The following is a 57,671-nucleotide window of genomic DNA, read 5'->3' as shown; positions in this document are numbered from 1 at the left end:
GACGCGCTCGCCGCGGGTACCGAAGGTCACCGTCCGGAGCGAGGTCGTCGCGCTGACGGTCGTCCTCCCCCACACGAGCACCGTCCGCGCCGACGTCGAGACCGCGTCCGCCGAGGCCTTCCACGGTGTCGCGTACGACGCGAACGACTGGCCCGCGTTCGTCAGGGTGACCGTGTGGAAGTTGTCCGCGACACTGTGCAGGAGCGCCTGGATGTCGGCGTCCAGGGCGTCGTGGGTCGCGCCACCGAGCATCGCTCCGACGACCGTGACGTCGTGGCCGCCGCGCTGGTAGGTCGCCGCGAACAGCAGGCACGCACCGGCCTCGTCGAGGGTGCCGGTCTTGATGCCGTCCACCCCGTCGACGCCGAGCAGCTTGTTCGAGTTCGTGATCTGGCCGACCGTCGGGATCGACAGGGTCTTCGTGCCGACGATCTGCTTGACGACCGGGTTCGCGATCGCGAGTTCACCGAGGTGCACGAGGTCCGTCGCCGTCGACGTGTTCGCCGGGTCCAACCCCGTCGGCTCGACGATCGTCGTGTGGTCGAGGTCGTGGGCTGCGAGCCACGTGGTCGCCGCGGCCCGGTACCGGTCCATCGACCCGAACGCCCACAGGGCGAGCGAACCGGCGTAGTTGTTCGCCGACTTCATGAGCATGACCTGGAACGCCTGCTTCTCGGTGAGCTGCAGGCCGACCGGCATCTGGGCGACCTCGCCGTCCTGCGCCAGGTAGGTGGCGTACAGGTCGTGCTGTTCCTGGGTGAAGGTGATCGTCGGCCCGTCGGACGTCGTGGTCAACGGCTTCTGGTCGAGCACGACGAGTGCGGTGACGACCTTGCTGATGCTCGCGATCGAGCGCGGGTCGGCGTCGCCGCTCGTCTGCAGGCTGTCCGGGAACCCCGGGGCCTGGACGGCGGTCGCGCCGTAGGCGGGGAACCGCAGCGCCGGCACGGTCGCCGTCGGCGCCGCGTAGGTGGCCTTCGTCGCGGTGGTCGGTGCGAAGGGCACGACCGCGGCGGCGACGAGGTAGGCGGCCGCGAGCACGAGCACCACCACGACCGTCAGGACCGCGGGCCGGACGGCGGAACGGCGGGGGCGGCGGACGACGCGTGACACGACACAGGAGCCTAGGGCGTCGACCCCGGGAACGGGCCGGTGCCGCGCGCGGTCAGGCCCGACCGCGCTGCGCCTGCCGAGCGCGCTGCGCCTGCCCGACCGCCCAGAGCCCGACCGCGCTCGCGGCCGCGACGTTCAGCGAGTCGACGCCGTGGTGCATCGGGATCCGGACGACCGTGTCGGCGGCGACCACGGCCTCCCGGCTGAGTCCCTGTCCCTCGGTCCCCATCACGAGGGCGACGCGCGACGGGACGTCGGCCGCGAAGTCCTCGAGCGCGACCGAGTCGTCCGTCAGCGCCATCGCCGCGAGGTGGAACCCGAGCGCGCGGAGCTCCGGCGCGGCCGCGTCCCACGGCCCGATGCGCGTCCACGGCACCTGCAGCACGGTCCCCATGCTGACCCGGACGCTCCGGCGGTACAGCGGGTCCGCGCACCGGGGCGACACGAGCACGGCATCCGCGCCGAGGCCCGCGACGGAGCGGAACACGGCCCCGACGTTCGTGTGGTCGACGACGTCCTCGAGCACGACCACGAGTCGCGCGCCCGCCACGACGGACGCGACCGACGAAAGCGCGGGTCGGTGCATCGCCGCCAGGGCGCCACGGTGCATGTGGAACCCGGTGAGCTCCTCGAGCAGGGCGTCCGGGCCGACGAACACCGGGCCGTCGTGTCCGGCGACGAACGGGAGCACGGACGATGCCCACTTCTCCTGGACGAGGACGCTCCGCGGCACGTGCCCGGCTGCCAGGGCCCGCTCGATGACCGTGTTGGACTCGGCGATGTAGAGGCCGCCCGCCGGCTCCTTCACGCGCCGCAGTGCGACGTCGGTGAGCGTGGCGTAGTCGTCGAGACGGGGGTCGTCGAGCGAGTCGATGCGGACGATCTCCACGGGCGGGACTCCAAGCGGGAGGACGGAGCGGTGCACGCGGGACGCGACCGCACCGGACGGGGAAGGACGGCGGCCCCGCGGCTGTTGCAGGGTAGCGTGGAAGCGATGGACACCGTGAACCGGGCCGCTGACGTCGAGCCGGTCGACCTCGAACAGGTGGTCGACGCGCTCCGTGGCCGCCGGGTCGCCGTCCTCTCGGGTGCGGGCGTCAGCACCGACTCCGGCATCCCGGACTACCGCGGCGAGGGCTCGGTCGCCCGGACGCCGATGACGTTCCAGGAGTTCCGGTCCGACCCCGAGCGCCGCCAGCGGTACTGGGCGGGGAGCCACCTCGGCTGGCGTGCGTTCTCGGCCGCGGCGCCGAACGCCGGCCACCGGGCGCTGGCGGCACTCGAGTCCGCCGGTGTCGTCACCGGGCTGATCACCCAGAACGTCGACGGTCTGCACCTCCGGGCCGGGTCCCGGCGCGTCGTCGAGATCCACGGCTCGATGGACCGCGTGCTGTGCCTGCACTGCGGGCAGGCGTTCTCCCGCGCCGACCTCGAACGGACGCTCGACCGGGACAACGCCTGGATCGACGACCCCGGCTCGGTGACGCTCGCCCCGGACGGCGACGTCGAGGTCTCGGGCGTCGAGCGGTTCGTCGTCCCGGCGTGCTCGGTGTGCGGCGGGATGCTGAAGCCGGACGTGGTGTTCTTCGGTGAGTTCGTCCCGGTGGAGAAGTTCCAGGAGGCCGTCTCGATCGTCGCCGGCGCCGACGCCCTGCTCGTCGTCGGGTCCTCGCTCGTGGTGAACTCCGGGGTGCGGCTCGTCGACCATGCGGTCCGGCGCCGCAAGCCCGTTGTGATCGTGAACCGCGGGGCGACCCGCAGCGACCGGCGCGCAGTGGTCAAACTGCACGCCGGGACGACCGAGACCCTGACGGCACTCGCCGAGCGCCTCCTCCCCTGAACCGACGCGCCCGGTCTCGGCGCGGCAGGGACGGACCGGCGGCGCGCAGCAGGCCCGCCGGATCGACCCACCACGAGAGGACCTCCCGATGACGACACTCCTGTACCTGGTCCGCCACGGCGAGACCGACTGGAACAAGCAGCGCCGCATCCAGGGATCGACGGACATCCCGTTGAACGACACGGGGCGCCGGCAAGCCGCCGAGGCGGCCGCGCTGCTCGCCCGGCGGCCGTTCGACGCCGTCGTCGCGTCCCCGCTGTCCCGCGCCCTCGAGACCGGCTCGGTGATCGCGACCCGGCTCGACCTGCCGACACCGACGACCGATGCGGGGCTCGTCGAGCGCTCCTACGGCGAGGCCGAGGGGATGACCGTGGAGGACATCCGACGCGCGTTCCCGGACGACGTCATCCCGGGGCGCGAGTCGCGTGCGGCCGTGGTGGCCCGTGCGCTCGAGACCCTCGGCGAGATCGCCGTCCGGTTCGACGGCGGGCGGGTGGTCGTCGCGACGCACGGTGCGGTGATCCGCTCCGTGGTGAACGAGCTCGCGCCCGGCACCGCCGAGTCGTACTCCACGCCGATCCGGAACGGTTCGATCCACTCGTTCCGCTGGGACCCGGAGCGGTTCACGTCCGAACTCGTCCGGTTCGACGACCCGATCGACGAGCAGTCCGAGGCGGCCGGTCGCTACGAGTTCGCCTACCAGAACCCACTGGAGTCCGACACCGCCGAGTGACCGCGGGGTTGCGGTTCGGCCACATTCACCCGATCGGGTGATGCAGGGTGGTGCGGCGCGCGCTACCGTCGCATCACACGGTCCGACGAGGCCGTCGACGGGGTGGGCAGCATGGTCAGGCGCGAGCGGTCCGAGCCGGTGGACGGCGAGGGACCGGGCACCGACCGGACCGGCGCGGACGAGCCGGGCGTCGACGAGTCGGGTGCCGAGGCGATGGACGCCGACGAGGCACTCGATCGCGAGTTCGGGCTCGACCCGCACCTCGTCGCCCCGCGCACCGGGCGACAGCTGGTCCGGAACGTCGTCGTCACGTCGAGCATCACGCTCGTCGCCGCGGCGGTCGTCACGGGCACGCTCTTCGTCACGATCCAGTCGGTGCAGAACGGCATCGGGGGCCTCTTCCCGCAGCCGGGTGCGGCGCTCGTGCGGTTCGAGGAGCACGCCGCCCGGATGTCCGGCGTCACGTCGACGGCGGACCTCGGCCAGCGGCAGACCCAGGGCTTCAGCGGCTACGACGTCGAGGCGCTCGTCACCGCGGACCCCGCGCTCTCCGACGAGGACCAGGCCACCCTCGTGACCGCCCTGAGCGATGCCGCGCAGCAGGACTCTGGGAACGGCGTGCAGGTGCTCGCCCGGGTGCGGTTCGCCGACATCACGGTCGGGGTGTCGGCGGACACGGCGCTCTCGCGCCGACGACTCGTCGCCGGACAGCAGGTCGCCGCGATGGGGACGGTCGACGCGGTCTCCGTCGCCTGGCAAACGACCGAGTCCGGGGCCGTCGCCGACTCCGCGGCGCACCAGATCGCCCGCGTCCGGACGAACGTCGGCGACGACCAGCTCGCCACGGTCACCGCCGAGGTCACCGACACCGTGCACGCCACGCTCCCGGACGCCGAGGTCGTGGTCACCCGCACGACGGGCTGAGCCGGAACGGCGGCGCCGCCCCACGAGGACATCGCGAGCCGCGCCGTCACGTCCCGGGGTGCCGCGCCGCCACCGCCCGCTCCACGGCCTCCGCGACCCGTTCCGCGGAGGTCTGCCAGTCGAACCGCCGTGCCTCGGGGACGGAGGCCCGGCTGGCGGACGGCCACCGGGCCTCCAGTCTCCGCACCGCCGCTGCGACCGCCGCGGGCGACGACGGCTCGAAGTACTCCGCCGCGGCACCGCCGATCTCCCGGAAGATCGGGATGTCCGACACCGCGACGGGTGTGCCGACGCCCATCGCCTCGACGAGCGGGATGCCGAAGCCCTCGTCGTGCGACGCGGTGACGAGCGCCGCGGCCGACCGGAGCACGGACAGGTACTCCTCGTCGGACGCACCGTCGTGGAACACGATGCCGCCGGTGGGTGCCAGGGCGGACAGGCGCGTCCGGTCGGCGTCGGACACGCGCGACATGCAGTGCAGCGTCCAGTCCTCCTCCCCGGGGCCGCGGAGCAGCGGGATCGCAGCGGCGAGGGTCTCGACGTTCTTGTAGGGCATGAAGGACCCCATGTAGACCAGGGTGCGCGACCGGGGACCGTCGGGGTCACGCGGCGCTCGCGGGTCGGCGGCGTTCGGCGCGACGGTGACCGGCCGTCTCGTCAGACGATGCTCGCGGATCAACCGTGCCGTCGTCTCGCTCACGGTGACCACGCCGTCCGCGCCGTTCAAGAGCATCCGCTGCGGGAACCACGTCAGGTGGAACGCCCGCCACCCGAGCCGGATCGGCCAGGCGAGGTCCCGCGGCGGTGTGCGGTTCCGGTAGTAGATGAGGTCGTGCAGCGTCAGCACCAGGGCGTAGTCCCGACCCCGCGCGCCCATCGTCTGCATCGGCGAGAACACGGCGTCGAGCGCGAGTCGGTTGACCTGGTGGGCGACGAACGGCTCGCGCGCACTCGTCGGCGCGGAGATGCGGACCACGGGCAGGTCGTCGGGGAGCCAACCGCGCTGCCGGTCGTCGCTCACGAGGAGCACGTAGTCGTGCCGCCGTGGCAGGTGCTCGACGATCGAGGCGGTGAACCGGCTGATGCCGTCGTGTCGTCCGATCCGCAGGTAGCGGCAGTCGATGCCGATGCGGAGCCGCGTCACGCGTCGGTCCCGTCGGTCGCGTCCGCCCCGTCGGTCGCGTCCGCCCCGTCGGTCGCGTCCGCCCCGTCCGCCCGGAACGGTCGGGAGGCCCGGATCGCGTCCGCCGCGGCGGCCGGCGTCTCGTAGTGCACCAGGTGCCCGACACCCGGGACCACGACGAGTGTGGCGTCGGCGAGCCGCGCCGCGAGCACGCGCTGCTCCGGCACCGCGGTGATGTCGTCACGCTCCGCGGCGATCAGCAGCACCGGGACGGTGACGAGGTCGGCGAACTCGGACACGTCGTGGGTGACCGATGCTCGGAACGCCTCGAGGACCACCTGTCGGTTCGCGAACGCGGAGAAGTAGCGGTCGTGCTGGTCGTGCACCCACCGGCGGAGACGGGGCTCCCGGGACTTGAGCATCGCGAGGCTCATCGCGCGGACGATGCCCCGGTTCCGGAGCAGGCCGAGCCCGAGGGCCTTCGGGAGCCAGGCCCCGAGACGGTAGTACGCGATCGCGATGCCGGTGCCGACCATCCGCGGGCCCTGGAGCGCGGGTGCGGCGATCGGGTTGACGAGCACGAGCAGCGCCGTGTCGAGCCCGTCGGCGACCGTCGCCGCGGTGACGATGCTGCCGAACGAGTGTCCGAGCACGACCGTGTCACGGTCGAGTCCGAGCGCGGCGTGCAGGCCGTGCAGCCACCGGACGTAGGCGTCGAGGTCGGAGACCGGGAGCGGATCCGATCCCCCGAACCCGGGCAGGTCCGGGACGATCGTCCGGACGTCGTCGTCGACGAACTGGGCCGCGACCGACTCGAGCCCGTGGTGGTCCCCGCGGAACCCGTGGACGGCGAGGATCGTCGTCCGGGCGTCCGGGCTGCCGTAGACCCAGTACTGCGTCGTCCGTCCGTCGACGAGGACGGACCGGTGCTCGACGGGCGTCCGGGCGAGCTCTGACTGGTACGGGGAGACGATCGGCGCGTGCATCCCGGTCAGTCTACGAACGTCCGGCTGCGGGGCGGGGACGCGCCGCGCCTCCCGTCCGCACCGGACAGCCGACGGGTGTCGCGCCTACTGTGGTCGGGACGGACCCCCGCCGGTCCACTCCACGTCGCGAGCCCCGAGGAGCACGGTGACCTTCACTGCCCCGATCCAGACCCCAGGACTGACCCTCGACCCGCTCTGGTACAAGCGGTCGGTGTTCTACGAGTGCATGATCCGCTCGTTCGTCGACTCCAACGGGGACGGCACCGGGGACCTGTCCGGACTCATCAGCCGGCTCGACTACCTGCAGTGGCTCGGCATCGACGCCCTGTGGCTGCCGCCGTTCTTCACGTCGCCGCTCCGCGACGGCGGGTACGACATCTCCGACTACAAGGGCATCCTGCCCGAGTTCGGCACGCTCGACGAGTTCCGCGACCTCGTCACGAAGGCCCACGAGCGGAACATGCGGATCGTCATCGACATGGTGATCAACCACACCTCCGACGCGCACGACTGGTTCCAGCAGTCGCGGGCGGACCCCGACGGCCCGTACGGCGACTTCTACGTCTGGAGCGACTCCCCGGACAAGTACGAGAACATCCGCATCATCTTCGTCGACACCGAGGAGTCGAACTGGACCTTCGACCCGGTCCGTCGGCAGTTCTTCTTCCACCGGTTCTTCTCGCACCAGCCGGACCTGAACTTCGAGAACCCCGCCGTGCAGGAGGCCGTGTTCGACATCGTCCGGCACTGGCTCGACCTCGGGGTCGACGGGCTGCGGCTCGACGCGATCCCGTACCTGTTCGAGTCCGAGGACGGCAACGGCGAGGGCGAGCCCGAGACGCACGAGTTCATCAAGCGGCTCCGCACGATGGTGGACGACGAGTACCCGGGCCGCGTGCTCATCGCCGAGGCGAACCAGTGGCCCCGCGAGACCGCCGCGTTCTTCGGCACCGACGAGGAGCCGGAGTGCCACATGGCGTTCGACTTCCCGGTGATGCCACGCATCTACTACTCGCTCCGGGCCCAGAACGCGACCGAGTTGAAGCGGATCATGTCGGAGACGCACGAGGTCCCCGCGTCGGCGGCGTGGGGCGTGTTCCTCCGCAACCACGACGAGCTGACGCTCGAGATGGTCTCCGAGGAGTACCGGCAGGCGATGTACGGCTGGTACGCCTACGACCCGCGGATGCGCTCGAACATCGGCATCCGACGCCGGCTCGCACCCCTGCTCGACAACTCCCGTGCCGAACTCGAACTCGTGCACGCGCTGCTGTTCTCGCTCCCCGGCTCGCCGTTCCTCTACTACGGCGACGAGATCGGGATGGGCGACAACATCTGGCTCCCGGACCGCGATTCGTCCCGCACACCGATGCAGTGGACCCCGGACCGGAACGCCGGGTTCTCGACCGCCGACCCGGGCAAGCTGTTCCTCCCGGTCGTGCAGTCGCTCGTCTACAACTACAACCTCGTCAACGTCGAGTCGCAGCTCGCGCAGTCCCGATCGCTCCTGCACTGGATCCGGAACGTCATCCACGTCCGCAAGGCGCACCCGACGTTCGGGCTCGGGACGCTGCAGGTGCTCGAGTCCTCGAGCGACGCCGTGCTGACGTTCGCCCGGTCGTACGAAGGCGCGGGGACACAGTTCGGCGACTCGGCGGAGGACATCGTCTGCGTGTTCTCCTTCGCGCACAACCCCTCGTCGGTGACCATCTCGGCGCCGCAGTACGCCGGCCGACCGCTCTACGACCTCTTCGGCGGGGCGGAGTTCCCGGGCTTCGACGAGGACGGCTCCGTGACGCTGACACTCGCGACGCAGTCGTTCTACTGGTTGCACGTCGGACGGCGACGGGTCCCCGAGGTCGAGTAGGCACGCGCGGGCCGGGTGCGCGTCCGGCCGCGTGCGCGGCGGGCCAGGTGCGCGTCGGCCGGGTGCGCGTCGGGCCGGGTGATGTCGCACGCGCCCGGTAGCCTGCCGTCGTGACCAGCTCCCCCCTCGGTACCGCCACCGCTCCCCACGCCCGCGTGCAGCGCCTCACCGACCGGCCCTGGTGGCACGCCCTCGGGGTGTTCGACCTCGAGACCACGGGCATCGACGTCGAGACCGCGCGGATCGTCTCCGCACACGTCGGGCTCCTCGACATGACCGGGACGAGCATCGCGCACGGCTCCTGGATCGCCGACCCGGGCGTGCCGATCCCGGAGCAGGCCGCCGCCGTGCATGGGATCACCACCGAGCGTGCCCAGGCCGAAGGCCGACCGGCCGGCGAGGTCGTGGCCGAGATCATCGCGGCGGTCGAGGCGGTGTTCGCCCGCGGCGTCCCGCTGGTGATCTACAACGCCCCGTACGACCTCACCGTGTTGGACCGGGAGGCCCGACGGCACGGACTCCCCTCCCCCGTGATCGGCAACATCGTCGACCCGCTCGTGATCGACAAGGCGGTCGACACGTACCGGAAGGGCAAGCGCACGCTCGAGGCCGCGTCGGAGCTCTACGGGGTCGCGCTCACGGACGCGCACGATGCCGGCGCGGACGCGATCGCAGCCGGGCGGGTCGCGCAGGCGATCGCGGGCAAATTCCCGGACGAGCTCGGCATCAGCGCCGAGGAGCTGCACCGGCTGCAGGTCGGGTGGTGCTCGGACCAGGCGACCTCGTTCCAGGAGTACATGCGCCGCGCGAAGAACCCGCAGTTCACGGCCGACGGTCGCTGGCCGCACCGCAACGGCGACTGACCGGGACGCAGAACGGGCGGCCTCCCGGAAGAGACCGCCCGTGCCCGAATACGGTGGTTACTTGCCGAAGTTCTTGAAGCGCTGGTTGAACTTCTCGACGCGCCCAGCCGAGTCGAGGATGCGCTGCTTGCCCGTGTAGAAGGGGTGCGAGGCGCTCGAGATCTCGACGTCGATGACCGGGTAGGTCGCACCGTCGAGCTCGATGGTCTTGTCGCTGGTCGCCGTCGAGCGCGTCAGGAAGGTCTCACCGGAGGCCAGGTCGCGGAAGACGATGGCGTTGTACTCGGGGTGGGTGTCGGTCTTCATGGGAGTTCCTCGTGATGGTGGATTCAGTGGATCGGAGCAAGCGGTCCCGAAGCGGCTCATGAGCGGCTCGGACACGCAGAGAACGACGGCGTACGCCAGCCGTCCACGTTACCAGAACGACGTCGCAAACCCCAGTCGGAGGACCGTGCGCGGGACGGGCGCGGGCAGGGCGCGGGCAGGCGAGCTGGCGAGCGTGCAGTTCCGCCGCGTGCATCCGCTCCGGACGCGGTCGAAGTACACGCTCGTCGGCGGAAGGGGCGGGCCGGACGGGCGGGGCGGGCCGGACGGGCAATCGAGGGCGCGTCAGGCGGCGCGCGCGGAGAAGCGGCCGTCGGACTCCGTGACGACGAGCTCCAGGCCGAACGCCTCGGACAGGACCTCGCTCGTGACGACCTCGCCGATCGGGCCGGCGGAGTGGACCTTGCCGTCGGACAGGATCAACGCGTGGGTGAACCCGGTCGGGATCTCCTCGACGTGGTGGGTGACGACGACGATCGCGGGTGCGTCCTCGCTCGACGCGTAGCCGCCGAGCGTCCGGACGAGGCTCTCACGGGCACCGAGGTCGAGGGACGCGGCCGGCTCGTCGAGGAACAGGACCTCCGGGTCGGTCATCACCGCACGGGCGATCTGCACGCGCTTCTGCTCGCCGTCGCTCAGTTCGCCGAAGGTCCGGTCGGTGAACGCACCGAGGCCCCACTCCTCGAGCACACGCTGCGCACGGCGGACGTCGATGTCGTCGTACTGCTCGTTCCAGCGTCCCGTCACCGAGTACGCAGCCGTGAGGACGACGTCGAGGACCTTCTCGGTCACCGGGATCCGGCGGGCGAGCGCCGTCGAGGCGAACCCGATCCGTGGGCGCAGCTCGAACAGGTCCGCGTCGCCGAGGGACACGCCGAGGACGTCGACCTGACCGGAGGTCGGGAACGTCTGCGCACCGGCCACCTGCAGGAGCGTGGTCTTGCCCGCACCGTTCGCGCCGAGCACCACCCAGCGGTCCGTGTCGGCGACCTCCCACGAGACCTCGTCGAGGATCGAGACCCCGTTCCGCACGACCGACACGTCTTCCAAGCGCACTACCAAGGGCATGGGATCACCCTACGCGAACCGAGCGGCGTCAGCGCCCGGCGAGCACCGCGTCGTAGACCGCCCGGGTCTGCGTCGCGATCGCCGACCAGGTGAACTCGCTCTCGACGCGCATCCGGCCCGCGCGGCCCATGAGGGACGCGAGTGCGGGGTCGCTGAGCACCTCGCGGAGGGTCGCGCCGAGGTCCGCCACGAAGCGTTCCGGGTCGACGGGCGTCCCGGTGCCGTCCTGCACCTGCTCGATCGGCACGATGCGGCCGGTGAGGCCGTCGGCGACGACCTCGGGGATCCCACCGGTGTCCGTCCCGACGACCGGGAGTCCGCAGGCCATCGCCTCGAGGTTCACGATGCCGAGCGGCTCGTAGACGGACGGGCAGACGAAGACGGTGGCCGCGGAGAGCACGCGGACGATCTCGTCGTGCGCGAGCATCCGGTCGATCCAGACGACGCCGGACCGCCGGGTCCGGAGGTCCTCGACGAGGCCCGTGACCTCGGCCATGATCTCCGGGGTGTCCGGCGCACCGGCGCAGAGTACGATCTGGACGTCCGCGGGGAGGGTGTCGAGCGCGCGGAGCAGGTAGGGCAGGCCCTTCTGGCGGGTGATGCGTCCGACGAAGACCACGGTGGGTCGGTCCGGATCGATCCCGAGCGCGCGCACGGCGTCGGGGTCGACGGTCCGCTGCCACGCATCGAGGTCGATGCCGTTGTAGACGACGTGCATCCGGTCGGCGGGGATCGACGGGTAAGAGCGCTGGATGTCCCGCGCCATGCCCTTCGAGACGGCGATGACGGCGTCCGCGTGCTCGAACGCCTCGCGCTCGATCCAGCTCGACAGGCGGTAGCCGCCGCCGAGCTGCTCGGCCTTCCACGGACGGAGCGGCTCGAGGCTGTGCGCGGTGACGACGTGCGGGACGTCGTAGGTGACCTGGGCGAGCCGTCCGGCGGCGTTCGCGTACCAGGTGTGGGAGTGGACCAGGTCGGTGCCCTCGATGTCCGGCACCATCTGGACGTCGGTCGCGAGCGTGGCGACCGCACCGTTCGCGTGCTCGAGGCCCGCCGGTGCCCGGTAGGACGACACGCCCTCGGTGTCGCGCTCGGCCCCGAAGGCCCGGACGCGCACGTCGGTGTCGGTCCCGGCACGGAGCGCCGCGGTCAGCTCCGCGACGTGCACACCAGCACCCCCGTAGATCTCCGGGGGGAACTCCTTCGTCAGCAGATCGACTCGCACGGGACCAACGTAACCGGAAGGTGTCGCGGACGCATACTCTTGGTCGCATGCCATCGAAGAAGATATTCGGCATCGTCCTCGCTGGGGGCGAAGGAAAGCGACTGATGCCGCTGACCGCCGACCGCGCAAAGCCCGCAGTGCCCTTCGGCGGGAACTTCCGCTTGATCGACTTCGCGCTGAGCAACCTCGTCAACTCCGGGCTCAACAAGATCGTCGTCCTCACCCAGTACAAGTCGCACAGCCTCGACCGGCACGTGTCCCAGACCTGGCGGATGGAGGGTCTGCTCGGGTCCTACGTGGCATCGGTCCCGGCGCAGCAGCGGCTCGGCAAGCGGTGGTTCGCGGGCTCGGCGGACGCGATCCTGCAGAGCCTCAACCTGCTCCGCGACGAACGGCCCGACATCGTCGTCGTGGTCGGCGCGGACCACGTCTACCGGATGGACTTCTCGCAGATGGTCGAGGCGCACATCGCGTCCGGCCGGAGCGCCACCGTCGCGGCCATCCGCCAGCCGATCTCGCTCGCGGACCAGTTCGGCGTGATCAAGGTGGACGACGACGACCCGACGCGCATCGAGGCGTTCCTCGAGAAGCCGAAGGACGCCACGGGACTCCCCGACTCCCCCGGCGAGGTCCTCGCGTCGATGGGCAACTACGTCTTCAACGCGGACGCCCTCATCGACGCCGTGCTCCGCGACGGGCAGGTCGAGTCCTCGAACCACGACATGGGCGGCGACATCGTCCCGGACTTCGTGGACCGTGGGGACGCCGGCGTCTACGACCTGAACCGCAACGAGGTCCCGGGATCGACCGAGCGGGACAAGTACTACTGGCGCGACGTCGGGACGATCGACTCGTTCTTCGAGGCACACCAGGACCTCATCGCGGCACTGCCGATCTTCAACCTGTACAACGTCGACTGGCCGATCTTCACCCAGCAGATCAACTCCCCGCCGGCGAAGTTCGTCCGGGACGCCAAGGGCGACACGGGCACGACGATCGACTCGCTCGTCTCGCTCGGGTGTCTGCTCTCCGGCGCGCACGTGGAGCGGAGCGTGATCGGACCGTGGAGCACCATCGACTCCGGCGCCCGCGTGACGGACTCGGTGGTGTTCGAGCGGGCCTCGGTCGGGCCGGACTCCGTGGTGAACCGCACGATCCTCGACAAGGACGTCGTGATCGCAGCGGGTGCCCGGGTCGGAGTCGACCGCGCCGCCGACCTCGCCCGCGGGTTCACGGTCACGGAGTCGGGCATCACCGTCGTCGGCAAGGGCGTCCGCGTCGAGGCGTAGCGCACCGCACACGGACGGGAGGCACGGAGCGCGTCGGACGCGCACCGTGCCTCCCGTCCGTCGGTCGCCCCGGCACCCGCGGAGCCGGGCGTAACGCAGGCAGCCGCCCGTGCGGCGGACGCTAGCCTGGTCGCGTGCCGCGCTTCCTCGTCGTCCTCGATGCCGACTCCACGCTCCTCGAGGACGAGGTGATCGAGCTGCTCGCGGACGTCGCCGGGACCCGGGCGGAGGTCGCGTCGGTCACCGAACGCGCCATGCACGGCGACCTGGACTTCGCGGACTCGCTCCGACAGCGGGTCGCGACGCTCTCGGGCGTGTCCGCGACGACGTTCGCGTCGGTGCAGCGTGCGGTCCGCGTCACGGCCGGGGCTGCCGCGCTCGTGGCCGGCGTGCACGCGGCCGGCGGGACCGTCGGCGTCGTGTCGGGCGGGTTCCACGAGGTGCTGGATCCGGTCGCGGCGGCGCTCGGCCTCGACCACTGCCGTGCGAACCGGCTCGAGATCGTGGACGGTGCCCTCACCGGCCGCGTTCTCGGCGACGTCGTGGACGCGCACGCGAAGGCGGCGGCGCTCCGCGAGTGGGCGGCGGCGGACGACGTCCCGCTCGGGCGCGCGGTGGCGGTCGGCGACGGGGCGAACGACCTCGAGATGATGCGGGCGGCCGGCCTGTCGATCGCCTTCGACGCGAAGCCACGGGTCCGAGCCGAGGCCGACCTGGTCGCGGACCGGCGGGACCTCGCGCCCGTGCTGGCCTGCCTCGGACTCCGCGGCTGACGCCCGGGCCCGGGGCTGGCCCGCCCCTGGCTCCGGCACTGGCCCCGGCTGTGGCTGTGGCTGTGGCTGAGAATGCAGGATCGCGGCGTGCCCGGCCCCGGTACTCCGAATCGGTGCGTCCTCGGCGCGCGGCCCGGGGCTAGTTGCCCATCCCGACGCCGCCGTCAACGGGCAGGACGGCCCCGGAGATGTACCCTGCGTCGTCGGACGCGAGGAACATCACCGCCGCGGCGACCTCGTGCGCGCTGGCGTACCGGGCGACCGGGATCTGCTTCATGTACTCGGCCTTCACCTCGTCGGACAGGACGGCGGTCATCTCGGTCTCGATGAACCCGGGTGCGACGACGTTCGCCGTGATGCCGCGACTGCCGAGCTCGCGCGTGACGGACCGCGCGAACCCGATGAGGCCGGCCTTCGACGACGCGTAGTTGACCTGCCCTGCCGAGCCGAGCATGCCGACGACACTCGAGATGAGCACGACGCGGCCGAACCGGGCCTTCATCATGCCCTTCGACGCGCGCTTGACGACCCGGAACGTCCCGGTGAGGTTCGTGTCGACGACCGCGGTGAAGTCCTCCTCGGTCATCCGGAGGAGGAGCATGTCCTTCGTCACCCCGGCGTTCGCGACGACCACCTCGACCGGGCCGAGCTCCGCCTCGATCCGCGTGAAGGCCGCGTCGACGCTCGCCGTGTCGGTGACGTCCGCCTGCACGGTGAGGGACCCCTCCGGTCCGCCGACGCCGCTGCGGGACGTCACGGCGACACGGTGCCCGGCGGCGACGAACTCCGCCGCGATCGCGTGGCCGATGCCGCGGTTGCCGCCGGTGACGAGGACGGTACGGGGGTTTTCCACGGGAGGACTCCGATCAGGGGTGACGCGGGTTCGCGCCGAGGCGGTCGATGTGCACGCGAGTTCGGCCGTCCGCGAAACGCTGCTCCGCGAACGACCCGTACGAGCCTAGCGTCGGTGATCGGGCTTAGGCTTGTCCGGGGCAGACAACAGATCCGAGCGGAATGAAGACCAAGAGCATCACGACCCTTCCCGCGTCCCCGACGCAGGACCGTCAGTACCGCTTCAAGCGGTACGTCTTCACCATGTCCGTCCGCGTCGTGTGCTTCGTCGGAGCGGTCCTCCTGCACAACGTGTGGAGCATCGTGCCGCTCGTGCTCGCCGGCGTGATCCCGTGGGTCGCGGTGGTCGTCGCGAACGCCGGGAACCGTCGTGGTGGCGATCTCGTCCAACCCGGCGGCCAGCTGCAGGCCTACCGGGCGGACGCCGCTGCCGAGCGCGAGCAGCAGGAGCAGGACCGGGAGCAGCGCTACCGCGACGAGCAGCAGCAGCGCGCCGACGCAGCTCACGCCGACCAGGAACGCGCCGAGCAGGAGCGTGTCGCTCGCAACGCCGCGCGACGGGCGGGCCGGGCGAAGGCGGGCCACCGCTGATGGGAGCGACCTTCGACCTCCTGAGCACGGACCCCGGTCAGCCGGTGTGCTCGCGGGCCGGGTGCTCCGAGACCGCGCTCTGGCGGGTGAACTGGCGGAACCCGCGCATCCACGCTGCCGACCGCGTCAAGGTCTGGGCGGCCTGCGACGACCATCGGGGGTTCCTCGCGGACTACCTGCGATCCCGTGCGTTCCCGGTCGCCGTGACCGACATCCACGAGGACGTCGAACGGCTCGACGACGTCGCCGACTCGACCCGGACCGACGCGTCGACCAGCACCGACGGCCTCCCCCGGTGACCGTGCCCTCCACCGGGTCGCGCGGGCGCTCGACGGAGCCGGCCGACGCCGACTTCGACGCCCGGTCGCGGTACGGCCGGCGCGGCGCGGAACGCGTCCGTCGTCTCGACGCGGAGGCACGGCGCGCGGACACCCCGGACGGCACGACCGCGGACACCCCGGACCGCGACCCGGACGAGCCGTTCGTCGGGTGGGGCTTCGTCATCGGCCGTCGGTGGATGGGCTACATCGCGATCGCGATCGGCTTCGCGATCCTCTGCGCGTTCTTCGGCATGTGGCAGTGGGAACGCCGGAACGAAGCCGTCCGCGAGAACGACCAGATCGCGGCGAACTACGATCACGCTCCCGTCCCGCTCACCACCGCGTTGCCCCGCGCGTCGTCGTTCGACGACGACCAGACCTGGCTGCGCGTGTCGATGACCGGCCGGTACGACGTCGGCGAGCAGCTCCTCGTCCGGAACCGTGTCCACAACGGGCAGCCCGGGTTCGAGGTCCTCACCCCCCTCGTGACGAGCTCCGGCCGCGCGTTCGTCGTCGACCGCGGGTGGGTCCCGACTGGCAATGAGCAGGACTACCCGGACCGAGTGCCCGCTCCCCCGACGGGCGAGGTCACCGTCGTCGTCCGGCTGCAGGGCGACGAGCCGCACATCCCCGGACGATCGGATCCCGCGCACACCGACGAGATCCAGTCCGTGACGCTGTCGGACGTCGCGGCCAAGGTGTCGCAGCCGATCTGGTCCGGCGCCTACGGCCAGCTCGCCAGCGAGGACCCGGCCCCGACGCAGGCTGCCCCGCTCGGGTGGGACCGACCCTCGGCGGACACCGGCCTGCACCTCAGCTACTTCATCCAGTGGTTCATGTTCGCCGCCGGCGGGTTCGGGTTCCTCGCGTACCTGATGGTCCAGGAGTACCGGAACCTCAACCAGGACGACCCGGAGGAACGGGAGCGTGCCCAGGAACGGCAGCGCCGGAAGGACGCCCGACCCCGGACCGACGACGAGGTCGAGGACGAGCTGCTCAGTCGGTGAGCAGGCCTACGCGAGCTCGATGAACTCGGCGTACTCCTTGTTCCAGTGGTCCTCGGTGCCGTCCGGGAGCAGCAGGACGCGCTCCGGGTTGAGCGCCTCGACCGCACCGGCGTCGTGCGAGACGAGCACCACGGCGCCTTCGTACCCGGCCAGTGCGCCGAGGATCTCCTCGCGGGACGCCGGGTCCAGGTTGTTCGTCGGTTCGTCGAGGAGCAGGACGTTCGCGCCGGACACGACGATCATCGCGAGCGAGAGACGGGTCTTCTCGCCGCCGGACAGCACGCGCGCGGGCTTGTAGCCGTCGTCGCCGGTGAACAGGAACGAGCCGAGCACCCGGCGGGCCTCGGTCTCGGTCAGGTTCGGCGACGCCGACACCATGTTCTCGAGCACGGAACGGTCGATGTCGATGTTCTCGTGCTCCTGGGCGTAGTACCCGATCCGCAGACCGTGCCCGGGCAGGACCTCGCCGGTGTCGGGTGCGGACGCCCCAGCGAGGATCCGGAGCAGCGTGGTCTTGCCGGCGCCGTTGAAGCCGAGGATGACGACCCGGGACCCACGGTCGATCGCCAGGTCGACCCCGGCGAAGATCTCGAGCGAGCCGTACGACTTCGAGAGGCCCTCGGCCATCAGGGGGGTGCGTCCGCACGCGACCGGCGTCGGGAACCGCAGCTTCGCGACGCGGTCGACCTCGCGGACGTCCTCGAGCCCGGCGAGGAGCTTCTCGGCACGGGCGACCATCTGGTGCGCAGCCGCGGCCTTGGTGGCCTTCGCGCCGAACCGTGCGGCCTGCTTCTGCAGTTCGCCCGCCTTCTTCTCCGCGGTCTGGCGCTCCTTGCGACGACGTTCCTCGTCGGCGACCCGCTGACGCTGGTAGTGCTTCCACCCCATGTTGTAGATGTCGATCTGCTGCCGGTTCGCGTCGAGGTAGAAGACGCGGTTGACCACCTCGTCGACGAGCTCGACGTCGTGCGAGATCACGATCACGCCGCCCGGGTAGGTCTTGAGGTACTCCCGGAGCCAGATGATCGAGTCGGCGTCGAGGTGGTTCGTGGGCTCGTCGAGGATCATCGTGTCCGCCTCGGAGAACAGGATGCGGGCGAGCTCGATGCGGCGGCGCTGTCCACCCGAGAGCGTGCTGAGCTGCTGGTCGAGGATGCGGTCGGGGAGCTTGAGGTTCGACGCGATGGACGCCGCCTCGGCCTCGGCCGAGTACCCGCCGAGCGCGTTGAACTGGTCGTCGAGTCGTGCGTACCGGTTCATCGCCTTCTCGGCGACGGCCGGGTCGGCGGATCCCATGTCGACCGTGGCCTTGCGGATCGATTCCACGATCTCGCCGAGGCCCCGGGCATCGAGGATGCGCTTCCGAGCGGTGTCCTCGGGGTTCCCCGAGCGCGGGTCCTGCGGCAGGTAGCCGATCTCGCCGGTGGCCGTGATCGACCCGCCGGTGGGTGGCTGGTCGCCCGCGAGCGACTTGGTGAGCGTGGTCTTGCCGGCGCCGTTGCGACCGACCAGACCGATCTTGTCGCCCTTGTCGACGCGGAACGACACGTCCTGCATCAGCAGGCGAGCTCCGACGCGGATCTCGAGGTCGTGCACGGCAAGCACAGCGGAAGTCCAATCAGTTGGTGGGGTGGTCACAACGGTGTGTGCGTGGAGGGGGCCAATAGACTGGCAACACGGTCCGAGGTCCTGCTGTTCCGTCGCAGGCCGGACTCGACCACCGAACCATTCTAGGAGACTTCATGACGAATGCCGTCCCCGGCTCCGTCCGCACCGTCCTCGCGGACCGTGTCCGTTCGCGCGGGATCGCCACCGACACCGCCCTCGTCGCGGGCGGAGCACTGCTCACGGCCGCCATGGCGCAGGTCGAGGTCCCGATGTGGCCCGTGCCGATCACGGGGCAGACCCTGGCGGTCGTGCTCGTCGGCGCGACGCTCGGCGCCCGACGCGGAACGCTCTCGATGGTCGTCTACATGCTCGCCGGACTCGCGGGCGCGCCGTTCTTCGCCGGTTGGACCGGGGGGCTCCACGCCCTCGCCGTGCCGAGCTTCGGGTACGTCATCGGGTTCATCCCGTCGGCCGCCGTCATCGGCTGGCTCGCCCGGCGCGACTGGGACCGCCGGTTCCTCCGCGCCGCCGGGGCGTTCACGCTCGCGAGCGCCATCCCGTTCCTCACCGGGCTCCCCTACCTCGCGGTCGTCCTCGGCCAGCTCGGTACCCCGAACGACGTCGGCACGGTGCTGTCGCTCGGGCTGTGCCCGTTCGTGCTCGGTGGTCTCGCGAAGGCGCTCATCGCCGCGGGCGTCCTGCCGCTCGCCTGGAAGGCGCTCGGCCGCCGCCGCTGAGATCGCACGACTCGCCGTCTCGCGCTGCGCGAGATCGCAGGACACGCCGCGTCGCCGTGAGGCACGCGGCGTGTTCTGCGATCCGGACTGGTCGCGCTGCGCGCGCCCACGCAGGCGGAGACGGACTGGAGGCCCGGTACCAGCTGGTACCGGGCCTCCAGTCCGTCTCGTGGTCGGGTCAGATCGAGAACCCGAGGGCGCGCATCATCTCGCGACCGTCGTCGGTGATCCGGTCCGGACCCCACGGCGGCATCCACACCCAGTTGATGCGGAACTGGTCGACGACGCCGTCCAGGGCGTTCGCGGTGTCGCCCTCGATGACGTCCGTGAGCGGGCAGCCGGCGCTCGTCAGGGTCATGCTGATGATGAGCGCATCGGCCTCGTCGTCCCAGGCGAGGTCGTAGATCAGCCCGAGATCGACGATGTTGACGCCGAGCTCAGGGTCCGAGACCTCCTTGAGCGCCTCGGCGACCTCGTCGAACTTGGTGTCGGACAGCGTGGTGATCATCGCGGTCAGTGCGTCTCTGCGACGGCGTGCTCGGCGGCCGCTGCGTCAGCGGCGGCACTGGCGTCGGCGGCCGCGGTCACGTAGCGGTCGTAGCCCTCGTTCTCGAGGCGCTCAGCGAGCTCCGGGCCACCCTGCTCGGCGACCTTGCCGGCGACGAACACGTGGACGAAGTCCGGCGTGATGTAGCGGAGGATGCGCGTGTAATGGGTGATGAGCAGCACACCGAGGCCGGTGGCGTCGTGCGCGCGGTTGACGCCCTCGGACACGATCTTCAGCGCGTCGACGTCGAGGCCGGAGTCGGTCTCGTCGAGCACCGCGAACTTCGGCTTCAGCAGCTCGAGCTGCATGATCTCGTGGCGCTTCTTCTCGCCGCCGGAGAAGCCCTCGTTGACGTTCCGCTCGGCGAACGCGCTGTCCATCTTGAGGTCCGACATCGACTTCCGGAGGTCGGTGACCCACTTGCGGAGTGCGGGAGCCTCGCCGTCGATGGCGGTCTTGGCGGTGCGGAGGAAGTTGGACACCGTGACGCCCGGGATCTCGACGGGGTACTGCATCGCCAGGAACATGCCGGCACGGGCGCGCTGGTCCACGCTCATCGCGAGGACGTCCTCGCCGTCGAGCAGGATCTGACCACCGTCGACGTTGTACCGGGGGTGCCCGGCGATCGTGTACGCGAGCGTCGACTTGCCCGACCCGTTCGGCCCCATGATCGCGTGGATCTCACCCTCGTTGATGGTGAGGTCGACGCCGCGCAGGATGTCCTTCTTGCCCTGGTCGGTGTCGATCGAGACCTGGAGGTCCTTGATTTCGAGAGTGGACATCAGTGGTTCCTTCTGGCTGCTAGTTGCTGGTGACGACGTCGTGGGTGTCCACGTAGACGTCCCCGTTGTCGATCTGGACGCGGAACACCGGAACGGGTTCGTACGCGGGGAGGGTGAGCGGCTTGCCCGTCGTGAGCTCGAACTTCGACCCGTGGGCCCAGCACTCGAGCGTGCCGTCCTCGACGAAGCCCTCGGCGAGGGAGATGTCGCCGTGCGTGCAGGTGTCGCCGATCGCGTGGACGGTGCCGGCGGAGTCCTTGACGATGGCGACCGCGACGCCGTCGACGACCACGCGCATCGGGCTCTCGACGGCGATCTCGGACTCGGCGCAGACCTTGGTGGCCATCAGGCGGTCCCGCCCTGCTCGGCTCGGTCGGACTCGATGAGCCCGCCGTGCTCCGTCCGACCGCCGGCGAGCTCCTGCTCGATCGCGGCGACGAGGCGCTCCTCGAGCTCGGCGTCTCCGATCTTCTGGACGACCTCGACGAGGAAGCCCAGGACGACGAGACGACGGGCCTCGTCCTCCGGGATGCCGCGCGACTGCAGGTAGAAGAGGTGCTCGTCGTCGAACCGGCCGGTCGCGCTCGCGTGTCCGGCCCCGGCGATGTCACCGGTCTCGATCTCGAGGTTCGGGATGCTGTCGGCACGGGTGCCCTCGGACAGGACCAGGTTGCGGTTCTGCTCGTAGCTGTCCGTCCCGGCCGCGGGCCGCCCGATCAGGACGTCGCCGATCCACACGGTGTGCGCGCCTTCGCCCTGCAGCGCGCCCTTGTAGTTGACGCGGCTGCGGGTGTTCGGGGCGTCGTGGTTCACGTACACCTGCTGCTCGATGTACTGCCCGGCGTCCGCGAAGTACACGCCGTACATCTCGGTGTCGCCGCCCTGGGCGCCGAGGCGCGTCGACGGGTTGATCCGGATGACGCCGCCGCCGAGCGAGACGACGACGTGCTTCAGGAAGGCGTCGCGGCCGACCTCGGCGAAGTGCGTCCCGACGTGCACGGCGTCGTCGTCCCAGTCCTGGAGGGACACGACGGTGAGGCGCGAACCCGCCCCGGCGACGATCTCGACGTTCTCGGTGAGGAGCGCGGAACCGGTGCTGTTGATGATGACGGTGCCGGTGCTGTTCGGCTCCGCGATGATGACGGTGTGCGCCGCACGGGCCTGTGTGCCCATGTCCGAGCGGGTGATCGTGATGTGACCCGGCTCGTCGCCCGCGACGGTGATGGCGAGGACGGCGTCGCGTGCGGTCCAGGCGGCCGCCGAGGCGCGGTCCTCCGGGAGGCCGGCACTGCCGACGCGCTCGTCGTCGCTCCGGACCCACTCGACGCTCGCTCCACCGGTCTCGGTGGCGAGGAACGAGTAGGCGGCGCCGTCGAGATCGCCGTCGAGGAGGGGCTGGACCCGGGCGAGCGGGACGAACTTCCAGTTCACCTCGCGGCCGGTGACCGGCGCGAACGCGGCGAGGTCGGTGGAGGCGAACCGGGCGGACCGGGTCTGCACCGGGACCGCCGGACCCGTCGCGGCATCCCACCCGCCGTCCGAGTGCGCGCGGGCACCGTGCTGGTCGGTGCCCGTCCGGCTCGCCCCCGGACGGTCGTTGCCCGGTGCCTCCGGGGTGTCCTGGGGCGCGTCGGTCACCTGTCCGGCGTACGACTCCTCGGTGTCGTGGAGGTGGGTCCCGGTGAGCTCGGTGGGGTTCGGGGTGCTGGCACTCATCTAGCCGACGGATCCTTCCATGCTCATCTCGATGAGCTTGTTGAGTTCGAGCGCGTACTCCATCGGGAGCTCGCGAGCGATGGGCTCGATGAACCCGCGGACGATCATCGCCATCGCCTCGTCCTCGGGGAGCCCGCGGGACATGAGGTAGAACAGCTGCTCCTCGCTGACGCGGGAGACGGTGGCCTCGTGCCCGAGCTGGACGTCGTCGACGCGGATGTCGATCGCCGGGTACGTGTCGCTCCGCGAGATCGTGTCCACGAGCAACGCGTCGCACCGGACGGTGTTCGCGGCGTGGTGGGCCCCGGGGTCGACACGGACCTCGCCGCGGTACCCCGCCCGGCCACCGCCGCGTGCGATGGACTTCGACACGATCGAGGACGTCGTGTACGGCGCCATGTGGATCATCTTCGCGCCGGCGTCCTGGTGCTGCCCGGGACCGGCGAAGGCCACCGACAGCGTCTCGCCCTTCGCGTGCTCGCCGGCCAGGTAGATCGACGGGTACTTCATGGTGACCTTGGACCCGATGTTGCCGTCGATCCACTCCATCGTGGCGCCCTCGTGCGCGATCGCACGCTTGGTGACGAGGTTGTAGACGTTGTTCGACCAGTTCTGGATCGTCGTGTACCGCACGCGGGCGTTCTTCTTGACGATGATCTCCACGACCGCGGAGTGCAGCGAGTCCGACTTGTAGATCGGTGCCGTGCAGCCTTCGATGTAGTGCACGTAGGAGTCTTCGTCCGCGATGATCAGCGTGCGCTCGAACTGGCCCATGTTCTCGGTGTTGATCCGGAAGTAGGCCTGCAGCGGGATCTCGACGTGGACGCCCTTCGGGACGTAGACGAACGAGCCGCCGGACCACACGGCCGTGTTCAGGGCGGCGAACTTGTTGTCGCCGGCCGGGATCACGGTGCCGAAGTACTCCCGGAAGAGCTCCGGGTGCTCGCGGAGCGCCGTGTCGGTGTCCATGAAGATGACGCCCTGCTGCTCCAGGTCCTCGCGGATCTGGTGGTAGACGACCTCGGACTCGTACTGCGCGGCGACGCCGGCGACGAGGCGCTGGCGCTCGGCCTCCGGGATGCCGAGCTTCTCGTAGGTGGCGCGGATGTCCTCGGGGAGGTCCTCCCACGACTGCGCCTGCTTCTCCGTGGAGCGGACGAAGTACTTGATGTTGTCGAAGTCGATCCCGGACAGGTCGGCACCCCAGGCGGGCATCGGCTTGCGACCGAAGAGCGACAGACCCTTGCGGCGGTTGGCGAGCATCCACTCGGGTTCGTCCTTGAGCGCGGAGATGTCGGCGACGACCTCGTCCGAGATGCCGCGCCGCGCCGAGGCGCCCGCGGAGTCGGAGTCGGACCAGCCGAATTCGTACTGGCCGAGTCCCGCGAGTTCTGGTCGGTCGATGAGCACGTCAGACATGGTCACTCTCAATCTCTCGGGGGTGGTGCGGCTCGTCATGCGCTTGCGAGCTGCAACCACCAGGGGTTCAGCGTCATTCCGTGCGGGGCGACGTCGGCTGGCACGGCGGATCCGGAGCAGGTCACTGCGTACAATCGACTGCTGGCTGAACCCCGTGAGTCTACAGGTTCGGCATCCAGAACGACAGGAAGGCACTCCCTCCGTGACACGTGTCGGCATCCCCACAGGAACCGTGGACCGCACCGCCCGGTGGTGGAGCCTCCCCCGGCGGGTGGACCAGCGGGTGGTCTGGCTCGCATGGGCGTCGTTCGTGATCGAGGTCGTGCTCATCGGCACCGGCGGACTCGTCCGGCTCACGGCGTCCGGGCTCGGCTGCCCGACGTGGCCGGAGTGCACGGCCGGGTCCCTGACGACCACGCCGGAGATGGGCATCCACGGTGTCATCGAGTTCGGCAACCGGCTGATGACCTTCGTGCTCGTCGTCATCGCGATCGCCATGTTCCTGGCGGTCGTCCGCATGCGCCGCGCACGTCCCGAGCTGTTCTGGTTGGCCTTCGCGCAGGGTGTCAGCATCCCGGTCCAGGCGGTCATCGGCGGGATCAGCGTCCTGACGAACCTGAACCCGTACGTCGTCGGGCTGCACTTCGTGGTGTCGTCGGTGCTCGTCGTCGTCGCGACGGCGCTCGTGTACCGGAGCATGAACGGCCCTCGGACGAACGCGCGCACCGTCCCGCACTGGTACCGCTCGGTGGTCGGCGTCACCGTGGTCGTGGTCGGCGTCACGGTCGTGATGGGCATCCTGACGACGGGGTCGGGCCCACACGCCGGCTCGGACGCCGCCGTCGACGGCGGTCGGCTGCACCGCACCGGGTTCGCGCCCGTGGTGATGGAGCACCTGCACGCCTACCCCGCGTACGCCACGTTCGCACTCACCCTCGTGCTCGTCGTCGCCGCGGTCCGCCTCCGCCTGTCGAGCCGGTGGGCGCTCGGGCTCCTCGTCGTCGAGTTCGCGCAGATCGCCGTCGGACTCACACAGGCACGGACCGGGCTGCCGGTCGGGCTCGTCGGGACGCACATGGTGCTCGCCGGACTGCTCGTCGGGGCGATGACGGCGACGGTGCTCTCGACGCGTGGGAGCGCCGGTCGCGACGAGATGCGACTCCCCGCCTGACGCGACCCGCCTGACGCGCCCGACCCGCCTGCGCGACCCGCCTGACGCGCCCGACCCGCCTGACGCGACCCGTCTGACGCGAATTGTCTGACGCGCCCGACCCGCCCGGCCCGCTAGAAGGCGAAGACCTGCGGCAGGAGCGGGTCGATCCCGACCGCCAGGAACAGCAGGGTGAGGTACGTGATCGAGCTGTGGAACACCCGCATCGGCTTGACCTGCTCGACGTGCTGGATCGCCCGGGAGTACAACCGGTGCGACTCGACGACGAACCAGGCGCCCGACGCCAGCGCGACGACCGTGTAGAGCACACCCATGTGCGCCACCGGCACCAGGAGGAGCGAGCACACCACGGTGGCCCAGGCGTACAGGATCACCTGGAGGCCGACGACCGTGCGACCGCGGACGACCGCGAGCATCGGCACGCTCGCGGCGGCGTAGTCCGCGCGGTACTTCATCGACAGCGGCCAGTAGTGCGGCGGCGTCCACAGGAAGATCACCATGAACAGGATCACCGGTGTCCAGGTCAGCGACCCAGTCACCGCCGCCCAGCCGATGAGGACGGGCATGCACCCGGCCGCACCGCCCCAGACGATGTTCTGTGGTGTCCGGCGCTTGAGCCAGAGCGTGTAGACGAAGACGTAGAACAGGATCGCGGCGACGCTGAGGGCGGCCGACAGCCAGTTCACGAGCAGTCCGAGCTCGATCGTGGACGCGACGCCGAGGACCCACGAGAACCACCAGGCCTCGCGATCGGAGAGCACGCCCGTCACGAGCGGCCGGGCACTCGTCCGTTTCATCAGGCGGTCGATGTCGCGGTCGATGTAGCAGTTGAAGGCCGCGGCGGAGCCGGCGCTCAGTGCTCCGCCGACGAGCGTCCAGAGGACGAGCCACAGGTCCGGGACGCCGCGCGCCGCGAGGAACATCGTCGGGGCGGTCGTCACGAGGAGGAGCTCCATGACCCGCGGCTTCGTGAGCGCGACGTACCCGCGGGCCTTCGCGGAGAAGGTCGGACGGACGGGTGCGGGCCGGATCACGGCGGCTGTCGGCAATGGGACCTCTGTCTACGGGCGCTCTCGATCAGCTGCGCGACGTCGGGCTGTGACGGTCGAGAACGCATGCGGTGTCGGTCGGCCTGCTCCGTCGACGTACGGATCGCTGACGTACGAATCGCTGATGTACGAACCGCGGGTGTACGAACCGCTGACGACGGACGGCCGGGGACGGGCACAGTTTACGTGATCGCACGGACAGCGCGGTCCGGATCCCCGAGCGTCGTCCGGATCGTGGTCGCTGCGCGCGCGTCGGCTGCCTGAATGCTCACTGAGTGAGGGTTCACTATGCTGGAGACGCCTGCCCGCAGTGTGCCCCGAAGACGTGAGCCTCAGCAGATCGAGTCGTCGGCCGCAGCGCTCACATGTGAACGTGGTCGACAGGACGCGGGGCGGGCGTCATGTCCGTGCGGGAGCACGAGCCCTCGCACATGTCGCATCAAGAAGGGTCATCATTCCAGTGGCAGATTTCGCATGGGATTCCATCGACAAGAAGGCCGTCGACACGGCCCGCGTGCTCGCAGCCGACGCCGTCGAGACTGCGGGCAACGGCCACCCCGGCACCGCGATGAGTCTCGCCCCGCTCGCGCACCTCCTGTTCCAGAAGGTGATGCGCCGCGACCCGAGTGACAGCACCTGGATCGCCCGCGACCGCTTCATCCTCTCCGCCGGGCATGCCTCGATCCTGCAGTACGTCCAGTTCTACCTGGGCGGCTACGGCCTCGAGCTCGACGACCTCGAGCACCTCCGCAAGTGGGGCTCGAAGACCCCGGGCCACCCGGAGTACGGCCACACCGACGGTGTCGAGATCACCACCGGACCGCTCGGCCAGGGACTCGCGTCCGCGGTCGGCATGGCGTACGCCCAGCGGTTCGAGCAGGGCCTGTTCGATCCGGAGTCGACCGGCAACGACAGCCCGTTCGCGCACTACACGTACGTGATCTCGGGCGATGGCGACAACCAGGAGGGCGTGACCAACGAGGCCGCCTCGCTCGCGGGGCACCAGGAGCTCGGCAACCTCATCGTCTTCTACGACTCGAACCAGATCTCGATCGAGGACGACACCGACATCGCCTTCACCGAGGACGTCCCGGCTCGCTACCGCGCGCTGGGGTGGCAGACGCTCGAGGTCGACTGGAAGAAGACCGGCGAGTACTCCGAGGACGTCGAGGCGCTGTACGCCGCGATCGAGGAGGCCAAGGCCGAGACCGGCAAGCCGTCCCTCATCGTCCTCAAGACGATCATCGGCTGGCCGTCCCCGACCAAGCAGAACACCGGCAAGATCCACGGCTCCGCCCTCGGCACGGACGAGATCCGGGGCCTCAAGGAGGTCCTCGGCTTCGACCCCGACGAGTCGTTCGTGGTCGCCCCCGAGGTGCTCGAGTACACCCGCGGTGCCGTCGCGAAGGGTCAGGAGCAGCACGCCGAGTGGCAGCGCTCGTTCGACGCGTGGGCGGCGGCCAACCCCGAGAAGAAGGCGCTGTTCGACCGCGTCCAGAGCCAGGAGCTCCCCGAGGGCCTCGAGGCGGCACTGCCCGTCTTCGGCACCGAGAAGGAGATCTCCACCCGCGCTGCGTCGGGCAAGGTCATCAACGCGATCGCGCCGCTGATGCCGGAGTTCTGGGGCGGCTCGGCCGACCTCGCGGAGTCGAACCTCACGACGATCGAGGGCGCGAAGTCCTTCGTCCCGACGAAGTACTCGACGACGATGTGGAAGGGCGACCCGCACGGTCGGGTGCTGCACTTCGGCATCCGCGAGCACGCCATGGGTGCGATCCTGTCCGGCATCGTGCTGCACGGGAACACCCGCGCGTTCGGTGGCACCTTCCTCATCTTCAGCGACTACATGCGTCCGGCGGTGCGTCTCGCGGCACTGATGAAGGCCCCGTCGATCTACGTCTGGACGCACGACTCGGTCGCCCTCGGCGAGGACGGCCCGACGCACCAGCCGATCGAGCAGCTCACCGCGCTCCGGGCGATCCCGGGCCTCGACGTCGTCCGTCCGGCGGACGCCAACGAGGTGGCCTACGCCTGGCTCGCCGTCCTGCAGAAGAAGGAGGGCCCGGCCGGTCTCGCGCTGAGCCGTCAGAACCTGCCCGTCTTCGAGCGCGGTGAGGGCGACGCCTCCGGCGAGACCTTCGCCTCGGCGAAGAACACCGTCAAGGGCGCGTACGTGCTCGCCGAGGCGCCGAACGGCACTCCGGACGTCATCCTCATCGGCACGGGCTCCGAGGTCCAGATCGCCGTCGCGGCACGCGAGCAGCTCAAGGGCGAGGGCATCAACGCCCGGGTCGTGAGCGCGCCGAGCCTCGAGTGGTTCGCCGCCCAGCCCGAGTCCTACCGCGAGTCGGTCCTGCCGGCCGGCGTGAAGGCGCGCGTCTCGGTCGAGGCCGGGATCGGCATGAGCTGGCGCGACGTCGTCGGCGACGCCGGTCGGAGCGTCTCGATCGAGCACTTCGGTGCCTCGGCCGACTACCAGACGCTCTACCAGGAGTTCGGCATGACGGCGGAGCACGTCGTCGCCGCCGCCAAGGAGAGCATCGCAGCGGCCTCCTGAGCCATCGGGCCGGGTCCGCCAGCGGACCCGGCCCTGCTCGTTCCGGACGCAACCGGAGACGGACGGGAGGCACGGTGCGGGTCCGCCCCGCGCCTCCCGTCCCACAGAACGTGTGGCCCTCGGGGCCACGGAACAGAGAGAAGAAGCGACATGAGCGACACCACCACCCCCACCGCAGCGCTCTCCGCAGCCGGCGTCAGCATCTGGCTCGACGACCTCTCGCGTGAGCTCCTCGAGACGGGCCGTCTCGACGGTCTCATCGAGGACCGCAACGTCGTCGGCGTGACCACCAACCCGACGATCTTCGCCTCCGCCCTCGCGAACGGCGAGCGGTACAACGACCAGGTGCGGGAACTCGGCGCAGCCGGCACCCCCGTCACGGACGCGATCTTCGCCATCACGACGCAGGACGTCGCGACCGCGTGCGACAAGTTCCGTGCCATCTACGACGACACCCGCGGGTTCGACGGCCGCGTGTCGATCGAGGTCGAGCCGGGTCTGGCGCACGACACCGCCAAGACCATCGAGCAGGCCAGGTTCCTGCACGACAAGGTCGGCAAGGAGAACGTCCTCATCAAGATCCCGGCGACGCTCGAGGGGCTCGAGGCGATCACCGAGACCATAGGTGCCGGCATCTCGGTGAACGTCACCCTGATCTTCAGCCTCGAGCGCTACCGCGCCGTGATCGACGCCTACCTCGGCGGGCTGGAGAAGGCCAAGGCCGCCGGCCACGACCTGTCGAAGATCCACTCCGTCGCGTCGTTCTTCGTCTCGCGCGTCGACACCGAGATCGACAAGCGCCTCGACGCCATCGGGACCGACGAGGCCACGGCCCTCAAGTCGAAGGCCGGCGTCGCGAACGCGCAGCTCGCCTACCAGGTGTACGAGCAGGCGTTCGCGTCCGAGCGTGCCAAGGGCCTCGAGGCCGCCGGCGCGAACCCGCAGCGTCCGCTCTGGGCGTCCACCGGCGTGAAGGACCCGTCGCTGCCCGACACCCTCTACGTCACCGGCCTCGTGGCTGCGGGCGTCGTGAACACGATGCCGGGCAAGACGCTCGAGGCGACCTTCGACCACGGTGTGGTCGAAGGCGACACCATCACGGGCGAGTACGACGCCGCGAACCAGGTCATGGACTCGCTCGCCGCCGTCGGGATCGACTACGACGACGTCGTCGCCGTCCTCGAGAAGGAGGGCGTGGACAAGTTCGACGTGTCCTGGGGTGAGCTCGTCGACACCGTCAAGAACGCGCTCGAAGGCGGGGACGCCGCCAAGTGACGGTCTCCATCGCAGCATCCGGCGCCGCAGCGTCCGCGATCGAGTCGGTCGTCCCCCGACTCGTCGCGGACGCCGTGGCGTCCGGCATCACGGCGCAGGACCCGTCGCTCTGGGGGCCGGACGCAGAGTCCGACGCCGCCGAGCGCCTGGGCTGGACCGAGGCGGTCATGACGTCCCGGCCGCTCGTCGCCGAGATCGCCGAGCTCCGCAAGCACCTGCACCACCAGCGCGTCGACCACGTCGTCCTCGCGGGGATGGGCGGATCGTCCCTCGCGCCGGAGGTCATCGCGCGGACCTACGGTCGTGAACTCGTCGTGCTCGACAGCACCGATCCGATCCAGGTCGCGAACGCCGTCGCCACGGACCTCGAGCGCACCGTGCTCGTCGTCTCGTCGAAGTCGGGTTCGACGCTCGAGACCGACAGCCAGCGCCGCGTGTACGAGGCCGCGTTCCGCGCGGCCGGCATCGACCCCGCTGGGCGCATCGTCGTGGTGACCGACCCGGGATCGGCGCTCGAGCAGCTGGCGCGCGACGCCGGCTACCGGGTGTTCCTCGCCGACCCGACCGTCGGCGGCCGCTACTCGGCACTGACCGCGTTCGGCCTCGTGCCGTCCGGGCTCGCCGGTGTCCCGCTCGACGAACTCCTCGACGAGGCCGAGGCGATCTCGCCGCTCCTCGCGACCGACGCGGACGAGAACCCGGGGCTGGTGCTCGGCGCCGTCCTCGGCGGGACGTCGCCGCTCCGCGACAAGATCGCGATCGTGTCGGACGGCACGCACATCCTCGGCTTCGGCGACTGGATCGAACAGCTGCTCGCCGAGTCCACCGGCAAGGCCGGCACCGGTCTCCTGCCCGTCGTCCTCGGCGTGGACGCGCCCGAGCTGACCGCGGAACTGCCCGACCTCCAGGTCATCCGCCTCGTCGGGTCCCGCGACGACGAGCGGGAGGTCGCCGACGGCGAGGTCGAGATCGCTGGATCGCTCGGTGGACAGATCATGGTCTGGGAGTACGCCGTGTCGGTCGCCGGACGACTGCTCGGGATCAACCCGTTCGACCAGCCCGACGTCGAGGCCGCCAAGGCCGCCGCACGCACGCTGCTCGAGGAGACCCCGGCCCCCGGCCCGGTGGCGTTCACCGAGTCCGGTGTCGACGTCCGCGCGACCGCCGACGTCGCCGTGGGCGACACCCTGTCGGATGCCGTCTCCGCGCTCCTCGAGCACGTCGGCGACACCGGCTACGTGTCGATCCAGGCCTACGTCGACCGCGAACACAACCGCAACCTCGAGCAGCTCCGCGATCTCGTCGCGCTGCGCACCGGCCGCCCGGTCACCTTCGGGTACGGTCCTCGGTTCCTCCACTCGACCGGGCAGTTCCACAAGGGCGGCCCTGCCGTCGGCGTGTTCCTGCAGATCGTCGCGGCGGAGCCCACGGACCTCGAGATCCCCGACCGCCCGTTCACCTTCGGTGAGCTCATCCAGGCGCAGGCAGCAGGTGACGCGGGCGTGCTCGCGGACCACGGCCGTCCCGTCCTGACGCTCACCGTCTCGGACGTCCAGGCTGCCGCACCGGTCATCGCCGGCGCCGTGCAGTCCTGACCGTCGAAGGAGTTCTCCGACACATGTCACCGGTGGCAATCACCCCCGAGCACAACCCGCTCCGGCTGCCGTCCGATCGTCGCCTGAACCGGATCGCGGGCCCCAGCGCCCTCATCATCTTCGGAGTCACGGGGGACCTCTCCCGCAAGAAGCTGATGCCCGCCGTCTACGACCTCGCGAACCGGGGGCTCCTGCCGCCCGGGTTCGCGTTGGTCGGGTTCGCCCGCCGCGACTGGGAGGACCAGGACTTCTCCCAGGTCGTGCACGACGCGGTCCAGGAGCACAGCCGCACCCCGTTCGACGAGGACGTCTGGCGACAACTCGCGGAGGGCATCCGGTTCGTCCAGGGGTCGTTCGACGACCCGGCGGCCTTCCGCCAGCTCAAGGAGACCGTCGACGAGCTGGACGCCGAGCGCGGCACGATGGGGAACCACGCGTTCTACCTCTCGATCCCGCCGAAGGCGTTCCCGGTCGTCACGGAGCAGCTGAAGCTCTCCGGTCTCATCGAGAAGCCCGACGACGCCTGGAGCCGGGTGGTCATCGAGAAGCCGTTCGGGTCCGACCTCCGGACCGCCCGCGAGCTCAACGCGATCGTCGAGTCGGTGTTCGCGCCGGACGACGTGTTCCGCATCGACCACTACCTCGGCAAGGAGACCGTCCAGAACCTCCTGACGCTCCGGTTCGCGAACCAGATGTACGAGCCCCTCTGGAACTCGAACTACGTCGACCACGTGCAGATCACCATGGCCGAGGACATCGGCGTCGCCGGGCGTGCCGCGTACTACGACGGCATCGGCGCGGCGCGCGACGTCATCCAGAACCACCTGCTCCAGCTCCTCGCCCTCACGGCGATGGAGGAGCCGGTGAGCTTCAAGGCCAGCGACCTCCGGGCCGAGAAGGAGAAGGTCCTCTCCGCCGTCCGACTGCCGGACGAGCTCGCGACCGGAACGAGCCGCGGGCAGTACGCCGGCGGGTGGCAGGGCGGCGAGAAGGTGCTCGGGTTCCTCGAGGAAGCAGGGATGGACCCGGACTCGACGACGGAGACCTACGCCGCGATCAAGCTCGGCATCGCCACGCGGCGCTGGGCCGGGGTCCCGTTCTACCTCCGCGCCGGCAAGCGTCTGGGGCGACGGGTCACCGAGATCGCGATCGTGTTCAAGCGGGTCCCCCAGGAGATCTTCGGGATCGGCGAGCGGGCCCCGCTCGGCCAGAACGCGCTCGTCATCCGCGTCCAGCCCGACGAGGGTGTGACGCTCCGCTTCGGATCGAAGGTGCCGGGCGTCGGCACCCAGGTCCGCGACGTCACGATGGACTTCGGCTACGGCCACGCGTTCACGGAGGCGAGCCCGGAGGCGTACGAACGACTGATCCTCGACGTCCTCCTCGGCGACCCGCCGCTGTTCCCCCGTCACCAGGAGGTCGAGCTCTCCTGGAAGATCCTCGACCCGATCGAGGAGTTCTGGGCCGAGCAGGGCCAGCCTGAGCAATACCGTCCCGGCACCTGGGGACCGTCGTCCGCCGACGACCTCCTCGCTCGCGACGGCCGTACCTGGAGGCGTCCATGAAGATCGACCTGCCGAACACCACCGTCTCGAAGATCCAGAAGGCACTGGTCCGGATCCGCGAGGAGGGCGGCGCGGTCGCACTCGGCCGTGTCCTGACCCTCGCCGTCGCGACCTCCCTCGGCCACGAGGAAGAGGCGATCGAGGCCGCGAACGAGGCGTCCCGCGAGCATCCGATGCGGGTCATCATCGTGTCGCGGAACAGTGGCGACACCGCGTCCCCGGGCCGGCTCGACGCGCAGATCCGGGTGGGCAGCGACGCCGGCGCGAGCGAGGTCATCGTGCTCCGCGCCTACGGCGAGACGGCGTCCGACGAGGAGGGTCTGGTCACCGGCCTCCTCCTCCCCGATGCGCCGGTCGTCGCGTGGTGGCCGGAGAAGGCGCCGACGACCCCGTCGGAGTCCGCGCTCGGCCGGATCGCCCAGCGTCGGATCACCGACGCCGCGAACCAGGGCGACCCCCGTCTTGCGATCGAGGCGCTCGGGTCCTCGTACCGTCCGGGCGACACCGACTTCGCCTGGACGCGACTCACCCTGTGGCGCAACCAGCTCGCTGCGGCGCTCGACCAGCCGCCGTACGAGCCGGTCACCGCGGTCGAGGTGTCCGGGGCGAGCGACTCTCCGTCGACGCTCCTGCTGGCCGCCTGGCTCCAGTTGCGGCTCCAGGTCCCGGTCACGCAGGTCACCTCCCCGCGCGCCACGGGGTCGAGCGGCATCCACGGCGTCACGCTCGTGCGGGAGTCGGGATCGATCGTCCTCGAACGGTCGCTCGTCGACGTCGCCACGCTCGACCAGCCCGGCCAGCCGACCCACACCCTGTCGCTGCCTCGCCGGAACCTGCGCGACTGCCTGGCGGAGGAACTCCGTAGACTCGACCCGGACGTGCTCTTCGGGGACGTCGTCAAGCACGGCGTGCGTCAACTGAGTGCAGCCGTCGCCGGCTGATCGACCCATCATCAGCCGCAACCTGAACCACGGGAGACACGTGACCAACGAACGACGGGTGCTGGTGCACTCGGACAAGCAATCGCTCGGCGCCTCCGTCGCCGCACGATTCATCACGAAGATGATCGACGTCATCGACGAGCAGGGCCAGGCATCGATCGCCATCAGCGGCGGGTCGGTCTCGTCCCTGGTCCTGAAGGACATCGGCGACTCCGCGGCGAGCGAGAACGTCGACTGGGCCAAGGTCCACGTGTGGTGGGTCGACGAGCGGTGGGTGCCCGAGGGCGACGCCGACCGCAACGACGCCGCGACGCAGACCGACTTCTTCGACAAGGTGTCGATCCCGGCCGAGAACATCCACCGGATGCCCACCAGCGACGCCGGCCTCTCCATCGACGAGGGCGCCGAACGGTACGCGGACGAACTCCGAGCCGCAGCACGCGAGGGCGCGTTCGCCCCGGCGTTCGACATCACCCTGCTCGGGGTCGGTCCGGACGGGCACACCGCGTCGCTGTTCCCGGAGTTCGACCAGCTGTCGGTGACCGACCGCAGCGTGGTGTCGGTGGACAACTCGCCGAAGCCGCCGCCGCAGCGACTCACGGTCACCTTCCCGGTGATCAACGCGTCGCAGCGTGTCTGGGTGATCCTGTCCGGCGCCGAGAAGGCGTCCGTCCTCGGGCTGGCCCTCGCGGGTGCATCCGTCGACGAGGTCCCGGTCGGCGGCGTCCAGGGACGGAAGCGCACGGTGTTCTTCGTCGACGAGGACGCGGCACGCGACGTGCCGGAGAACCTCATCGCGTCGACCTACTGAGACACGGCGGACCTCCTGCGTCACAGCGGACCTCCTGCGACACGGCGGACCTCCTGCGACACGGCGGACCCTGCCGCGGTCGGCTCGAGCTGACCGCGGCAGGTCCGTGCATGACGAAGGCCCGGTACCGATCGGTACCGGGCCTTCGTCGTGTCCGTGAGGTCAGTCGTCGGCCTTCACCGTGCCACGACGAGCCCGGAGCTGCTGCAGGGCTTCTTCGAGGAGCTGTGCGGCTTCTTCCTCGGTCCGACGTTCCTTGACGTAGGCGAGGTGGGTCTTGTAGGGCTCGGTCTTCGCGACGCTCGGCGGGTTGGCCTTGTCGCGACCCGCCGGGAGTCCGGTCGACGGCGAGTCGATCGTCTCCGGGATCTCTTCGTCCGGGAGGCCGGCGGCGAAGTACCGCACGGTCTCGTTCCCGACGGCGTCCCAGTAGGAGATCGCGACCCGGTCAGCCTGGATGCCCCGGTCCTGCTCCCCCATCGGGCCCGCGCCGACGCGAGACCCCCGGATAGCGCTTCCACCTGATGCCATACGTCTAGCTCCCCGCCGTGAACTTGCTGATGAGACCGAGCACGATGATGGAGATGATCCACACCAGCCCGAGGATCACCGTGATCCTGTTGAGGTTGCGTTCGGCGACCCCGGATGCACCGAGGTTGCTCGTCACACCACCACCGAACATGTCGGAGAGCCCGCCGCCGCGTCCGCGGTGCAGGAGGATGAGCAACGTCAGCAGGAGGCTCGTGATTCCGAGCACAAGCTGCAGGACGACCTGGAGAATGACCACGCCAAACCTTTCGTGTCAGTCAGCCGTACAAGTATAACGGTTCATGTGCGTTCCATCGGACATCGCACCGAAGTGCGGGACGCCGCATCCGGGACGCCGCATCCGCGACGCCGTGTCCGGACAGACGTTCGCCGCACCCCGACCCGCGGTGCGGCGGTGTCAGTGCGGCGGACGTCGGTGCAGCGTGTGTCGGATGTCGCAGGAACGGAGCCTACAGCCCGACGTGCTGGCGGAAGCGCGAGATCGCCGCGAACTCCTGCACGTCGAGGCTCGCCCCGCCGACGAGCGCGCCGTCGATGTCGGGTTCGCGCATGAACCCGGCGATGTTGCCCGACTTCACCGAACCGCCGTACAGCACGCGAGTCGACGCGGCCGCGTCGTCGCCCCAGGTCCCGGCGATCGCACGACGGAGGGCCGCGCAGTCCTCCTGCGCCTGCTCCGGCGTGGCGGCCTGGCCGGAGCCGATCGCCCAGACCGGCTCGTACGCGACGACGATCTCCGCGGCCGGGACCGCGTCGAGGACGACCTGCAGTTGCTCGACCGGGACGACGCCGGCGCCGCGGGACTCGCGGTCGGCACTCGTCTCGCCGACGCACACGACGGGCACGAGACCGTGCCCGACCGCCGCCGTGGTCTTCGCCGCGACGACCTCGTCGGACTCCGCGTGCATCGTCCGACGTTCCGAGTGCCCGACGATGACGTACGCCGCGTCGAGCGCCGCGAGGAACGCTGCGCTGACCTCGCCGGTGTACGCGCCGGACGCGTGCTCCGAGACGTCCTGCGCCCCGAACCGGATGGACAGCTTGTCCGCCGCGATGAGCGTCTGCACGCTCCGCAGGTCGGTGAAGGGCGGGAACACCGCGACCTCGACGTCGTCGTGGTCATGGTGCGCGTCCTTGAGCGTCCATGCGAGCTTCTGGACCGTGGCGATGGCCTGGAGGTGGTCCAGGTTCATCTTCCAGTTGCCGGCGATCAACGGTGTGCGGCTCATGCGTCCCATCCGAGTGCTTGCAGACCGGGGAGGCTCTTGCCTTCGAGGAACTCGAGGCTCGCGCCGCCGCCGGTGGAGATGTGTCCGAACTGGTCGTCCGTGAACCCGAGCGACCGGACCGCTGCTGCGGAGTCCCCGCCGCCGACGACGCCGAGTCCGTCGATCTCGGTGAGCGCCTGGGCGACCGTCCTGGTGCCCGCCGCGAAGGCGGGGAACTCGAACACGCCCATCGGGCCGTTCCAGAACACCGTCCGGGACCCGCGCACGGCGTCCGCGAAGCGAGCGGCCGTGTCCGGCCCGATGTCGAGGCCGATGCCGTCGGCACCGAACGACGACGACTCGATGGCGTCCGCGGGGACGGTCTCGTGGTCGGCGTCGGCGGCGAACCCGGAGGCCACGACGACGTCGGTCGGCAGGTCGATCGTGACCCCGAGCCGCTCGGCACGCTGCAGGTACTCGCGGACGACGTCGAGCTGGTCCTGCTCCAGGAGGGACTTCCCGACGGCGTGGCCCTGCGCGGCGAGGAACGTGAACAGCATGCCGCCGCCGATGCACAGGGTGTCCACCCGTGGCAGGAGGTGGTCGATCACGCCGAGCTTGTCGCTGACCTTCGAACCGCCGAGCACGACCGTGTACGGGCGAGCCGGGTCCGTGGTCAGGCGGTCGAGCACACCGAGCTCCTGCTCGATGAGCTGGCCCGCGGCACTCGGCAGGGCGGCCGGCAGCTCGTACACGCTCGCCTGTTTGCGGTGCACGACACCGAAGCCGTCCGACACGAACGCGTCGCCGAGTGCCGCGATCCGCGCTGCGAAGTCGCCCCGCTCGGCTGCGTCCTTCGACGTCTCCGCCGGGGTGAACCGGAGGTTCTCGAGCAGCAGGACGTCGCCGTCCGCGAGGGACTCGACAGCCTCGGTCGCGGCGTCCCCCACCGTCTCGGTGCAGAACGCCACGGGCTTGCCGAGCAGCTCGGAGAGCCGCTGCGCGACGGGCGCCAGGCTGTACTCCGGGTCCGGCGTGCCGTCCGGTCGCCCGAGGTGGGAGATGACGACGACGCGCGCCCCGGCGTCGATGAGCGTGTTCAGCGTGCCGAGCGATGCGCGGACGCGACCGTCGTCCGTGATGACGCCGTCCTTGAGCGGGACGTTGAGGTCACAGCGGACGACGACGCGTCTGCCGGCGAGTTCGCCGAGGTCCCCGAGGGTGCGGAGTGCCATGGGATCGGTTCCCGACCGGCTCAGAGTCGCTCGCCCACGAACTCCGTCAGGTCGACCAGACGGTTGGAGTATCCCCACTCGTTGTCGTACCAGGACGTGATCTTGACGAGCTTGCCCATCACCTTCGTGAGGCCGGAGTCGTAGATCGACGAGTGCGGGTCGGACTGGATGTCCGTCGAGACCAGCGGGTCCTCGCTGTAGAGCAGAATCCCCTTGAGCGGGCCCTCGGCGGCTTCCTTGTAGGCGGCGTTGATCTCGTCGACCGTGACGTCCGCCGTGGTCTCGAGCGTGAGGTCCGTGATCGAGCCGGTGGGCACCGGGACGCGCAGGGCGAAGCCGTCGAGCTTGCCGGCGAGCTCCGGGAGGACGAGGCCGATCGCCTTGGCGGCACCGGTCGAGGTCGGCACGATGTTGAGTGCGGCGGCCCGGGCACGGCGCGGGTCCTTGTGCGGCCCGTCCTGCAGGTTCTGGTCGGCGGTGTACGCGTGCACCGTGGTCATGAGGCCGCGCTCGATGCCGAACTTGTCGTGGAACACCTTGGCGAGCGGCGCGAGGCTGTTCGTGGTGCAGGAGGCGTTCGAGATGATGTGGTGGTTCGCGGCGTCGTAGGTGTCCTCGTTCACGCCGAGCACGATGGTGACGTCGTCACCCGTGGCCGGGGCGGAGATGATGACCTTCTTGGCACCGGCGTCGATGTGCTTCTGCGCGTCGGCGGCCTTGGTGAAGAAGCCGGTCGACTCGATGACGATGTCGACGCCCAGCTCGCCCCAGGGGAGGTTGGCGGGGTCGCGCTCGGCGAGGACCTTGATCGGCTTGCCGTCGACGACGATGCTGTCGCCGTCGAGCGAGACCGTCGCGGGCAGCTTGCCCGTGATCGAGTCGAACTTGAGGAGGTTCGCGAGTGAGGCGTTGTCGGTGAGGTCGTTCACCGCGACGATCTCGAGGTCGCTGCCCTTGGCGAGTGCGGCCCGGAAGAAGTTGCGGCCGATCCGGCCGAAGCCGTTGATACCGATCTTGACGGTCAATGGAACTCCTGGTGTCAGTCGAGCGTCGTTCGACGCTGATTCGGAGCTGCAGAGCGGGCTCTGCAGATGTGGTGGACGATACGCCCCGTAACGTCGTCGTAACGACAGTAGCAGTCGGGGATGACGCGTCCGGGAATGCGACGACGGCGGGCGGGCGGAGCCCGGTCAGGCCTCGTCGAGGTCGTCCGGCAGGTTCGCGTCGGTCCCCGGGATCCCGAGGTCCGAAGCCTTCTTGTCGGCCATCGCGAGCAGACGCCGGATCCGCCCCGCGATCGCGTCCTTGGTCATCGGCGGATCGGCGTGCTGGCCGAGCTCGTCGAGGCTCGCGTCACGGTGTGCCAGACGGAGCGAGCCCGCGTACCGCAGGTGCTCCGGGACGTCCTCGGCCAGGATCTCCAGGGCCCGCTCGACCCGCGCGCACGCGGCGACGGCGGCCTGCGCGGAGCGTCGGAGGTTCGCGTCGTCGAAGTTCACGAGCCGGTTCGCGGTCGCACGGACCTCGCGCCGCTGCCGGAGCTCCTCCCACTCGGCGGTGCACCGTGCGGCTCCCATCACCGTGAGCATCTGCCCGATCGCCTCTCCGTCACGGATCACCACGCGGTGGACGCCCCGGACCTCGCGGCTCTTCGCGGCGACACCGAGTCGCGAGGCCGCCCCGACGAGTGCCATCGCGGCCTCGTTCCCGGGGCACGTGACCTCGAGCGCGGCCGCACGACCCGGATCGGTGAGGGTCCCGGAGGCCAGGAACGCACCGCGCCAGATCGCCGCGAGGTCCTCGCGGTTGCCGGTCGTCAGGCGGTTCGGGAGTCCCCGGACCGGGCGCCGTCGGGCGTCCATCAGGCCGGTCTGCCTGGCGAGGGTCTCCCCCGCCTCGAGGACCCGGACGAGGTACCGGGTGCCACGGCGGGCGGACGCGGAGGAACCGACGCTCGCCTCGCTCCGGACGCCGTACAGCTCGGCGAGGTCCTTGCGGACCCGGTGGACGATGATGCGGGTGTCGAGTTCGACCTCCACCGCGATCCTGCCCGAGATGACGTGCAGCCCTCCGGCGAACCGGAGGACCGTGCTCAGCTCCGCGGCACGGACCGTGTTGCGGTTCACGACGACGCGAGCCAGTTCGTCCTTGACCTCGGCAGTCAACGGCAATGCATCATTCCTTCCGTTCGGGACGGGCCGGTTCCCTCGTGGGGACGGCCCTGGTGGGGCGGTGGACGGGAGGGTCGATCACTCCCGGCCGAGGTCGCGGTTCTTGACACGCACGGCGACGTTCGGCATCCCACGGATGAGACTCGCCAGTTCGGCGACGATGGCGACGGAGCGGTGCTTGCCTCCGGTACAGCCAATGGCGATCGTAGCGTGTCTCTTGTTCTCCCGCTGGTACCCCTCGAGCACCGGTTCGAGCATCGCGGCGAACCGCTCCACGAACGTCGCCGCGCCGTGCTGGGCCAGCACGAACGCCGCGACATCGGTGTCGAGCCCCGTCGAACTGCGGAGTTCCGGCACCCAGTACGGGTTCGGGAGGAACCGCGCGTCGCCCACCATGTCGGCGTCGGCGGGGAGTCCGTACTTGAACCCGAAGCTCATGAGCGTGACCTGCACGCCCATGAACCGGTCCTCGGAGAACTTCTCGGCGATCGACGCCGCGAGCTGGTGGATGTTGAGGTCCGACGTGTCGATGATGATGTCGCTGGCCTCGCGGAGGCCGAGCATCCGGGTGCGCTCCCGGGCGATCCCGTCGAGGAGGGTGTCGCCGCTCTGCAGCGGGTGCGGGCGGCGGACCTGCTCGAACCGGCGGACGAGCACCTGGTCCGTCGCCTCGAGGAACAGGACCCGGACCCGGGCGGACGTGTTCGCGCGGAGGCGCTGGACGGCCTCCTCGGGGTCGGTGAAGAACCGACCACCGCGGACGTCGACCACGGTGGCGATCTTCGGCAGGGACTCCCCGGCCCGGTCCGCGAGGTCGGTGAGCGGCCCGAGCATCTGGGTCGGGAGGTTGTCGACCACGTACCACCCGAGGTCCTCAAGGGCCTTGCCGACCGTCGAACGCCCCGCGCCGGACATGCCGGTGACGATGAGGACGTCGTGCTGGGGGTGGGCGGTGTCGGTCATGTGCGCGCGGGCTCCGTCGTCACGTGTCGGGGAGTGGACTCGTCCGTCAAGGGTATCGGCTCACCTCGGCAGGCGGGACCGCCCGGACGGACGGGAGGCGCGGCTCACCCGGTCGACGACGACTCCAGTTCCGCGGTGCTCTCGGGCGCGTCCGCGGGGGCGGGTTCCGCGCCGGACGCGTCCTCCGCCTCCAGTTCGTCGGCCGCCCGGACCGCCGCCCCGGAGAGCGACGCGAGCCGGTCGCGGACCATCGTCGCGGTGGCCGGGCCGATGCCGTTCACCGCCGCGATCTCGTCCGCCGTCGCCGACCGCATCCGCGCGACCGAGCCGAAGTGCTTCAGGAGGGCGTTGACGCGGGTCGGACCGAGCCCCGGGATCTCCCCGAGCTGCGACCGGAGATCACGCTTGCGCCGCGTGCGCTGGTGGGTGATCGCGAACCGGTGGGCTTCGTCCCGGATGCGCTGGATGAGGAACAGGGCCTCGGAGTTCCGCGGCAGGATGACCGGAAAGTCGTCGTCCGGCAGCCAGAGTTCCTCGAGCCGCTTCGCGATCCCGACGAGGGCGATGTCCGTCACACCGGCGTCCGCGAACGCCCGCGCCGCCGCCGCGACCTGGGGTTGGCCGCCGTCCACGATGAGGAGCTGCGGGCGGTAGGCGAATCGCTTCTTCTTCGGGCCGCCGTCGACCACGACGTCGTCGCTCGTCGGGTCCGGCGCCGGCGGCTCGTCCGGGTCCTCGTCGAGACGGGCGAGGCGGCGACTGAGCACCTGGTACATGCTGTCGGTGTCGTCCCGCGACTCGGCGATCGTGTACCGACGGTACTGGTCCTTGCGCGGCAGACCGTCCTCGAACACCACCATCGAGGCGACGATGTTCGTCCCCTGCAGATGCGAGATGTCGTAGCACTCCATCCGGAGCGGGGCCTCGGCCATGCCGAGCGCGTCCTGGATGTCCGCGAGCGCTGCGGAGCGGGTCGTGTAGTCGCTCGACCGTTTGGTCTTGTAGAGCATGAGCGCCTGCTTGGCGTTGAGGTCGGCGGTCTTCGCGAGACCCGCCCGGTCACCGCGCTGCGCCGTGCTGAGCTTGGTGCCCCGGCCGCCGCGGCGGTCCCCGAGCCACCCCTGCAGCGCGTCCGCGTCCTCGGGCAGCGCGGGCACCACCACCTCACGCGGAGGTTCCTCAGCGCCGGCGTAGACCCCCTGCACGATCTGCTCGACGAGGTCGCCCGTGCTGATGTCGATCTCCTTGTCGACCACCCAGCCACGCACACCGCGGATGCGCCCGCCGCGGACCGTGAACATCTGCACGGCGGCGGCGAGCTCGTCCTCCGCGATGCCGAACAGGTCGAGGTCCACCGAGTCCTTGAGGACCACGGCGCTCTTCTCGAGCACCGCCTCGAGTGCTCCGACCTGGTCGCGGTAGCGCGCAGCCTGTTCGTACTGCATGGCGTCGGCCGCCGCGGCCATCCGCTGTCGGAGCCGCGTGATCACACTCCGGTCGTACGAGTTCATGAACCGCACGAACTCGTCGACGATCGCGCGGTGCTCCTCGATCGAGACCCGGCCGGAGCACGGGCCGCCGCACTTGCCGATCTGCCCGGGGAAACACGGCTTGCCGGTCTGCATGGCGTGCTTGTAGCTCGAGTCCGAGCAGGTGCGGATCGGGAACACCTTGATCATCAGGTCGATCGTGTCGTGCACCGCCCAGATCTTCGGGTACGGCCCGAAGTACTTCGCCCCCCGGATCTTCCGGTTCCGGGTGACCATCACGCGCGGCGCTTCGTCGCCCAGCGTGATCGCCATGTACGGGTACGACTTGTCGTCCCGGAACTTGACGTTGAACGGCGGGTCGAACTCCTTGATCCACGTGTACTCGAGCTGGAGGGCCTCGATCTCGCTCCCGACGACCGTCCACTCGACGCTCGCTGCGGACAGCACCATGCGGCGGGTCCGCTCGTGGAGCGTGTGCAGCGGTGCGAAGTAGTTGCTGAGACGGGCGCGGAGGTTCTTGGCCTTGCCGACGTAGAGCACCCGGCCGCTGTCGTTCCGCCACCGGTACACGCCGGGGTCGGTCGGGATCTCACCGGCCTTCGGACGCCAGGGGACCGTGTCCGCCACCTACCGTGCCCCCACGGTGTGCTGCTTCTGGCGTCGGGTCGTACCGGCTCCGTCCGAGCCCTCGCCGGGAGCGCGCTGCCCCACCGAGCGGCCGGCACCGATCCGGGAGTCCTGCGCCTCGAGGATCTCCTTGATGAACACGCCGGTGTGGCTCTCCGGCACCTCGGCGACGTGTTCCGGCGTCCCGACCGCCAGGACCTCGCCGCCACCGGCACCGCCTTCCGGGCCCATGTCGATGAGCCAGTCGGCGGACTTGATGACGTCGAGGTTGTGCTCGATCGTGATGACCGTGTTGCCCTTGTCGACGAGCCCCTGGAGCACCAGGAGCAGCTTGCGGACGTCCTCGAAGTGCAGTCCGGTGGTCGGCTCGTCGAGCACGTAGACCGTGCGGCCGTTCGAGCGCTTCTGCAGTTCGGTGGCGAGCTTGACGCGCTGGGCTTCACCGCCGGAGAGCGTCGTGGCGGACTGTCCGAGGCGCACGTAGCCGAGCCCGACGTCGACCAGGGTCGCCATGAACCGGTGGATCGACGAGATCGGTGCGAAGAACTCCGCTGCCTCGCTGATCGGCATGTCGAGGACCTCGGAGATGTTCTTGTTCTTGTAGTGCACCTGCAGTGTCTCGCGGTTGTAGCGGGCACCGCCGCAGACCTCGCACGCGACGTAGACGTCCGGGAGGAAGTTCATCTCGATCTTGATCGTGCCGTCGCCCGCGCAGTTCTCGCACCGACCGCCCTTGACGTTGAAGCTGAAGCGTCCGGGCTGGTAGCCGCGCGCCTTGGCCTCCTGCGTCTCGGCGAACAGCTGTCGGATCTTGTCGAACACCCCCGTGTAGGTGGCCGGGTTCGACCGCGGGGTCCTCCCGATCGGGGCCTGGTCGACGTGGACGACCTTGTCGAGCAGGTCGAGGCCCTTGACACGGGTGTGCTTGCCGGCGATGTGCCGGGCACCGTTCAGCTGGTTCGCGAGGACCTTGTAGAGGATGTCGTTGACGAGCGTCGACTTGCCCGAACCGCTCACCCCGGTGACCGTCGTGAACACCCCGAGCGGGAAGTCCGCGTCGATGTTCTTCAGGTTGTTGGCGCGGGCGCCCTGGACCGAGATCATCCGCTTCTTGTCGATCTTCCGGCGGTGCTTCGGCATCTCGATCGACCGTCGCCCGGACAGGTAGTCGCCCGTGAACGACTCGCGGTTCTCGAGCAGACCCTCGTACGACCCGGAGTGCACCACGCGGCCGCCGTTCACGCCGGCGCCGGGTCCGATGTCGACGACCCAGTCGGCGGTGCGGATGGTGTCCTCGTCGTGCTCGACGACGATGAGCGTGTTCCCGAGGTTCTTCAGCTTGACGAGGGTGTCGATCAGTCGACGGTTGTCGCGCTGGTGGAGCCCGATGCTCGGCTCGTCGAGGACGTAGAGCACGCCCGTCAGCCCCGACCCGATCTGGGTGGCGAGACGGATGCGCTGGGCCTCGCCGCCGGACAGCCCGCCGGCTCCGCGAGCCAGGGTGAGGTAGTTGAGCCCGACCTCGAGGAGGAACTCCAGACGCGCTCGGATCTCGCGGAGGACGGCGGCGGCGATGTGGGCCTCGCGCGCAGTCAGCGTCAGGCTCTCCATGAAGTCGTACGCCTGGTCGAGCGACATGTCGGTGACGTCGGCGATGCTGTGGCCGTCGACCGTGACGCCGAGGACCTCGGGCTTCAGCCGGGTGCCGTCGCAGACCGGACACGGGACCTCGCGCAGGTAGCCCTGGAACCGCTGCCGCTGTGCGTCGGTCTCGGCTTCGGCGTACTTCCGCTCGATGTACGGCATGACTCCTTCGAAGCCGCTCGTGTACCGCATCTCGCGGCCGAACCGGTTCCGCCACGACACGTTGACCTCGAAGTCCTTGCCGGTGAGGATCGCGGCCTGGATCGCGGGGTCGAGCGAGCTCCACGGGGTGTGCATCGTGAACCCGAGCTGCTTGCCGAGGCCGGCGAGCAGCTTCTCGAAGTAGCTGTACATGCCGCTCGTCCCGGTCCACGGCAGGATGACACCGCCGGACAGGCTGGCGTCGGGGTCGCCGAGGACGAGGTCCGGGTCGACGGACATCCGCGTCCCGAGGCCCGAGCACTCCGGGCAGGCACCGAACGGCGCGTTGAACGAGAACGTCCGGGGCTCGATCTCGGTGAGCGCGAGCGGGTGGTTGTTCGGGCACGACAGGTTCTCGGAGTACGCGCGCACCGCGCCCGGGCCCTCGTGGTCCACGAGGTCGATCGCGACCGTCCCCCCGGTGAGCCGGAGCGCCGTCTCGAGCGAGTCGGTGAGCCGGTTCAGGATGTCGTCGCCGGCCACGAGTCGGTCGACGATCACCGAGATGTCGTGCTTGACCTGCTTCTTGAGCGTCGGCGGGCTGCTCAGCTGGATCCGTTCGCCGTCGACGATCGCGCGCGCGTACCCCGACGCCGCGAGCTCCTGGAAGAGGTCGACGAACTCGCCCTTCTTCTTCGAGACGACGGGCGCGAGGACCTGGAACCGGGTGCCGGACTCCTGCGTCATCAGCTGGTCGGCGATCTGCTGGACGGTCTGCTTGCTGATGACCTCGCCGCAGACCGGGCAGTGCGGGATGCCGATGCGCGCCCAGAGGAGGCGCATGTAGTCGTAGACCTCGGTGATCGTGCCGACGGTCGAACGCGGGTTGCGGTTCGTCGACTTCTGGTCGATCGAGACCGCGGGACTCAGGCCCTCGATGAAGTCCACGTCCGGACGGTCGACCTGGCCGAGGAACTGCCTGGCGTACGCCGAGAGCGACTCGACGTACCGCCGTTGGCCCTCGGCGAAGATCGTGTCGAACGCCAAGGAGGACTTGCCGGACCCGGACAGCCCCGTGAACACCACGAGCGAGTCACGCGGGATCTCGAGGTCGACGTCGCGGAGGTTGTGCACCCGCGCACCGCGCACGCTCAGCGTCGTCAGTCCCGCGGGGCCGTTCGCGCCGGGCATGTGGGGGTCGGCCAGTTCGCCGAAGGCGTCCTGGTGATCCGTGGAGGCTCCATGGGCAGAGGTGATCGTCATCGCCGACAAGTCTACGGAGCCGGACCGACATCCGGCCCGCCCCCGGGGTTCGCCAGCGGCGGACGGGAGGCGCGGGGCGGGCCCGCACCGGGCCTCCCGTCCGGTGGGTCAGGCGTGGGTGTCGAACCGGAGTGCGACGCCGCTCAGGCGCTCGCTCGCCGCCCACAGGTGCGCCGCCGCCGTGCGGTCGTGGGCGCGCGGCTCCGCCGGCACGACGGCCGGTGCGCCGCGGAGCTGCATCCATCCCGATGGACCCCAGTACTCCCCGGATCGCACCCCCTCGCCCACCGCGGCGTGCACGAGCGGCTCGGCTCCGACGTCCTTGCCCTGCGACCAGAACCGCTCGCCGGCGCGGACCCATGCCGGGGTCGGGGTCGTCGGGAGCACGCCCGGGCGAGCCGGCGCGAGGGTGTCGAGTGCGAGACCCGGGTGCGCGACGATGCTCGCGACCGACGATCCGGCGTCGGCCAGTCGTTCGGCGAGTTCGAACCCGAACAGCATCACCGCGAGCTTGCTCCGCGCGTACTGCAGGTAGTTGACGTAGGGGCGGGACCGGTCCGGGTGGTCCCGGTCGAGCCATGCCCACCGGTGGCTGATGCTCCCGAGGTGCACGACCCGGCCTCCGGTCCGCTCGAGGAGGGGCAGCACCCCGGCCGTCCACGCGAAGTGCCCGATGTGGTTCGTGCCGAACTGCAGCTCGATGCCCTGGGCGGTCCGACGGAACGCGCCGGACCCGACGACACCCGCGTTGTTGACGACGGCATCGACCGGTCCGACGTCGGCGAGGGCCGTGACCGCTGCAGCGACGCTGTCGAGGTCCGCGAGGTCGAGGTGCAGGTGCTCGACCCGGGCATCGGCGACGTGGGCCCGGATGCTCGTCTCCGCGGCGCGAGCCTTGACCGGGTTCCGGGTCGCGAGGACGACGCGGTGGCCGGCGGCGGCCAGCTGTTCGGCGGCGAAGTAGCCGAGGCCCGCACTCGCCCCGGTGACCACGACGGTCCGCGGGACGCCGTCCTGCGACCGACCCGTCGGCTCAGCCGACATGCCCGGCGGCCTCCATCTGGCGGAGTGACTTCTTGAGGTCCTGGACCTCGTCGCGGAGTCGCGCCGCGAGTTCGAACTTGAGTTCGCCCGCGGCCTGGAGCATCTGGTCGTTCAGGTCGCCGATCATCGCCTCGAGCTGGGTCGCGCCCTCTCCGGCGATGCCCTCCCTCCGGAGATTCGGCGTCGGAGCGCGGCGCTTGTCACCGTTCGCGCCCCGCCGTTCGAGGAGCTCGCGGGTGTCCTCGCCTTCGCGCGCCAGGATCTCGGTGATGTCGGCGATCTTCTTGCGGAGCGGCTGTGGGTCGATGCCGTGCTCGAGGTTGTACGCGACCTGCTTCTCACGGCGCCGGTCGGTCTCGTCGAGGGCCTGCCGCATGGAGTCGGTGATCTTGTCGGCGTACATGTGCACCTGGCCGCTGACGTTGCGGGCTGCGCGTCCGATGGTCTGGATGAGCGACGTCGACGAGCGGAGGAAGCCTTCCTTGTCGGCGTCGAGGATCGCCACCAGGGAGACCTCGGGGAGGTCGAGTCCCTCGCGCAGCAGGTTGATGCCGATCAGGACGTCGTAGACGCCCTGGCGCAGCTCGGTGAGGAGCTCGACCCGTTTGAGCGTGTCGACGTCGGAGTGCAGGTAGCGGACGCGGACCCCGGCGTTCCCGAGGAAGTCGGTGAGCTCCTCGGCCATCCGCTTGGTGAGGGTCGTGACGAGGACGCGCTCGTTCTGGTCGGCGCGTGCCCGGATCTCCTCGAGGAGGTCGTCGATCTGGCCGTCGCTCGGCTTGACGACGATCTCCGGGTCGATGAGTCCGGTCGGCCGGATGATCTGCTCCACCACGCTGTCGGTGACGCCGAGTTCGTACCGGCCCGGCGTCGCGGAGAGGTAGACCTTCTGCCCGACGCGCTCGAGGAACTCCTCCCACGTCAGGGGTCGGTTGTCGAGGGCGCTCGGCAGTCGGAACCCGTGTTCGACGAGCGTGCGCTTGCGGGAGGCGTCGCCTTCGTACATCGCGCCGATCTGCGGCACGGTGACGTGCGACTCGTCGATCACCACGAGGAAGTCCTCGGGGAAGTAGTCGATGAGGCAGTGCGGGGCCTCGCCCGGCATCCGCTGGTCGATGTGCCGGGAGTAGTTCTCGATCCCGTTGCAGAACCCGATCTGCTCCATCATCTCGATGTCGTAGGTGGTCCGCATCCGGAGACGCTGCGACTCCAGCAGCTTGCCCTGGGCGTCGAGCTCGGCGAGTCGTTCGGCGAGCTCGACCTTGATCGTCTCGATCGCCCGGTGCATGACGTCGGTCGCCGCGACGTAGTGCGACGCCGGGAAGACCGACACCGCGTCGAGGTTCTCGATCACCGAACCGGTGAGCGGGTGGAGCGAGCTGAGGCCTTCGATCTCGTCGCCGAACATCTCGATGCGGATCGCGTGCTCTTCGTACATCGGGATGATCTCGATGGTGTCACCGCGCACCCGGAAGGTGCCCCGGGCGAAGTCGACGTCGTTGCGCTGGTACTGCATCGCGACGAAACGCCGGACGAGCTGGTCGCGCGAGATCGTGCCGCCCACCTGCAGCGCGACCATGGCGTTCATGTACTGCTCGGGCGTGCCGAGTCCGTAGATGCAGGACACGGTCGAGACGACGACGGTGTCGCGCCGGCTCAACAGGGAGTTCGTCGTCGAGTGCCGCAGCCGTTCGACCTCGGCGTTCACGGAGGAGTCCTTCTCGATGAACGTGTCCGTCTGCGGGACGTAGGCCTCGGGCTGGTAGTAGTCGTAGTACGAGACGAAGTACTCGACCGCGTTGTTCGGCAGAAGGGACCGGAACTCGTTCGCGAGCTGCGCGGCCAGGGTCTTGTTGTGCGCGAGCACCAGCGTCGGACGTTGGACCTGTTCGATGAGCCACGCCGTCGTCGCCGACTTGCCGGTCCCGGTCGCGCCGAGGAGCACGACGTCGGTCTCACCCGCGTTGATGCGACCGGCGAGTTCGGCGATCGCGGCGGGCTGGTCACCGCTCGGCGAGTACTCGCTGATCACCTCGAAGGGGCGGACGGCACGGGTCGGTTCCATGCCCCCACTGTAGGCCGGGCCGCCGACACCGAGCCCGGGTCCGCGGCCGGCGGGCGCGGGGCGCCTGCCCTGGTGGGCCGGGGGCCGAGCGGGCGGTGGCGCGGTCCGGACAGGTCATCATGCTCCGAGTTGGCTGATAGGTGTTCGCGATAGCCTCGACGGGTCCACAGCTCCGACGTCGGCGGCGATCGTCGACCGAGCCGCCCGCATCCCCCGATCCCGAGGACACCATGACCACCGCAGCCGCCCCTGCACCGCCGGCCCGCACGACGGGTTCGCCGTTCCGCGGTCGGGTCCGCGGTCGCGTCCTGCTGATGCTCTGCATCATGTACGCGATCTCGTACGTCGACCGGACGAACATCTCAACCGCGCTGCCGCACATCAAGACCGAGTTCGGGTTCAACGACGCGACCGCCGGTCTCGTGATCGCGGCGTTCTCGTTGCCGTACGCGTTCCTCCAGGTCTTCGGCGGGTCGATCGGCGAGAAGGCCGGACCTCGACGCGCGCTCTTCGTGATCACGCTCGTGATGGGCGTCGCAACGCTGCTCACCGGGTTCTCGATCGGCTTCTGGTCGCTCGTCGCCGCCCGAGTGCTGCTCGGTCTCAGCGAGGCCGCCGCGTTCCCGACGGCGACCCAGGCGATGAGCCGGTGGATCCCCCGCGACCGGAACGGGTTCGCACAGGGGGTGGTGCACTCGGCGGCCCGGCTCGGGAACGCCCTCGCTCCCCTCTTGGTGGCCGGGGTCATCTCCTGGAGTGGCGAGTGGCGGTGGGCGTTCTTCACCACGGCGGTCCTGTCGATCGTCTGGGGCATCTGCTGGTTCGTCTGGTTCCGCGACAAGCCCGAGACCGTCGCCGGGATCTCGGCGGCCGAGATCGCCGAGCTCCCGCCCGTCGAGACGAGGGCGACGCGTCCGCCGGTGCCGTGGTGGCCGATGGCCAAGCAGATCCTCCCCGTGACCTTCGTCGACTTCGGCTACGGCTGGACGCTCTGGGTGTTCCTGACCTGGCTGCCGACGTTCCTGAGCGACACGTACCGGTTGCCGATCGAGAAGTTCGCCCTGTTCACCACCCTGATCCTGCTCGCCGGCGTGGTGGGCGACACGGTCGGTGGCATGCTCAGTGACCGCGTCATCCACCGCGGCGGGAACACCCGGAACGCCCGCCGGTCGATCCTGGTGCTCGGACTCGGCGGGTCGCTCGTGTGCCTCGTCCCGCTGGTCATCGGACAGGGTCTCGTCGTCGCCGCGATCTCGCTCGCGCTGTCGTTCTTCTTCCTCGAGCTCTGCAACGCGAACCTCTGGGCGATCCCGATGGACGTCGCCCCGCAGTGGTCCGGCACGGCGTCCGGGTTCATGAACACCGGGTTCGGCATCGCGGGGGTCGTCTCACCCGTCGTGTTCGGCGCGCTGGTGGATGCGTCCGGGTGGCAGCTGCCGTTCGCGCTGTCGTGCGTGCTGCTCGCGGCGGCCGCGGTCGTCGCCTGGTTCATGAAGCCGCAGCGCCTGACGATGACCGACGGCGTCCTCGAGGTCGGCGTCCCGAAGGCCGAGCAGCAGCCGACGCGCTGACCGGGGCGAGGCCGGGCTCACGGCGGAGCCGCTGTGGGCGCGACGGGCCCGTGTCGCACGATGCGCATTCATCGAGCGACACCGTGCCGGGAATGCGACGTCGCCGAACGCCGGTAATGTCGCTCGATGCGTACGCACCCCGCGCCCTGCGCGCGCACCCCCGACGCACGCGCGCTCCCTGCACGGTCATGCGGCGACATCCCCCGCGAAAGACGACGTCGCAGAACCCCGAGGATGTCGCTTCATGCGCACGCACTCAGCGCATGCCGTCTCAGCGCACCCGCGACGCACGCGCGCTCCATGCACGGTCATACGGCGACATCCCCCGCGAAAGGCGACGTCGCAGAACCCCGACGATGTCGCTCCATGCGCACGCACTCATCGCACGCCGTCTCAGCGCACCCGCACTCGCAGCCCGGCGCACTCGCGCTCCATGCACGGTCATGCGGCGACATCACCCGCGAAAGGCGACGTCGCAGAACCCCGGGGATGTCGCTTCATGCGCACGCACTCAGCGCACAACGACTCAGCGCACCCCCGACGCACGCGCGCTCCATGCTCGGTCATGCGGCGACATCACCCGCAAAAGGCGACGTCGCAGAACCCCGAGATTGTCGCTCCATGCGAACGCACTCACCGCACGCCGTCTCAGCGCACCCGCACTCGCAGCCAGACGCACGCGCGCTCCATGCACAGTCATGCGGCGACATCACCCGCGAAAGGCGACGTCGCAGAACCACGGGGATGTCGCTTCATGCGCTCGCACTCAGCGCACGCCGTCTCAGCGCACCCGCACTCGCAGCCCGACGCACGCGCACCCGCACCCGCACGCGCAGGCTGGACGCACCCGCACTCGCAGCCCGACGCACGCGCGCTCCATGCACGGTCATACGGCGACATCCCCCGCGAGAGGCGATGTCGCAGAACCCCGAGGATGTCGCTCCATGCCCAAGCACTCAGCGCACCCCGCACACTCACACCCCGCGCTCGCACCCGCACGCGCAGGCCAAACGCACCCGCACTCGCACCCCCCGACGCACGCGCGCTCCATGCACGATCATGCGGCGACATCCCCTGCGGAAAGCGACGTCGCAGAACCCCGAGGATGTCGCTCCACCCCGCACGCCCCGGGACAGGCACCGCTGATCGAACGAGCGACCGGGAACGGACGGGAGGCGCGGCCCACCTCAGCGGGACCGGAACGGCTTCCCGACGTCGTCCGTCTCCCCCACCAGAGCATCGTCCGGCTCGACCGGCTCGACGGGCCCGTCCGTCGCGTGGACCGCTGGGGGCGGCGCGATCCGCGACCCGGAGCCGGCCGCTCCGACGACCGCAGCCGATCGGGCGGCGGTGGGTCCGGCCTCCAGTCCGGCTGGAGTGCCCTTGGCTGCCGTCGCACGCCGACCGGCACGTGCCGCGCGGGACGCGAGCGACGGACGCCCGGTCAGCGGGACGCTGAGCGGCGTCCAGCGGAAGAGCTCGGTGAGGAGCGTCGCGCCGACCACCGCGATCACGTACATCACCGGCGTGAGCCACGGCTGCGGGACGTGCCGCTCCATCCAGCTGTCGCCGTACAGCACGATCCAGATGACGAACGGGTGACTCAGGAAGATGCCGAACGACCGGTCCGATCCGTAGTCGATGACCTTCGCGAGCCAGCTGTCCGGGTCGCGCCGGTCGGCCCACTTCGCTCCGAGTGCCAGGAACCCGAACCCGACGACGGTGCTCCACACGATCTGGATCGGCTGGTTCGGGGTCCCGGCGGCGTAGACCGACTGTCCGACCGCGATCTGCACCCACCACACCAGGAGCGTCGCGAGCCCGGTCCCGAGGACGACCCAGCCGATGAGTGCGCGACGAGCCCGCACCCAGGTGAGGAACGCGTCGGCGTGGTCGGCGGCGACCGCACCGGACACGATGAAGAACAGGTACATGAAGAAGAACTGCTTCGTGTAGCCGTGGAAGCCGTCGAACACGCCGTTGTCGTACTTGTAGACCGCGTACACCGCCAGGTTCACCACGAGCGCCGCGATCGTCAGCGCCGAGTGGTGGCCGCGGGTCACCCGGACGAGCCAGATGATCGCCGGGAGGAGCAGGTACACCTGCATCGTCACGAGGAGGAAGTACAGGTGGTACATCGACGTCCCCGTCACCACGCCGTGCGCGAAGGTCGTGACGAACACCGGGACGTCGCCGCGTTCGGTGTCGCTGAGGAGCCACGCAGACGCGACGTACACGAACGACCATGCCAGGTACGGGACCCCGACGAGGAGGAACCGCTTCGGCCAGAACTGCGACATCGGACGCGGGCGGAGGGTGTAGCTGTAGACCAGCACGAACGCGGTGAGCGAGAAGAACACCAGGCGGGTGAAGTGCAGCAGCGCGAGCACCGCGCCGTAGAACAGGCTGTCGGTCGGAGCGGTGTGGCTCGTCGTGTGCACGCCGATGACGCACGCGAACGTGAGGATCCGCAGGACGTCGACCTCGTACAGGTGCCGCGGGCGCCCGTTCCGACGGGTCGGCGTGGTGACGTCCTCGGTCGCCTGGGGAGCGGTCTGCACGGGCTGCTGCACCGGTCAAGGCTACGGCAGGTTCGTCGGGACCAGCCGCCTCACTCCGCCGAGGCCATCGCCCGGACGCGGGCGCGCTGCACCTTGCCGGTCGGCGCGCGCGGCAGGTCCTGGACGACGATGATCTCGACCGGTCGCCGGAACCGGGTCAGGTGGTCGGCACAGCGGTCCGCGAGCGCCTCGGTGAACGCGGTCTCCTCGATGTCCTCGTCGCCGGGCTGCGGGATGACGTAGGCGACCGGGACGTGGCCGAGGATCGGGTCCGGTCTGCCGACCACGACGGCCTCGAGCACGCGGTCGTCGCCGAGGAGCACGTCCTCGACCTCGGACGGGTAGACCTTCTCACCGCCCCGGTTGATGACGTCGTCGGACCGGCCGGCGAGCGACACCCAGCCGTCGTCGGACATGGACCCGAGGTCTCCGGTGCTGAGCCAGCCGTCGGCGTCGAAGCGCTCCGCGGCGCGACCGAACAGGTACCGGTGGACGACGCCGCGGCCACGGATCCACAGGGCGCCCACCTGTCCCGCGGGGACAACGGTGCCGTCGTCGTCGCGGACCTGGACCTCGGCGCCGACCGGGACCCCGACGGACCCGGCACGCGCCGGCTGGCCGAGAGGCGTCGCGGTGATCTGGCTGGCGCCCTCGGTCATGCCCCAGCTGATCACGAGCGGGGTGTCGCCGAGGGCCGCACGGACCGGGTCCGGCAGCGGTGCGGACGCACTCCGGACGAACCGGAGGCCGTCGGGCAGGTCGAGGGGGCCGGTCTTCGCGAGCACCGCGAGGACCGCCGGGACGGCGTTCAACCAGGTGATGCGGCGCGCGGCGAGGAGCTCCCAGAAGCCGGTCCGCCGGAACCGCCGGTCGAGCACGAGGGTGGCTCCGGCGACGAGCGTGGCGAGCACCCCGACGACCTCGGCGTTCACGTGGAAGAGCGGGAGCGAGTTGAACCCACGGTCCGCGGCGGTCAGCTCGTTGTGCCGTGCGACCGCCATCGCGACGAACAGCAGCTGCGGCTCCGGGAGCTCGACACCCTTCGGCGTCCCGGTGGAGCCCGAGGTGAACAGCACGACGGACCCGGTCGCCAGCGCCTCGGGGTTCGCGGCCGGCACGGTCCCCGGGACGACGTCGACCGGGCCGAAGCCGTCGTGGTCGATGCCGGCGGACGGGACACCCGGGATCGTCGCGTCCTCGTCGCGGTCGGAGACGACGATCGACCCGCCCCGCAGGAGTCCGGCGAGGCGTGCCGGTTCCGACGGGGGCTGCCCGGTGTCGACCGGGATCGCACGCCGACCGGAGGACAGGGCGGCGACGTGCACGACCGCGAACGCGAGCGGGTCCCCGACGTCAACGAGCACGCCGCCCGACGGTGGGATGCCGAGTTCGTCGAACGTCCGGCGCCAGGCATCCACCGCGGCCGCGAACGCCGCATAGGTCAGCATCCGGTCCGACCGCGCGTCCTCGAGGAACGGGTGTCCGGGCGACGTCTCCGCACGATGTCGGACGAGGGAGGCGAGCGAGGCGTCGTCGGGCGGTTCGGGACTCAACTGCACACCGTCATCGTACGGCCGGAGTCGGCGACGCGGCCGAGGACGGCGACGACCGCTCGCCCGCGCTGTGCGTGCTCGGCAGTGGGAACCGGTCGAGCATCCACTCCCAGAGCGGCAGCATCTTCGGGTCCCCGTTCGCGTCGAGCGGTGTCGAGTCGTCGATGGTCAGGGAGTGCGACCGGTCCGGGTCGCCGACGTCGAGCCGGGTCAGGATCGCGTGCGGGTCCTCACCGGCGGCCGGCGCCTCGGTCCTCGTCATGTACGGTCCGTCGGTGCCGTCGAGCCCGAGCACCTTCCACGATCCACGGATCCGCGGGCCGAAGACGTCGCGCACGTCGTCGATCGAGTACATCCGCGAGACCGGCGTGACGCCCGGATGGTCCATCCACGCAGCGTGGAAGGTCCCGTCCGACTCCACCGGCGAGGAGAACATCAGGGCACCGAGGACGGGCCTGATGTGCGCGATGTACGCGGCCTCGCCACCGCCCTGCGAGTGGCCGGCGACCACGATGTCGGACCAGTCGATGTCCCCGTCACCCTTGACGAACCGCGACCACCCGCCGGCGGGGTCGGCGGCCGTCAGGTGCGTGATCGCGTCGCGGAACCGGGACGTGATCGACCCGGCCGGCTCGACGGCGCTGAACCGCGACGGGTCGGAACCGTCGAACCGGTTGCGCTGCACCTGCGTGTAGCACCGCGGATCGGTCTCGCAGGTCCCGGACAGCGTCGTCCCGAGGTTCCAGTAGTCGAGCCCGAGCACGTGGTACCCAGCGGCCGTCGCCGTGGACAGGAACAGCTGGTAGTCGGCCGGCTTGGCACGGGTCGCCGGCAGGAACAGCATGAGGGGACCGTCGTCGACCGTCCGCGCCGCGAAGTCGGTCTTGTTCGGCGTCAGCCGGGTCCCGTCGATCGCACCGATCCGGAACCGCGTGAAGTCCTGCCGGTCGCCCGGGATCGTGACGTGCCCGAGGTCGCCCGTCGGGGCGTGCGACGCCGCCGCACGTGCCGCCCGGTGGTCCGCCGTCCGGTCGACCGCGACGAACAGCGCGACGACGACCGCGAGGACGACGAGGATCGCCAGTGGGACGCGGAGTGCGCGGGGCAGGGTGGGCAGCACCCCTCGACGGTAGCAAGCCCCGCCGCACGCCGGATCGGAGCGCCTGCTCCCCCCGCGCCCCGTCCGATACGGGTCAGCCGGCGGTCGCGGTCTGGCCGGCCAGTGGCTCGGGGTGCACGAGCGGCACGTCGAACCGGCCGAGCATCCACTCCCACACCGGGAGGAGCATCGGGACCCCGGAGGCGTCCTCCGGGGTGTGGTCGCTCACGACGATCGAGTGCGCAGTCCGCCCGACCGGCACCGGCACGGTGGTCTCGATGACGTGCGGGTCCGTGATGGGGGCACCGTCCCGCGTCACGAAGGGTCGGCGGGCACCTTCGAGCGCGAGCGTCCGCCACGACGGACGGATGAACCGGCCGAAGTGGTCGTCGACGTGCGCCAGGGCGTACATCCGGTCGACCGGCGTCCGACCGGGGCGGTCGAGCCACGAGGCATGTGCCTGCCCACGGGACACCGCGGGCGCGCCGAACATCAACACGCCCTGGACGCTCCGGATGTGCCCGATGTAGGCCGCTTCGCTCCCGCCCTGCGAGTGTCCTGCGACGACGACGTCCTGCCACTGCACGCGACCGTTCTGCACGAACCGCCCCCACCCCCCGGCCGGGTCCGCAGCGTCGAGGTGCGCCACGGCGGTCCGGAGGCGGCTGACGATCGACCCCGCGGGCTGCACGGCGCTGTACCGGGAGGCCGACGAGCCGTCGAAGCGGTTCCGCTGCACCTCGGTGTAGCAGTGCGGGGACCCGCCGCAGGTCCGGGACAGCGACCGTCCGAGGTTCCAGTAGTCGAGACCGAGCACGTGGTAGCCGGCGCTGGTCGCGGTCGACAGGAAGTCGGTGTAGTCGGCGGGCCGGGCACGCGTCGCCGGCAGGAACAGCAGCAACGGTCCGTTGGCCACCGTCCGCGCCGCGAGGTCGTCGTGGTTCGGGCGGAGCCGAGCTCCGTCGACGGCGTCGAGCCGGAAGCGCTGGAACCGGTCGCGGTCCTGGCCGGGAGGCACGTCCGCCGTCCGTCGCGCACCGTCCGTCCGCGGATGGCCGGTCCCGATGCCGTTCCCCGGCACGGCCGGGAGCGCGGTCGCTCCGTTCTCGAGGAGCGCCCGGCCGGCGGTGTCGGCCGCGGTCCGCGCGTCCACCGACACGATGACCCCGCCCGCCGCGATCACCGCGACGAGCGCGACCCCCAGCACCCGGCGCACCATGCGCTGCCGACGAGATCCCCCCACTGTGTGCCCCTCTCGGTACCGACCGTTGCGTCCTCGTCGCCGACGGGCGCCGGCGCGGTCTCAGGATGCCGTGACGCGCCTCCAGACCGCATCCGCCGAACGGATGGTGTCGTCGACGGCACCCGTCGCGTCCACGACCTCGTCGGCCAAGGCGAGCCGGTCCTCGTCGCTCGCCTGTGCACCGATCCGCCGCTCCGCCTCGGCGCGCTCCATCCCGCGGTCGGTCATGAGCCGCTCGATCCGGACCGCGGCCGGCGCGTCGACGACGACGACGGTGTCGAACCGGATCGGTCGACCCTCGCTCGCCTCGGCGAGGAGCGGGACGTCGTACACCACCACCGCGTCCGGATCGGCCTGTTCCGCCGCGGCGAACCGCTCCTGCGCGAGCCGCCAGACCTCGGGGTGGGTGATCGCATTGAGGTCGGCGAGGGCCCCGGGGTCGGCGAAGACGACGGCACCGAGTGCGGGTCGGTCGAGCGACCCGTCCGACGCGATGACCCCGGCGCCGAACCGACGCTCGATCGCGGCGAGTCCGGGTGTCCCCGGAGCGACCGCCTGCCGAGCGAGCTGGTC

General features: G+C 70.4%; 50 protein-coding genes (2 of these 50 cut by a window edge). 19 read left to right on the top strand and 31 right to left on the bottom strand.

What is annotated here, in order from left to right; translation table 11 throughout:
* A protein-coding gene (locus ACO0E0_RS11585; RefSeq protein WP_422871559.1) for a D-alanyl-D-alanine carboxypeptidase family protein crosses the window boundary here: on the bottom strand, nucleotides 1-1,113 show its 5' portion. The gene continues 120 nt to the left of window position 1, outside the view; only the first 1,113 of its 1,233 coding nucleotides appear in the window; its start codon is at nucleotides 1,111-1,113; its stop codon lies off the left edge, out of view.
* A 52-nt stretch (nucleotides 1,114-1,165) separates the two neighbouring features.
* A complete protein-coding gene (locus ACO0E0_RS11580; RefSeq protein ID WP_422871558.1) occupies nucleotides 1,166-2,002 on the bottom strand; it encodes a TrmH family RNA methyltransferase in 837 nt (278 codons plus the stop codon).
* A 105-nt stretch (nucleotides 2,003-2,107) separates the two neighbouring features.
* Between ACO0E0_RS11580 and ACO0E0_RS11575 the strand changes: the two genes are divergently transcribed.
* From ACO0E0_RS11575 to ACO0E0_RS11565, 3 genes are all read left to right on the top strand, one after another.
* On the top strand, nucleotides 2,108-2,953 hold the full coding sequence (locus ACO0E0_RS11575; RefSeq protein WP_422871557.1) for a Sir2 family NAD-dependent protein deacetylase: 846 nt from the start codon (nucleotides 2,108-2,110) through the stop codon (nucleotides 2,951-2,953).
* Nucleotides 2,954-3,041: 88 nt separating this feature from the next.
* Nucleotides 3,042-3,686, top strand: a complete 645-nt coding sequence (locus ACO0E0_RS11570) for a histidine phosphatase family protein (RefSeq protein ID WP_422871556.1) — start codon at nucleotides 3,042-3,044, stop codon at nucleotides 3,684-3,686.
* Between the two features lie 111 nt (nucleotides 3,687-3,797).
* On the top strand, nucleotides 3,798-4,610 hold the full coding sequence (locus ACO0E0_RS11565; protein WP_422871555.1) for a hypothetical protein: 813 nt from the start codon (nucleotides 3,798-3,800) through the stop codon (nucleotides 4,608-4,610).
* A 46-nt stretch (nucleotides 4,611-4,656) separates the two neighbouring features.
* Here ACO0E0_RS11565 and ACO0E0_RS11560 read toward each other — a convergent pair whose 3' ends face one another.
* Nucleotides 4,657-5,754: a glycosyltransferase family 4 protein gene (locus ACO0E0_RS11560; protein ID WP_422871554.1), complete on the bottom strand. Its 1,098-nt coding sequence runs from the start codon at nucleotides 5,752-5,754 to the stop codon at nucleotides 4,657-4,659.
* On the bottom strand, nucleotides 5,751-6,719 hold the full coding sequence (locus tag ACO0E0_RS11555) for an alpha/beta fold hydrolase (RefSeq protein ID WP_422871553.1): 969 nt from the start codon (nucleotides 6,717-6,719) through the stop codon (nucleotides 5,751-5,753). The genes ACO0E0_RS11560 and ACO0E0_RS11555 overlap by 4 nt, the downstream gene beginning before the upstream one ends.
* Nucleotides 6,720-6,864: 145 nt before the next feature.
* On the opposite strand from ACO0E0_RS11555, the gene treS reads away from it, so the two are divergent.
* Together treS and ACO0E0_RS11545 are read left to right on the top strand one after the other, a co-directional pair.
* The gene (treS, locus tag ACO0E0_RS11550; protein ID WP_422871552.1) at nucleotides 6,865-8,586 is read left to right on the top strand and encodes a maltose alpha-D-glucosyltransferase; all 1,722 of its coding nucleotides are present in this window, start codon (nucleotides 6,865-6,867) and stop codon (nucleotides 8,584-8,586) included.
* A 155-nt stretch (nucleotides 8,587-8,741) separates the two neighbouring features.
* A complete protein-coding gene (locus ACO0E0_RS11545; RefSeq protein WP_422871623.1) occupies nucleotides 8,742-9,449 on the top strand; it encodes a 3'-5' exonuclease in 708 nt (235 codons plus the stop codon).
* 57 nt (nucleotides 9,450-9,506) lie between these two features.
* Here ACO0E0_RS11545 and ACO0E0_RS11540 read toward each other — a convergent pair whose 3' ends face one another.
* The 3 genes from ACO0E0_RS11540 to glgA all read right to left on the bottom strand — a co-directional run bounded on the left by ACO0E0_RS11540 (nucleotide 9,507) and on the right by glgA (nucleotide 12,066).
* The gene (locus tag ACO0E0_RS11540; RefSeq protein WP_422871551.1) at nucleotides 9,507-9,755 is read right to left on the bottom strand and encodes a type B 50S ribosomal protein L31; all 249 of its coding nucleotides are present in this window, start codon (nucleotides 9,753-9,755) and stop codon (nucleotides 9,507-9,509) included.
* A 303-nt stretch (nucleotides 9,756-10,058) separates the two neighbouring features.
* Nucleotides 10,059-10,841, bottom strand: a complete 783-nt coding sequence (locus ACO0E0_RS11535; protein WP_422871550.1) for an ABC transporter ATP-binding protein — start codon at nucleotides 10,839-10,841, stop codon at nucleotides 10,059-10,061.
* A 28-nt stretch (nucleotides 10,842-10,869) separates the two neighbouring features.
* Nucleotides 10,870-12,066, bottom strand: a complete 1,197-nt coding sequence (gene glgA, locus ACO0E0_RS11530; protein WP_422871549.1) for a glycogen synthase — start codon at nucleotides 12,064-12,066, stop codon at nucleotides 10,870-10,872.
* A gap of 47 nt (nucleotides 12,067-12,113) precedes the next feature.
* On the opposite strand from glgA, the gene ACO0E0_RS11525 reads away from it, so the two are divergent.
* Together ACO0E0_RS11525 and serB are read left to right on the top strand one after the other, a co-directional pair.
* A complete protein-coding gene (locus ACO0E0_RS11525; RefSeq protein ID WP_422871548.1) occupies nucleotides 12,114-13,355 on the top strand; it encodes a glucose-1-phosphate adenylyltransferase in 1,242 nt (413 codons plus the stop codon).
* A 134-nt stretch (nucleotides 13,356-13,489) separates the two neighbouring features.
* Nucleotides 13,490-14,128, top strand: coding sequence for a phosphoserine phosphatase SerB (gene serB / locus ACO0E0_RS11520; protein WP_422871547.1), 639 nt, complete (start codon nucleotides 13,490-13,492; stop codon nucleotides 14,126-14,128).
* A 139-nt stretch (nucleotides 14,129-14,267) separates the two neighbouring features.
* On the opposite strand, the gene fabG is transcribed toward serB, so the two are convergent.
* Nucleotides 14,268-14,981, bottom strand: coding sequence for a 3-oxoacyl-ACP reductase FabG (fabG, locus tag ACO0E0_RS11515; RefSeq protein ID WP_422871546.1), 714 nt, complete (start codon nucleotides 14,979-14,981; stop codon nucleotides 14,268-14,270).
* A 161-nt stretch (nucleotides 14,982-15,142) separates the two neighbouring features.
* Between fabG and ACO0E0_RS11510 the strand changes: the two genes are divergently transcribed.
* The 3 genes from ACO0E0_RS11510 to ACO0E0_RS11500 are packed head-to-tail and all read left to right on the top strand — an operon-like array spanning nucleotide 15,143 to nucleotide 16,898.
* Nucleotides 15,143-15,571 (top strand): DUF3099 domain-containing protein, encoded by a 429-nt coding sequence (locus ACO0E0_RS11510; RefSeq protein ID WP_422871545.1) that lies wholly within the window; start codon nucleotides 15,143-15,145, stop codon nucleotides 15,569-15,571.
* Complete coding sequence (locus ACO0E0_RS11505; protein ID WP_422871544.1) at nucleotides 15,571-15,870, top strand: hypothetical protein; 300 nt, start codon at nucleotides 15,571-15,573, stop codon at nucleotides 15,868-15,870. The genes ACO0E0_RS11510 and ACO0E0_RS11505 overlap by 1 nt, the downstream gene beginning before the upstream one ends.
* Nucleotides 15,867-16,898, top strand: a complete 1,032-nt coding sequence (locus ACO0E0_RS11500; protein ID WP_422871543.1) for an SURF1 family cytochrome oxidase biogenesis protein — start codon at nucleotides 15,867-15,869, stop codon at nucleotides 16,896-16,898. The genes ACO0E0_RS11505 and ACO0E0_RS11500 overlap by 4 nt, the downstream gene beginning before the upstream one ends.
* Nucleotides 16,899-16,904: 6 nt before the next feature.
* Here the strand turns inward: ACO0E0_RS11500 and ACO0E0_RS11495 are convergent, their stop codons facing one another.
* Nucleotides 16,905-18,503, bottom strand: a complete 1,599-nt coding sequence (locus ACO0E0_RS11495) for an ABC-F family ATP-binding cassette domain-containing protein (RefSeq protein WP_422871542.1) — start codon at nucleotides 18,501-18,503, stop codon at nucleotides 16,905-16,907.
* Between the two features lie 137 nt (nucleotides 18,504-18,640).
* Here ACO0E0_RS11495 and ACO0E0_RS11490 point away from each other — a divergent pair, with 137 nt between their 5' ends.
* Entirely contained in the window at nucleotides 18,641-19,243 is a 603-nt protein-coding gene (locus ACO0E0_RS11490) for a biotin transporter BioY (protein ID WP_422871541.1), read from the top strand.
* A 178-nt stretch (nucleotides 19,244-19,421) separates the two neighbouring features.
* Here ACO0E0_RS11490 and ACO0E0_RS11485 read toward each other — a convergent pair whose 3' ends face one another.
* The 5 genes from ACO0E0_RS11485 to sufB are packed head-to-tail and all read right to left on the bottom strand — an operon-like array spanning nucleotide 19,422 to nucleotide 23,707.
* Nucleotides 19,422-19,751, bottom strand: a complete 330-nt coding sequence (locus tag ACO0E0_RS11485; protein WP_422871540.1) for a metal-sulfur cluster assembly factor — start codon at nucleotides 19,749-19,751, stop codon at nucleotides 19,422-19,424.
* A gap of 5 nt (nucleotides 19,752-19,756) precedes the next feature.
* Nucleotides 19,757-20,572: a Fe-S cluster assembly ATPase SufC gene (gene sufC / locus ACO0E0_RS11480; RefSeq protein WP_422871539.1), complete on the bottom strand. Its 816-nt coding sequence runs from the start codon at nucleotides 20,570-20,572 to the stop codon at nucleotides 19,757-19,759.
* Between the two features lie 19 nt (nucleotides 20,573-20,591).
* Nucleotides 20,592-20,918, bottom strand: a complete 327-nt coding sequence (locus tag ACO0E0_RS11475; RefSeq protein ID WP_422871538.1) for a non-heme iron oxygenase ferredoxin subunit — start codon at nucleotides 20,916-20,918, stop codon at nucleotides 20,592-20,594.
* Entirely contained in the window at nucleotides 20,918-22,288 is a 1,371-nt protein-coding gene (gene sufD / locus ACO0E0_RS11470; RefSeq protein WP_422871537.1) for a Fe-S cluster assembly protein SufD, read from the bottom strand. The genes ACO0E0_RS11475 and sufD overlap by 1 nt, the downstream gene beginning before the upstream one ends.
* Nucleotides 22,289-23,707, bottom strand: coding sequence for a Fe-S cluster assembly protein SufB (gene sufB / locus ACO0E0_RS11465; protein ID WP_422871536.1), 1,419 nt, complete (start codon nucleotides 23,705-23,707; stop codon nucleotides 22,289-22,291). It lies immediately after the preceding gene.
* A 232-nt stretch (nucleotides 23,708-23,939) separates the two neighbouring features.
* Between sufB and ACO0E0_RS11460 the strand changes: the two genes are divergently transcribed.
* Nucleotides 23,940-24,878 (top strand): COX15/CtaA family protein, encoded by a 939-nt coding sequence (locus ACO0E0_RS11460; RefSeq protein WP_422871535.1) that lies wholly within the window; start codon nucleotides 23,940-23,942, stop codon nucleotides 24,876-24,878.
* 113 nt (nucleotides 24,879-24,991) lie between these two features.
* Here the strand turns inward: ACO0E0_RS11460 and ACO0E0_RS11455 are convergent, their stop codons facing one another.
* Complete coding sequence (locus ACO0E0_RS11455; protein ID WP_422871534.1) at nucleotides 24,992-25,927, bottom strand: heme o synthase; 936 nt, start codon at nucleotides 25,925-25,927, stop codon at nucleotides 24,992-24,994.
* A gap of 460 nt (nucleotides 25,928-26,387) precedes the next feature.
* On the opposite strand from ACO0E0_RS11455, the gene tkt reads away from it, so the two are divergent.
* From tkt to pgl, 6 genes are all read left to right on the top strand, one after another.
* The gene (tkt, locus tag ACO0E0_RS11450) at nucleotides 26,388-28,484 is read left to right on the top strand and encodes a transketolase (RefSeq protein ID WP_422871533.1); all 2,097 of its coding nucleotides are present in this window, start codon (nucleotides 26,388-26,390) and stop codon (nucleotides 28,482-28,484) included.
* Nucleotides 28,485-28,634: 150 nt separating this feature from the next.
* Nucleotides 28,635-29,759, top strand: a complete 1,125-nt coding sequence (gene tal / locus ACO0E0_RS11445; RefSeq protein WP_422871532.1) for a transaldolase — start codon at nucleotides 28,635-28,637, stop codon at nucleotides 29,757-29,759.
* Nucleotides 29,756-31,354: a glucose-6-phosphate isomerase gene (locus ACO0E0_RS11440; RefSeq protein WP_422871531.1), complete on the top strand. Its 1,599-nt coding sequence runs from the start codon at nucleotides 29,756-29,758 to the stop codon at nucleotides 31,352-31,354. Before tal ends, ACO0E0_RS11440 begins: the two co-directional genes overlap by 4 nt.
* A gap of 23 nt (nucleotides 31,355-31,377) precedes the next feature.
* The gene (gene zwf / locus ACO0E0_RS11435) at nucleotides 31,378-32,919 is read left to right on the top strand and encodes a glucose-6-phosphate dehydrogenase (protein ID WP_422871530.1); all 1,542 of its coding nucleotides are present in this window, start codon (nucleotides 31,378-31,380) and stop codon (nucleotides 32,917-32,919) included.
* Complete coding sequence (locus tag ACO0E0_RS11430) at nucleotides 32,916-33,860, top strand: glucose-6-phosphate dehydrogenase assembly protein OpcA (protein WP_422871529.1); 945 nt, start codon at nucleotides 32,916-32,918, stop codon at nucleotides 33,858-33,860. The genes zwf and ACO0E0_RS11430 overlap by 4 nt, the downstream gene beginning before the upstream one ends.
* A 40-nt stretch (nucleotides 33,861-33,900) precedes the next feature.
* A complete protein-coding gene (gene pgl / locus ACO0E0_RS11425) occupies nucleotides 33,901-34,671 on the top strand; it encodes a 6-phosphogluconolactonase (protein WP_422871528.1) in 771 nt (256 codons plus the stop codon).
* Between the two features lie 162 nt (nucleotides 34,672-34,833).
* On the opposite strand, the gene ACO0E0_RS11420 is transcribed toward pgl, so the two are convergent.
* The 11 genes from ACO0E0_RS11420 to uvrB all read right to left on the bottom strand — a co-directional run bounded on the left by ACO0E0_RS11420 (nucleotide 34,834) and on the right by uvrB (nucleotide 49,071).
* Nucleotides 34,834-35,202 carry an RNA polymerase-binding protein RbpA gene (locus tag ACO0E0_RS11420; protein WP_422871527.1) on the bottom strand — a complete coding sequence of 123 codons (369 nt, stop codon included), beginning with the start codon at nucleotides 35,200-35,202 and terminating at the stop codon, nucleotides 34,834-34,836.
* A gap of 4 nt (nucleotides 35,203-35,206) precedes the next feature.
* Nucleotides 35,207-35,458, bottom strand: coding sequence for a preprotein translocase subunit SecG (gene secG, locus ACO0E0_RS11415; RefSeq protein ID WP_422871526.1), 252 nt, complete (start codon nucleotides 35,456-35,458; stop codon nucleotides 35,207-35,209).
* A gap of 211 nt (nucleotides 35,459-35,669) precedes the next feature.
* Nucleotides 35,670-36,458 carry a triose-phosphate isomerase gene (gene tpiA, locus ACO0E0_RS11410; RefSeq protein ID WP_422871525.1) on the bottom strand — a complete coding sequence of 263 codons (789 nt, stop codon included), beginning with the start codon at nucleotides 36,456-36,458 and terminating at the stop codon, nucleotides 35,670-35,672.
* Nucleotides 36,446-37,663 carry a phosphoglycerate kinase gene (locus ACO0E0_RS11405; protein WP_422871524.1) on the bottom strand — a complete coding sequence of 406 codons (1,218 nt, stop codon included), beginning with the start codon at nucleotides 37,661-37,663 and terminating at the stop codon, nucleotides 36,446-36,448. Before ACO0E0_RS11405 ends, tpiA begins: the two co-directional genes overlap by 13 nt.
* Nucleotides 37,664-37,683: 20 nt before the next feature.
* Nucleotides 37,684-38,688: a type I glyceraldehyde-3-phosphate dehydrogenase gene (gene gap, locus ACO0E0_RS11400; protein WP_422871523.1), complete on the bottom strand. Its 1,005-nt coding sequence runs from the start codon at nucleotides 38,686-38,688 to the stop codon at nucleotides 37,684-37,686.
* A gap of 165 nt (nucleotides 38,689-38,853) precedes the next feature.
* Entirely contained in the window at nucleotides 38,854-39,834 is a 981-nt protein-coding gene (gene whiA / locus ACO0E0_RS11395; RefSeq protein ID WP_422871522.1) for a DNA-binding protein WhiA, read from the bottom strand.
* 78 nt (nucleotides 39,835-39,912) lie between these two features.
* Nucleotides 39,913-40,797, bottom strand: coding sequence for an RNase adapter RapZ (gene rapZ, locus ACO0E0_RS11390; RefSeq protein WP_422871521.1), 885 nt, complete (start codon nucleotides 40,795-40,797; stop codon nucleotides 39,913-39,915).
* A 104-nt stretch (nucleotides 40,798-40,901) separates the two neighbouring features.
* The gene (uvrC, locus tag ACO0E0_RS11385; protein ID WP_422871520.1) at nucleotides 40,902-42,914 is read right to left on the bottom strand and encodes an excinuclease ABC subunit UvrC; all 2,013 of its coding nucleotides are present in this window, start codon (nucleotides 42,912-42,914) and stop codon (nucleotides 40,902-40,904) included.
* Nucleotides 42,915-45,890 (bottom strand): excinuclease ABC subunit UvrA, encoded by a 2,976-nt coding sequence (gene uvrA, locus ACO0E0_RS11380; protein ID WP_422871622.1) that lies wholly within the window; start codon nucleotides 45,888-45,890, stop codon nucleotides 42,915-42,917. It lies immediately after the preceding gene.
* A gap of 180 nt (nucleotides 45,891-46,070) precedes the next feature.
* On the bottom strand, nucleotides 46,071-47,006 hold the full coding sequence (locus ACO0E0_RS11375) for an SDR family NAD(P)-dependent oxidoreductase (RefSeq protein WP_422871519.1): 936 nt from the start codon (nucleotides 47,004-47,006) through the stop codon (nucleotides 46,071-46,073).
* Nucleotides 46,996-49,071, bottom strand: coding sequence for an excinuclease ABC subunit UvrB (gene uvrB, locus ACO0E0_RS11370; RefSeq protein ID WP_422871518.1), 2,076 nt, complete (start codon nucleotides 49,069-49,071; stop codon nucleotides 46,996-46,998). Before uvrB ends, ACO0E0_RS11375 begins: the two co-directional genes overlap by 11 nt.
* 230 nt (nucleotides 49,072-49,301) lie before the next feature.
* Here uvrB and ACO0E0_RS11365 point away from each other — a divergent pair, with 230 nt between their 5' ends.
* Nucleotides 49,302-50,642 (top strand): MFS transporter, encoded by a 1,341-nt coding sequence (locus ACO0E0_RS11365; protein WP_422871517.1) that lies wholly within the window; start codon nucleotides 49,302-49,304, stop codon nucleotides 50,640-50,642.
* A gap of 1,187 nt (nucleotides 50,643-51,829) precedes the next feature.
* On the opposite strand, the gene ACO0E0_RS11360 is transcribed toward ACO0E0_RS11365, so the two are convergent.
* From ACO0E0_RS11360 to coaE, 5 genes are all read right to left on the bottom strand, one after another.
* The gene (locus ACO0E0_RS11360) at nucleotides 51,830-53,215 is read right to left on the bottom strand and encodes an acyltransferase (protein ID WP_422871516.1); all 1,386 of its coding nucleotides are present in this window, start codon (nucleotides 53,213-53,215) and stop codon (nucleotides 51,830-51,832) included.
* Between the two features lie 38 nt (nucleotides 53,216-53,253).
* Complete coding sequence (locus ACO0E0_RS11355) at nucleotides 53,254-54,762, bottom strand: class I adenylate-forming enzyme family protein (protein ID WP_422871515.1); 1,509 nt, start codon at nucleotides 54,760-54,762, stop codon at nucleotides 53,254-53,256.
* A 4-nt stretch (nucleotides 54,763-54,766) separates the two neighbouring features.
* Nucleotides 54,767-55,876, bottom strand: coding sequence for a BPSS1187 family protein (locus ACO0E0_RS11350; RefSeq protein ID WP_422871514.1), 1,110 nt, complete (start codon nucleotides 55,874-55,876; stop codon nucleotides 54,767-54,769).
* 73 nt (nucleotides 55,877-55,949) lie between these two features.
* Nucleotides 55,950-57,062, bottom strand: coding sequence for a BPSS1187 family protein (locus tag ACO0E0_RS11345; protein ID WP_422871513.1), 1,113 nt, complete (start codon nucleotides 57,060-57,062; stop codon nucleotides 55,950-55,952).
* Nucleotides 57,063-57,158: 96 nt separating this feature from the next.
* Nucleotides 57,159-57,671: the 3' portion of a dephospho-CoA kinase gene (gene coaE, locus ACO0E0_RS11340; RefSeq protein WP_422871512.1), read on the bottom strand. It continues 93 nt past the right edge of the window; only the last 513 of its 606 coding nucleotides appear in the window; its start codon lies off the right edge, out of view; the stop codon is at nucleotides 57,159-57,161.

This window comes from Curtobacterium phyllosphaerae (assembly GCF_049341865.1).
Lineage (GTDB): Bacteria > Actinomycetota > Actinomycetes > Actinomycetales > Microbacteriaceae > Curtobacterium > Curtobacterium phyllosphaerae.
The sequence above is the reverse complement of the archived record's forward strand: the minus strand, read 5'-3'. Positions and strand labels throughout refer to the sequence as shown.

Coding starts and splice junctions, on each gene's coding strand:
- ACO0E0_RS11490 (WP_422871541.1), top strand. CDS start 18,641: ATGACGAATGCCGTCCCCGGCTCCGTCCGCACCGTCCTCGCGGACCGT.
- ACO0E0_RS11505 (WP_422871544.1), top strand. CDS start 15,571: ATGGGAGCGACCTTCGACCTCCTGAGCACGGACCCCGGTCAGCCGGTG.
- ACO0E0_RS11525 (WP_422871548.1), top strand. CDS start 12,114: ATGCCATCGAAGAAGATATTCGGCATCGTCCTCGCTGGGGGCGAAGGA.
- ACO0E0_RS11420 (WP_422871527.1), bottom strand. CDS start 35,202: ATGGCATCAGGTGGAAGCGCTATCCGGGGGTCTCGCGTCGGCGCGGGC.
- zwf (WP_422871530.1), top strand. CDS start 31,378: ATGTCACCGGTGGCAATCACCCCCGAGCACAACCCGCTCCGGCTGCCG.
- ACO0E0_RS11555 (WP_422871553.1), bottom strand. CDS start 6,719: ATGCACGCGCCGATCGTCTCCCCGTACCAGTCAGAGCTCGCCCGGACG.
- ACO0E0_RS11430 (WP_422871529.1), top strand. CDS start 32,916: ATGAAGATCGACCTGCCGAACACCACCGTCTCGAAGATCCAGAAGGCA.
- ACO0E0_RS11535 (WP_422871550.1), bottom strand. CDS start 10,841: ATGCCCTTGGTAGTGCGCTTGGAAGACGTGTCGGTCGTGCGGAACGGG.
- ACO0E0_RS11575 (WP_422871557.1), top strand. CDS start 2,108: ATGGACACCGTGAACCGGGCCGCTGACGTCGAGCCGGTCGACCTCGAA.
- ACO0E0_RS11365 (WP_422871517.1), top strand. CDS start 49,302: ATGACCACCGCAGCCGCCCCTGCACCGCCGGCCCGCACGACGGGTTCG.
- ACO0E0_RS11565 (WP_422871555.1), top strand. CDS start 3,798: ATGGTCAGGCGCGAGCGGTCCGAGCCGGTGGACGGCGAGGGACCGGGC.
- ACO0E0_RS11475 (WP_422871538.1), bottom strand. CDS start 20,918: ATGGCCACCAAGGTCTGCGCCGAGTCCGAGATCGCCGTCGAGAGCCCG.
- sufC (WP_422871539.1), bottom strand. CDS start 20,572: ATGTCCACTCTCGAAATCAAGGACCTCCAGGTCTCGATCGACACCGAC.
- ACO0E0_RS11540 (WP_422871551.1), bottom strand. CDS start 9,755: ATGAAGACCGACACCCACCCCGAGTACAACGCCATCGTCTTCCGCGAC.
- ACO0E0_RS11510 (WP_422871545.1), top strand. CDS start 15,143: ATGAAGACCAAGAGCATCACGACCCTTCCCGCGTCCCCGACGCAGGAC.
- uvrB (WP_422871518.1), bottom strand. CDS start 49,071: ATGGAACCGACCCGTGCCGTCCGCCCCTTCGAGGTGATCAGCGAGTAC.
- ACO0E0_RS11405 (WP_422871524.1), bottom strand. CDS start 37,663: ATGGCACTCCGCACCCTCGGGGACCTCGGCGAACTCGCCGGCAGACGC.
- ACO0E0_RS11570 (WP_422871556.1), top strand. CDS start 3,042: ATGACGACACTCCTGTACCTGGTCCGCCACGGCGAGACCGACTGGAAC.
- tal (WP_422871532.1), top strand. CDS start 28,635: ATGAGCGACACCACCACCCCCACCGCAGCGCTCTCCGCAGCCGGCGTC.
- ACO0E0_RS11485 (WP_422871540.1), bottom strand. CDS start 19,751: ATGATCACCACGCTGTCCGACACCAAGTTCGACGAGGTCGCCGAGGCG.
- ACO0E0_RS11375 (WP_422871519.1), bottom strand. CDS start 47,006: ATGTCGGCTGAGCCGACGGGTCGGTCGCAGGACGGCGTCCCGCGGACC.
- rapZ (WP_422871521.1), bottom strand. CDS start 40,797: ATGACCGACACCGCCCACCCCCAGCACGACGTCCTCATCGTCACCGGC.
- tpiA (WP_422871525.1), bottom strand. CDS start 36,458: ATGGGACGCATGAGCCGCACACCGTTGATCGCCGGCAACTGGAAGATG.
- sufD (WP_422871537.1), bottom strand. CDS start 22,288: ATGAGTGCCAGCACCCCGAACCCCACCGAGCTCACCGGGACCCACCTC.
- uvrA (WP_422871622.1), bottom strand. CDS start 45,890: ATGCCCGGCGCGAACGGCCCCGCGGGACTGACGACGCTGAGCGTGCGC.
- sufB (WP_422871536.1), bottom strand. CDS start 23,707: ATGTCTGACGTGCTCATCGACCGACCAGAACTCGCGGGACTCGGCCAG.